44 protein-coding genes are annotated in these 43,033 nt (G+C 64.3%); 17 read left to right on the forward strand and 27 right to left on the reverse strand.

The genetic code is table 11. From position 1 onward, the window contains the following. The 4 genes from lpxK to adk all read left to right on the forward strand — a co-directional run. The coding region (lpxK, locus tag NFX52_RS12215) for a tetraacyldisaccharide 4'-kinase (protein WP_289781595.1) at positions 1–1,008 on the forward strand (1,008 nt) is incomplete at its 5' end. A 70-nt stretch (positions 1,009–1,078) separates the two neighbouring features. Beyond that, positions 1,079–1,261: a Trm112 family protein gene (locus tag NFX52_RS12220; RefSeq protein WP_010458810.1), complete on the forward strand. Its 183-nt coding sequence runs from the start codon at positions 1,079–1,081 to the stop codon at positions 1,259–1,261. Next, a complete protein-coding gene (gene kdsB / locus NFX52_RS12225) occupies positions 1,258–2,094 on the forward strand; it encodes a 3-deoxy-manno-octulosonate cytidylyltransferase (protein WP_082437343.1) in 837 nt (278 codons plus the stop codon). The genes NFX52_RS12220 and kdsB overlap by 4 nt, the downstream gene beginning before the upstream one ends. A gap of 227 nt (positions 2,095–2,321) precedes the next feature. Further along, entirely contained in the window at positions 2,322–2,978 is a 657-nt protein-coding gene (gene adk, locus NFX52_RS12230; protein ID WP_055396038.1) for an adenylate kinase, read from the forward strand. Positions 2,979–3,101: 123 nt separating this feature from the next. Here adk and NFX52_RS12235 read toward each other — a convergent pair whose 3' ends face one another. The 3 genes from NFX52_RS12235 to NFX52_RS12245 are packed head-to-tail and all read right to left on the reverse strand — an operon-like array spanning position 3,102 to position 4,986. Further along, positions 3,102–3,572, reverse strand: coding sequence for a DUF6152 family protein (locus tag NFX52_RS12235; RefSeq protein ID WP_252635656.1), 471 nt, complete (start codon positions 3,570–3,572; stop codon positions 3,102–3,104). A 24-nt stretch (positions 3,573–3,596) separates the two neighbouring features. Beyond that, on the reverse strand, positions 3,597–4,019 hold the full coding sequence (locus tag NFX52_RS12240) for a hypothetical protein (RefSeq protein WP_055396033.1): 423 nt from the start codon (positions 4,017–4,019) through the stop codon (positions 3,597–3,599). Between the two features lie 16 nt (positions 4,020–4,035). Beyond that, entirely contained in the window at positions 4,036–4,986 is a 951-nt protein-coding gene (locus tag NFX52_RS12245; protein WP_055396031.1) for an asparaginase, read from the reverse strand. An 89-nt stretch (positions 4,987–5,075) separates the two neighbouring features. On the opposite strand from NFX52_RS12245, the gene lexA reads away from it, so the two are divergent. The 3 genes from lexA to NFX52_RS12260 all read left to right on the forward strand — a co-directional run bounded on the left by lexA (position 5,076) and on the right by NFX52_RS12260 (position 7,601). Then, on the forward strand, positions 5,076–5,750 hold the full coding sequence (gene lexA / locus NFX52_RS12250; RefSeq protein ID WP_055396029.1) for a transcriptional repressor LexA: 675 nt from the start codon (positions 5,076–5,078) through the stop codon (positions 5,748–5,750). A 173-nt stretch (positions 5,751–5,923) separates the two neighbouring features. After that, on the forward strand, positions 5,924–6,412 hold the full coding sequence (locus NFX52_RS12255) for a hypothetical protein (protein ID WP_156358644.1): 489 nt from the start codon (positions 5,924–5,926) through the stop codon (positions 6,410–6,412). Positions 6,413–6,593: 181 nt separating this feature from the next. Further along, positions 6,594–7,601 (forward strand): D-2-hydroxyacid dehydrogenase family protein, encoded by a 1,008-nt coding sequence (locus NFX52_RS12260; protein ID WP_055396027.1) that lies wholly within the window; start codon positions 6,594–6,596, stop codon positions 7,599–7,601. 288 nt (positions 7,602–7,889) lie between these two features. On the opposite strand, the gene NFX52_RS12265 is transcribed toward NFX52_RS12260, so the two are convergent. After that, positions 7,890–9,017 carry a branched-chain amino acid ABC transporter substrate-binding protein gene (locus NFX52_RS12265; RefSeq protein WP_252635657.1) on the reverse strand — a complete coding sequence of 376 codons (1,128 nt, stop codon included), beginning with the start codon at positions 9,015–9,017 and terminating at the stop codon, positions 7,890–7,892. A 131-nt stretch (positions 9,018–9,148) separates the two neighbouring features. Further along, positions 9,149–9,349, reverse strand: coding sequence for a hypothetical protein (locus NFX52_RS12270; protein ID WP_055396105.1), 201 nt, complete (start codon positions 9,347–9,349; stop codon positions 9,149–9,151). Between NFX52_RS12270 and NFX52_RS12275 the strand changes: the two genes are divergently transcribed. Next, on the forward strand, positions 9,348–9,485 hold the full coding sequence (locus tag NFX52_RS12275) for a hypothetical protein (protein WP_176886101.1): 138 nt from the start codon (positions 9,348–9,350) through the stop codon (positions 9,483–9,485). The genes NFX52_RS12270 and NFX52_RS12275 overlap by 2 nt on opposite strands. A 286-nt stretch (positions 9,486–9,771) precedes the next feature. On the opposite strand, the gene NFX52_RS12280 is transcribed toward NFX52_RS12275, so the two are convergent. Both NFX52_RS12280 and NFX52_RS12285 read right to left on the reverse strand, forming a co-directional pair. Then, entirely contained in the window at positions 9,772–10,206 is a 435-nt protein-coding gene (locus tag NFX52_RS12280) for a DNA polymerase III subunit chi (protein WP_055396024.1), read from the reverse strand. A gap of 7 nt (positions 10,207–10,213) precedes the next feature. After that, entirely contained in the window at positions 10,214–11,710 is a 1,497-nt protein-coding gene (locus NFX52_RS12285; RefSeq protein ID WP_055396022.1) for a leucyl aminopeptidase, read from the reverse strand. Positions 11,711–11,783: 73 nt separating this feature from the next. Between NFX52_RS12285 and lptF the strand changes: the two genes are divergently transcribed. From lptF to NFX52_RS12310, 5 genes are all read left to right on the forward strand, one after another. Next, positions 11,784–12,887: an LPS export ABC transporter permease LptF gene (lptF, locus tag NFX52_RS12290; RefSeq protein ID WP_055396020.1), complete on the forward strand. Its 1,104-nt coding sequence runs from the start codon at positions 11,784–11,786 to the stop codon at positions 12,885–12,887. Continuing rightward, on the forward strand, positions 12,884–13,990 hold the full coding sequence (gene lptG, locus NFX52_RS12295) for an LPS export ABC transporter permease LptG (RefSeq protein WP_055396018.1): 1,107 nt from the start codon (positions 12,884–12,886) through the stop codon (positions 13,988–13,990). Before lptF ends, lptG begins: the two co-directional genes overlap by 4 nt. 33 nt (positions 13,991–14,023) lie before the next feature. Continuing rightward, positions 14,024–14,404, forward strand: coding sequence for a sirohydrochlorin chelatase (locus NFX52_RS12300; RefSeq protein ID WP_055396016.1), 381 nt, complete (start codon positions 14,024–14,026; stop codon positions 14,402–14,404). Between the two features lie 64 nt (positions 14,405–14,468). Then, positions 14,469–15,410: a CysB family HTH-type transcriptional regulator gene (locus NFX52_RS12305; RefSeq protein ID WP_010458783.1), complete on the forward strand. Its 942-nt coding sequence runs from the start codon at positions 14,469–14,471 to the stop codon at positions 15,408–15,410. Positions 15,411–15,465: 55 nt separating this feature from the next. Next, positions 15,466–16,638 (forward strand): pyridoxal phosphate-dependent aminotransferase, encoded by a 1,173-nt coding sequence (locus tag NFX52_RS12310; RefSeq protein WP_055396014.1) that lies wholly within the window; start codon positions 15,466–15,468, stop codon positions 16,636–16,638. A 22-nt stretch (positions 16,639–16,660) separates the two neighbouring features. On the opposite strand, the gene NFX52_RS12315 is transcribed toward NFX52_RS12310, so the two are convergent. The 12 genes from NFX52_RS12315 to NFX52_RS12365 all read right to left on the reverse strand — a co-directional run bounded on the left by NFX52_RS12315 (position 16,661) and on the right by NFX52_RS12365 (position 30,745). Continuing rightward, positions 16,661–17,563, reverse strand: coding sequence for a DMT family transporter (locus NFX52_RS12315; protein WP_055396013.1), 903 nt, complete (start codon positions 17,561–17,563; stop codon positions 16,661–16,663). Between the two features lie 486 nt (positions 17,564–18,049). After that, the gene (locus NFX52_RS12320) at positions 18,050–19,585 is read right to left on the reverse strand and encodes a RimK family ATP-grasp domain-containing protein (protein ID WP_055396011.1); all 1,536 of its coding nucleotides are present in this window, start codon (positions 19,583–19,585) and stop codon (positions 18,050–18,052) included. A gap of 1 nt (position 19,586) precedes the next feature. Then, the gene (locus NFX52_RS12325; protein WP_238385525.1) at positions 19,587–20,705 is read right to left on the reverse strand and encodes a GNAT family N-acetyltransferase/peptidase C39 family protein; all 1,119 of its coding nucleotides are present in this window, start codon (positions 20,703–20,705) and stop codon (positions 19,587–19,589) included. Next, complete coding sequence (locus tag NFX52_RS30870) at positions 20,702–20,824, reverse strand: hypothetical protein (protein WP_255354192.1); 123 nt, start codon at positions 20,822–20,824, stop codon at positions 20,702–20,704. Before NFX52_RS30870 ends, NFX52_RS12325 begins: the two co-directional genes overlap by 4 nt. A gap of 87 nt (positions 20,825–20,911) precedes the next feature. Beyond that, the gene (locus NFX52_RS12330) at positions 20,912–21,244 is read right to left on the reverse strand and encodes a hypothetical protein (RefSeq protein WP_156358643.1); all 333 of its coding nucleotides are present in this window, start codon (positions 21,242–21,244) and stop codon (positions 20,912–20,914) included. Positions 21,245–21,422: 178 nt separating this feature from the next. Then, complete coding sequence (kdpE, locus tag NFX52_RS12335) at positions 21,423–22,127, reverse strand: two-component system response regulator KdpE (protein ID WP_055396007.1); 705 nt, start codon at positions 22,125–22,127, stop codon at positions 21,423–21,425. Positions 22,128–22,135: 8 nt separating this feature from the next. Next, the gene (locus NFX52_RS12340; protein WP_055396005.1) at positions 22,136–24,907 is read right to left on the reverse strand and encodes a DUF4118 domain-containing protein; all 2,772 of its coding nucleotides are present in this window, start codon (positions 24,905–24,907) and stop codon (positions 22,136–22,138) included. 36 nt (positions 24,908–24,943) lie between these two features. After that, positions 24,944–25,516 (reverse strand): potassium-transporting ATPase subunit KdpC, encoded by a 573-nt coding sequence (gene kdpC, locus NFX52_RS12345; RefSeq protein ID WP_055396003.1) that lies wholly within the window; start codon positions 25,514–25,516, stop codon positions 24,944–24,946. 10 nt (positions 25,517–25,526) lie between these two features. Next, positions 25,527–27,626, reverse strand: coding sequence for a potassium-transporting ATPase subunit KdpB (kdpB, locus tag NFX52_RS12350; protein WP_055396001.1), 2,100 nt, complete (start codon positions 27,624–27,626; stop codon positions 25,527–25,529). 9 nt (positions 27,627–27,635) lie between these two features. After that, positions 27,636–29,441, reverse strand: coding sequence for a potassium-transporting ATPase subunit KdpA (gene kdpA, locus NFX52_RS12355; protein ID WP_055395999.1), 1,806 nt, complete (start codon positions 29,439–29,441; stop codon positions 27,636–27,638). 1 nt (position 29,442) lies between these two features. After that, positions 29,443–29,541, reverse strand: a complete 99-nt coding sequence (locus tag NFX52_RS12360) for a potassium-transporting ATPase subunit F (RefSeq protein ID WP_055395997.1) — start codon at positions 29,539–29,541, stop codon at positions 29,443–29,445. 229 nt (positions 29,542–29,770) lie between these two features. Continuing rightward, complete coding sequence (locus tag NFX52_RS12365) at positions 29,771–30,745, reverse strand: magnesium and cobalt transport protein CorA (RefSeq protein WP_055395995.1); 975 nt, start codon at positions 30,743–30,745, stop codon at positions 29,771–29,773. Positions 30,746–30,917: 172 nt separating this feature from the next. On the opposite strand from NFX52_RS12365, the gene NFX52_RS12370 reads away from it, so the two are divergent. Further along, a complete protein-coding gene (locus tag NFX52_RS12370; protein WP_055395993.1) occupies positions 30,918–31,649 on the forward strand; it encodes a TorF family putative porin in 732 nt (243 codons plus the stop codon). Between the two features lie 30 nt (positions 31,650–31,679). Here the strand turns inward: NFX52_RS12370 and NFX52_RS12375 are convergent, their stop codons facing one another. Further along, complete coding sequence (locus NFX52_RS12375) at positions 31,680–32,633, reverse strand: helix-turn-helix transcriptional regulator (RefSeq protein ID WP_055395991.1); 954 nt, start codon at positions 32,631–32,633, stop codon at positions 31,680–31,682. Between the two features lie 98 nt (positions 32,634–32,731). Between NFX52_RS12375 and NFX52_RS12380 the strand changes: the two genes are divergently transcribed. Further along, positions 32,732–33,340, forward strand: a complete 609-nt coding sequence (locus NFX52_RS12380; protein WP_055396101.1) for a glutathione S-transferase family protein — start codon at positions 32,732–32,734, stop codon at positions 33,338–33,340. A 24-nt stretch (positions 33,341–33,364) separates the two neighbouring features. Here NFX52_RS12380 and rng read toward each other — a convergent pair whose 3' ends face one another. From rng to NFX52_RS12415, 7 genes are all read right to left on the reverse strand, one after another. Beyond that, positions 33,365–34,852, reverse strand: a complete 1,488-nt coding sequence (gene rng, locus NFX52_RS12385) for a ribonuclease G (protein ID WP_055395989.1) — start codon at positions 34,850–34,852, stop codon at positions 33,365–33,367. A 30-nt stretch (positions 34,853–34,882) separates the two neighbouring features. Continuing rightward, positions 34,883–35,497, reverse strand: coding sequence for a Maf family protein (locus NFX52_RS12390; RefSeq protein WP_055395987.1), 615 nt, complete (start codon positions 35,495–35,497; stop codon positions 34,883–34,885). Positions 35,498–35,593: 96 nt separating this feature from the next. Continuing rightward, a complete protein-coding gene (gene rlmH / locus NFX52_RS12395) occupies positions 35,594–36,061 on the reverse strand; it encodes a 23S rRNA (pseudouridine(1915)-N(3))-methyltransferase RlmH (RefSeq protein WP_055395985.1) in 468 nt (155 codons plus the stop codon). A gap of 56 nt (positions 36,062–36,117) precedes the next feature. After that, a complete protein-coding gene (gene rsfS, locus NFX52_RS12400; protein ID WP_055395983.1) occupies positions 36,118–37,002 on the reverse strand; it encodes a ribosome silencing factor in 885 nt (294 codons plus the stop codon). Positions 37,003–37,196: 194 nt separating this feature from the next. Next, complete coding sequence (gene hemF / locus NFX52_RS12405; protein ID WP_055395981.1) at positions 37,197–38,165, reverse strand: oxygen-dependent coproporphyrinogen oxidase; 969 nt, start codon at positions 38,163–38,165, stop codon at positions 37,197–37,199. Positions 38,166–38,307: 142 nt separating this feature from the next. Next, on the reverse strand, positions 38,308–39,585 hold the full coding sequence (purD, locus tag NFX52_RS12410; RefSeq protein ID WP_055395980.1) for a phosphoribosylamine--glycine ligase: 1,278 nt from the start codon (positions 39,583–39,585) through the stop codon (positions 38,308–38,310). A gap of 114 nt (positions 39,586–39,699) precedes the next feature. Then, on the reverse strand, positions 39,700–40,419 hold the full coding sequence (locus NFX52_RS12415; protein ID WP_010458745.1) for a YebC/PmpR family DNA-binding transcriptional regulator: 720 nt from the start codon (positions 40,417–40,419) through the stop codon (positions 39,700–39,702). Between the two features lie 158 nt (positions 40,420–40,577). Here NFX52_RS12415 and NFX52_RS12420 point away from each other — a divergent pair, with 158 nt between their 5' ends. Both NFX52_RS12420 and NFX52_RS12425 read left to right on the forward strand, forming a co-directional pair. Further along, the gene (locus NFX52_RS12420) at positions 40,578–42,098 is read left to right on the forward strand and encodes a helicase HerA-like C-terminal domain-containing protein (protein ID WP_055395978.1); all 1,521 of its coding nucleotides are present in this window, start codon (positions 40,578–40,580) and stop codon (positions 42,096–42,098) included. A gap of 190 nt (positions 42,099–42,288) precedes the next feature. After that, positions 42,289–43,033 (forward strand): glycine-rich domain-containing protein (locus NFX52_RS12425; protein ID WP_252635658.1); only part of this gene is annotated, 745 nt, incomplete at its 3' end.

Genomic DNA, 43,033 nt, shown 5'->3' on the forward strand with positions numbered 1-43,033 from the left:
GCCCTCCCCCCACCCGCCTCCGGGCTCCAGAAAATCTGGCAGACACGCGGCCCGCTCGTCTGGGTGCTGTGGCCGGTCTCGCAGGTGTACCGCACGCTGGTCGGTATGCGGCGCGGGCTTTACCGCATCGGCATGCTGAAGGCGGAACACCCTGGCCGCCCGGTCATCGTCGTGGGCAACGTGATTGCCGGAGGCGCAGGTAAAACGCCCGTGGTCATTGCCGTTGTCCAGCATCTGCAAGGTCTGGGCCTGCGCCCCGGCGTGGTCTCACGCGGCTACGGCCGCAGCACCACCGACTGCCGCGAGGTGACGCCCGACAGCCCCGCCCATGAGGTGGGCGATGAACCCGCCCTTATCGCGCGCAACTGCCGGGTGCCCGTGTTTGTGGCGCCTCGCCGCATCACCGCCGCCCGCGCCCTGCGGGCTGCTTACCCGGACACCGACGTGATCGTTTGCGACGATGGCCTGCAGCACCTGGCCCTGGCGCGCGATCTGGAGGTCTGCATCTTCAACGAACAGGGCGTGGGCAACGGTTTCCTGCTGCCAGCGGGGCCCCTGCGTGAGCCCTGGCCACGCGCGGTGGATTTTGTGCTGCATGCAGGGACTCTGCCGCCTGGAAGCGACCCCGCCCATGCCTATGGCCTGCAACGCCGACTGGCCCCCTATGCCTTGCGTGCAGACGGCACCCGGGTGCCGCTGTCGGACCTGCAAGGCCAGCCGCTGCATGCCGTGGCGGCGGTGGCACGCCCCGAAGTGTTCTTTGCCATGCTGCAGGCTGAGGCGCTGCAGCTGGCACACACGGAAGCCTTGCCAGATCACTATGATTTTGATAGCTGGACCCACTCATCTGACAAGCGCTACCCGCTAATTTGCACCGAAAAAGACGCTGTCAAGCTCTGGCAACACCACCCGGACGCTTTGGCCGTGCCCCTGCAATTGCACATTGACCCGGCCTTTTTCGCAGCGCTGGATGCGCGCCTGCTGGCCTTGGGCGTCCAAAGGCATTAATGATTCACCGCCCGGGCCGCCGCTATCATCCCTGCCTGCCCGAACGAACCTCCTGGAAAGCGCTGTCACCATGGATCCCAAACTGCTTGAACTGCTGGTCTGCCCCGTCACCAAAGGCCCGCTGACCTACGACCGCGATGCCCAGGAACTGGTCTCCCGCAGCGCTCGCCTGGCCTATCCGGTGCGGGACGGCATTCCGGTGCTGCTCGAAAACGAAGCCCGCACACTCACCGACGAGGAACTGGAGCAGTGAGCGCAGCAACGGATCCCGGCACGCCAGGCGCTCCAACCGCGAGCTGTCGCTTCACGGTGCTGATCCCAGCGCGCATGGCATCCAGCCGCTTGCCCGACAAACCCCTGGCCGATATCGCAGGCCTACCCATGGTGGTACGGGTGGCCCAGCGTGCCACCCAAAGTGCAGCAGCCCGCGTGGTGGTGGCCGCCGATGACCCTCGCATCCTGCAGGCCTGCTCCGCCCATGGCGTGCAAGCGATACTGACCCGCGCCGACCACCCCAGCGGCAGCGACCGCCTGGCCGAAGCCTGTACCCAGCTGGGCCTGGACGGGGACGACGTGGTCGTCAACGTGCAAGGCGATGAACCTTTGATAGACCCCTGCCTCATCGACGCTGTGGCAGCCCTCCTGCCCACCCGGCCGGAGGCCAGCATGGGCACCGCAGCCCACGCCATTGCGTCACTGGCCGACTACACCAACCCCAACGTGGTGAAAGTGGTGCTGGACGCGCGTGGCCTGGCCCACTACTTCAGCCGCGCGCCCATCCCTTTTGCGCGGGACCATATGGGATTGGCCTGGTGGCAAGGTGCCGCCGAGGCGGCGGCACCCGGTGTAGCAGCCCTGGCGGGGTTCGCGCCACTGCGGCATGTGGGCATCTACAGCTATCGTGCGGGCTTTCTGCGCCAATTTCCTGCCCTGACACCCGCCCCCACCGAGGCGGTGGAAGCGCTGGAGCAACTGCGCGCCCTGTGGCACGGCCACCGCATTGGGGTTCACCTGGCCAACGCAGCCCCTGGCCCGGGCGTGGATACGCCCGAAGACCTGGAACGGGTTCGCCGCCTTTTCCGATGAGGAGTGGGCCGGTGGTGCGCGCCGCGCCGGTCCGCCGAATGCCCCGGCTATCCACCCTGCGACACCCCTGCCCAACCCGGTGCAGCATGTAAGTCAGCGCAAGGGAGTCGCATGCTATCCTCGACCGCAACGAGAGCACCGCATCCCGGGCGCACAGAACGGCTTCAGGCGCCCTTCGAACGTCCCCGCCAGCGGCGCCAACCGATTTCTAACCTTCGAGGACTTCCATGAGACTGATTTTGTTGGGCGCGCCTGGCGCCGGAAAGGGCACGCAAGCCACGTTCATCTGCCAGAAGTACGGCATCCCCCAGATCTCCACCGGCGACATGCTGCGCGCAGCCGTCAAGGCCGGCACCCCTCTGGGCCTGCAGGCCAAGGCGGTGATGGATTCGGGCGCCCTGGTCAGTGACGACATCATCATCGGTCTCGTCAAGGAGCGCATCACGCAAGCAGACTGCGCCAACGGTTTCCTGTTCGACGGCTTCCCCCGCACCATTCCCCAGGCCGATGCCATGAAGGCAGCGGGCGTCAAGCTCGACTACGTGCTCGAAATCGATGTGCCCTTTGACGCCATCATCGAACGCATGAGCGGCCGCCGCTCGCACCACGCCAGCGGCCGCACCTACCATGTCAAGTTCAACCCGCCAAAGGTGGAAGGCAAGGACGACGTGACGGGCGAAGAGCTGATCCAGCGCGAAGACGACAAGGAAGAAACCGTCAAGAAGCGCCTGCAGGTCTACAGCGACCAGACCCGCCCCCTGGTGGACTATTACAGCAATTGGGCCCAGGCCGAACCCGAGCTGGCCCCTAAGTATCGCGCCATCAGCGGCACGGGCAGCGTGGACGAGATCACGGCACGCGCACTGCAGGCACTGGCCAGTTAAGGTTCGGGGCTATCGCCCCTTGCAACCAGCGACGCCATGGCAGCAGGGCGTCGCTTTTTTTATGCGGCGCAGGGAACCCGCTTGCAGCCTTTCGCATAGCTATACCCGGGCCATACCGGTGGGTCAGGCTGGGCTGGAGCGTAAGCCGTAGGCTTTGCCATCCACAAACAGGTATTCCGCCCGCAGCACCGCGTCGCCCTTCTCTTCGCGTAGGGTAAAGCCCACCACCGATACCGCAGTGCCGGGTTTGATCTCCTGCACCTGCCAGGCCTGCATGCGGGTCAAAGGCGCCAGCTCCACCTCCCAGCGGCGGTCTTTGCGGGTGGGCAAAACCATCTTGGCCAGCAATGCCTTGCCATCCACGGGGGACGCCTGCGCAGGCACCACACGCTGGGCCAGATCCGCAGGCAGCTTCAGCTCGGCAGGTGTCTCCAGCTCCAACTCGGCGTGTGGGTTTTGCCAGCGCACTTTGCGCACGGTGCCTTCCAGGTAGATGGGACGGTCGGGGTCAAAACTGCTCCACCCATGGTGGGCACGCGCGCCCCAGGGAATGGCCGTGGCGGCCAGGAGCACGTGGCGGCGTTGCAGGCTCATCGGTTCTCTCCTTGTCATGTCTGATCAGAGGTAAGCAATCCAGCGGCCACACACCACCACAGCCAGCCAGATCACGGTGGAACCCAGCATCTGTACCCGGGCCAGGGCATCCAGGCGAGCCAGCGAACCCCGCCCATGGAACCACGCGGCGTTGCAACCTGCAAGCATTAACAGCAGCATCTTCAAGGTGAATGCGCGGCTGGCGAGCAGTTCGGCAGGCTGTGTGGCGAACATCAAGAGGCCCGACGCCGCCGCCAGGCCAAAACCACACAATGCCAGCGACAGGCTGAGCCGCGCCAAGTCCTTGACAGGCAGCGCCGCCCCACGGCCAAACACCCGCAACTCCAGCAAGACCAAATTGCCCAGCAGCAAGGCAATGCCCACGATGTGCACCACCTCCAGCGCGGGGTAAGCCCACGCATGGGACTTAAGAGCTGCAAAAAACATCGGGCGGCCTTGTTGCTCAGTGCAGCAGTTCGAGCATCAGCGAGATCCTGGCCTTCAAGGGTGATAGACCCTGGGAGTCCGGCAATGCGTCCCCCGGCTTGGGCAGCACCTGCCCCTCGGGGCAGCGTGTGGACCGCACCACGCGCACACCCGCCTCCTGGGCACGCAGCAATGCGGCCTCCAGAGCATGGTGGATAGTGCCATTGCCCGTGCAGGCCACCACCAGCCCCTGGACCCCATCCCGCACCAGTGCGTCCACCATGGTCCCCGATGCGCCAGCGTGGCTGGTGACCACTTCCACGCGGGGCCAGGCTGCGGCATTCACTACATTTTCAATAGCATTCAATGCTGGAACACCAAGCGCCAGGGGCCAATCCTGCACAAGGCGGACAGCCCCCTCCTCCACCCAACCCAAAGGCCCGGCCTCGCCCGAGTTGAACGCATTCACCCGGTAGGGGTGCACCTTCTGAACCTGCCGTGCCCCATGAATTTCGCCAGCGGCGACCGCCAGCACACCCCGTGCGCCGGGCGTGACCGCCACAGCAACAGCATCCAGAAGATTCTGAGGCCCATCGGGCGTGAGCGCCGTGGCCGGGCGCATGGCACAGGTCAGCACCACGGGTTTCGCGCGGGTGTCCAGCACTTCATGCAGAAACCAGGCCGTCTCTTCCAGCGTGTCGGTTCCGTGGGTAATGACTACACCACGCACCTCGGGATCTTCCAGGTGGTGCGCACAGCGCAGCGCCAGCGCCTGCCACACCTGGCCATCCATGTCCTTGCTATCGATCTGGGCCACCTGCTCCGCCACCAGCACGCCCTGCGCGGCCTGCTGCAATCCGGGAACAGCTGCAAGCAGCTGCCCGACCCCTACCTGCGCAGCGGTGTAGCCGATGTTGTCGCCAGCCTGCGCGGACGTGCCCGCAATGGTCCCTCCGGTACCCAAAACCACAATTTTTTGCCCACTCACTTGCGTACTCCGAAAAACTGGTGAAAAATACAGTTACTGGATTAAAAAACAGTTATCCATCACTGTAGCCGCCTCCACCGGAAACCACCATGCTCGACAACCCGAAACTCACTGCCCGCCAGCAACAGATTCTGGATCTCATCCAGACGGCCATTGCACGCACCGGGGCGCCCCCCACCCGTGCGGAGATCGCTGCCGAACTGGGGTTCAAGTCGGCCAACGCGGCAGAAGAACATCTCCAGGCGCTGGCGCGCAAAGGCGTGATCGAGCTGGTCAGTGGCACATCCCGTGGCATCCGGTTGCGCAGTGACACCGTGCGCTCCATCAATGCAGCGCGCGGCAATCAGTTCAGCCTGCCGATTCCCGGGCTCTCACAACTGGTGCTACCCCTGGTGGGACGTGTGGCGGCAGGGTCGCCCATTCTCGCGCAGGAACACGTTGACCAAACCTACAGTGTGGAAAACAGCCTGTTCCATCACAAGCCCGATTACCTGCTCAAAGTGCGCGGTATGTCGATGCGCGATGCCGGAATCATGGATGGCGATCTGCTGGCTGTGCAGTCCACCCGCGAAGCCCGCAACGGCCAGATCATCGTGGCCCGCCTGGGAGACGATGTGACGGTCAAGCGCCTGCGCCGTACTGCGACCGCCATCGAACTGCTGCCCGAGAACCCGGATTACCCGGTCATCGTGGTGCAGCCCGGCGAACCCTTTGAGATTGAAGGGCTGGCCGTCGGCCTCATCCGCAACACCATGCTGATGTAGCCACACCGCTCCATCGCATTCACTCATGAATTAGTTCGTTAGCTGCCGCACTGCAGGTGGCGGGCGTTTGGCGCACTGGTAAAACCGGTACGCCAGCCCTGCGGTGCCGGTTTACTTTGCAATCCTGCCTATGTCCAACCCCCGACCTTCGGAGTTTTCACATGGGAATTGCCTTGACCACCTTTTCTGCGCTCTCCGGTACTCTGCGTACCCTGACCCACTGGCTCCACACCTTCAAGGAGCCGTCTGCAGCAGACCTGCCTGCGCCCCGCCCCCATCCCGATGACACGGACCCGGGCCGCAGGAGCGAATCAGCAGGCACTGACAAGCCCCGCCGTCCATCCAACATCCCCAGCCAACGTCCACCGCGAGGCAACTGGCCCTTTACGGTCAGCCCGCAGACACCACCCACCGGTGCCACCACGCGGTTTGTAGCCACCAATACCGATGCCCGGGCGTTCATACCGTCGCCTGCCGCTATCCGCGTTGCCTGTGGATCATCCAGATTGGCAGACGGCTCAGGCGGCAGGGCTGCCAAGGTCCTGCGCAGGGTCCCCACATCGGGCGGCTCAGGCCGACTGGTGATCGCCGGCCGCATGGCCGATGTGTGCGCCGAGTTGGACCGCCTGGCTGCATCCGAGGCGGCGCTACAAGCCTGTTGAGCCCAAGGGCTGCACCACCCAGCGATCCATTGACTGCTTTGTATATGGAGGATGCTGCCTGATCGCTGTGGACGGCGCTTGTTGAGGTCGCCAACACTCCGTCACCAAAAGCCCCATCCTTTCCTGCGCCAGAAGGCGATCCGGGATGAAACGACCGGCGTGGCCAAGGCACAATGTCGGGATGAACATTGTGATCCTCGACGACTACCAGGACGCAGTCCGCAAGCTCCACTGCGCATCCCGGCTCGACGCGTACACCGCCAAGGTCTACACCAACACCGTCAAGGGGCTGGGCCAGCTGTCCGTCCGCCTCAAAGACGCTGACATCATCGTGCTCGTGCGGGAGCGCACCCAGATCACCCGTCAACTGGTGGAGAAACTTCCCCGCCTCAAGCTCATCGCGCAAACCGGCAAGATCGGCAATCACATTGATGTAGCTGCCTGTACGGAACGTGGGATTGCAGTGGCAGAAGGCATAGGCTCACCCGTGGCCCCCGCAGAGCTGACGTGGGCACTTGTCATGGCCGCAATGCGCCGACTGCCGCAGTACATCTCCAACCTCAAGCATGGCGCCTGGCAACAATCAGGGCTGAAGACGGCGTCCATGCCTCCCAATTTTGGCCTTGGCAGCGTGCTGCGGGGCAAAACGCTGGGTATCTGGGGTTATGGCCGCATTGGCCAATTGGTGGCGGGCTACGGGCGTGCTTTTGGAATGAACGTCCGCATTTGGGGGCGTGAGGCATCACGCGCCCAGGCCTTGACGGATGGGTACCAGGCTGCCACCACGCGCGAGGAGTTTTTCTCGCAATGCGATGTGATCTCGCTCCACCTTCGGCTCAACGACGAAACGCGCGGCATCGTCTCACTCGAAGATCTGTCTTGCATGAAGCCCACCTCCCTGCTGGTCAACACTTCGCGTGCCGAGCTGATTGAGACCGATGCCCTGATTGCAGCCCTGAACCGGGGCCGCCCCGGCATGGCCGCAGTCGATGTATTCGAGAGCGAACCCATCCTTCAGGGCCATGCCCTGCTGCGGCTGGAGAACTGCATTTGTACGCCCCACATTGGCTATGTCGAGCAAGACAGCTATGAGCTTTATTTTGGTGCAGCGTTCGACAATGTGGTGAATTTCATCAAAGGCACCCCCACCAACATCGTGAATCCAGGCGCACTGCAGGTGAGGCGTTAATCTGGCGCAAAAATCGGGCACATCCATCCTCGGTATTGCGGGAAGCAACAAGACTGGAAGCTCCTGACCTCAGTACGGTTGCACCTTCTGCTGCGCCTAGCGCCAGTTTTGGTCATCGCTCCTGTCTTCAACAAACTCCTGCTGCGGGGCATTGGGCAGCCAAGCAGAACACCCTGCACACCCCAACCCAGCTGCATTTCAACAATAAAAAAAGGGCTTCCCAAAGGAAGCCCTTTTGTTTGGAGCTCTCCAAAGCCAAAAAGACCTTGAAGAGCGAGATCACTCCGATTACAGAGGGGTCTTCTTGCCGTCCTTGTAGACGCACAGAGTGATGGCGGGGTTCTTCATTTCGCCATTGGGTTCAAAAGCGATGGTGGAGGTCACACCCTTGAAGCTGGACTTGGCCAGTTCGTTCACATACACCTTGGGGTCCACGGAGTTGGCGCGCTTCATAGCGTCCACCAGCAGGAACGTGGCGTCGTAGGTGTAAGGGCTGTAGACTTGGAATTGGTTGGGGTACTTGGCATCGTACTTGGCCTTCCAGGCCGTGCCGCCGGGCATCTTGGCCAGCGAAGAGCCGCCTTCAGCACAGATCACGTTGCCCAGGGTCTTGGCACCCGCTGCGAGCTTGGCGATTTCAGACGTGCAGACGCCGTCACCACCGAAGTACTTGACGTTGCCCATGCCCAGTTGTTCCATCTGGCGCAGCATGGGGCCGGCTTGAGGGTCCATACCGCCGTAGAACACGGCATCAGGGTTCTTGGACTTGATGGCCGTCAGGATGGCCATGAAGTCGGTAGCCTTGTCGGTCGTGAACTGCTCGTCCACCACTTTCATGCCCTTGGCAGTGGCAGTCTTCTTGAACACGTCTGCCACACCTTGGCCGTAAGCAGTACGGTCGTCGATGATGGCAACGGTCTTCAGCTTGAGCGTATCCACAGCGTAGAACGCCAGGCCAGCGCCCAGGGCGTTGTCATTGGCGATGATACGGAAGGTGGTCTTGTAGCCAGGCTTGGTCAGGTTGGGGTTGGTCGCAGCGCCCGTCACCATCGGGATGCCGCAGTCGTTGTAGACCTTGGAAGCAGGAATGGTGGTACCGGAGTTGAGGTGGCCGACAACGCCTGCAACTTTGGAGTCGCACAGCTTTTGTGCAGCGGCCGTGCCCTGCTTTGGATCGGCAGCGTCATCTTCAGCTTGAAGTTCGAACTTGATCTTCTTGCCGCCGATGGTGATGCCTTGAGCGTTCAGCTCTTCAATGGCCATGCGGGCGCCATTTTCGTTGTCCTTGCCGTAGTGGGCTTGGGCGCCGGAAACCGGAGCCACATGGCCGATCTTGACCACCTGCTCTTGTGCAGAGGCCACACCAGCAACAGCCGCGATAGCAGCAACCACGGTCAGTTTCAACTTCAATTGCATATCAAATCTCCAGTAAAGATAAACGCTGAGAATCTTCTTGTGTCTCAACGCAGGCGAACATATCGCAATTTACGGGCCAGATCATTAGGGAATACGATTAAACGCGAGAGAAACCACAGGGGAATACCCTGTCATCCCTTTGGCACCGAGGCCGCGCCACTGGCCAGCTCGTCCGCCACCGCCTCGTACACGGCATGCCGGACCACGGATTCAATCTCTTCACGCAGTCGGGGCAGCACCGATCGTGTCTGCTCCTGCACCACGGTGGCGATGGCTTCGCGCAAACGTTGATCCAGCACAACGTCCACACGCTGCATGACTCTGTGCACCATGTACTCCTCCATGCCTTCAGGCAGTGGCCGGGTGAGCTGCGGTCTGGGCGTCTTTGAAGACCCGAGGGTGGATGCGAGAGATGCAGGCGAAGACGAAGACGTGGGAGCCGCTACCGCCGCAACGGGAGCCCGGTGAACCACTGGGGCGGGGGCGGGCGCGGCCTGCATAGGCGCTGGTGCAGCAGGGCGTGGCGCCATCACGGCAGGCGGGCGGGCACTGGGCAAAGGTGGGCTCAGCGGGCGTGCCGCAGGCTGCGCTGCTGTCGGGCTGGGTCTTGCAGCGGGCAACGCGGATGGAGACATGACCGTGGTGCGCAATGGTGCAGAGGACGCTGGCGGCAGAGGCACGGAGTCCGGCACCTGCACCACTTCGGTGAGGGTGGGAACAAAGCGCGGGGGCGTTTTGGGAGGAGGCAGCGCCATCAGCCGGCTTTCAGCACCAAGTCGTGGCGGGTGATGGCATAGCCGCGCGATGCATAGTGGCGCCAGCGCGCCCGGGCCTCGCCGCGATCCAACTCGTCCTGCGCACTCACCACTTCCACCAAGCGATCAAACCGGCCAAATCCCTCCGGCACCTCCGCGTGCAGGTTCAGCAGCACTTCATGGTGCGGGGCAGACCGGGCATCGGCAGTCAGCAACACGGGAGACGCCTGGACCAGGTCTTCATCAGCATCGCCAAGGCAATGGGCCACAAAGTCCTGAGGCGCCAGGGCCCAGAGCATGCGGTCCAGCGCCGCCAAGGTGTCCGGCGGCGCCGCAATCACCAGGCGGGCCCCGCTGCGCTGTACCTTGCGCGCAAAGCGGCATGCGTAGGCCAGCTTGTCCGGCGCATTGAAATGAAACGCAACCTCGGTCATGGCACGCTCAGGCCGTCTTGGTGCGCACAGAGCGTTTTGCCGCCGCAGGCTTTGAAACCGGCTTGGCACTGGCTTGGTCCATCAGATAGTGCACCAGAAGTCCCACTGGCCGCCCTGTGGCACCTTTGGCGGCGCCACCCTTCCAGGCCGTGCCAGCAATATCCAGGTGCGCCCATGGCACGTCGCCCACGTACTTTTGCAGGAACTTCGCGGCGGTGATGGAGCCCCCCGCACGGCCGGCTACATTGCCCATGTCGGCGAAATTGCTCTTGAGACCATCGGCATAGTCGTCGTCCAGCGGCATGCGCCAGCAAGGGTCCTGGGCAGACTCGCCAGCCTGCTGCAATGCGGATGCCAGGGGATCGTTGTTGGCGAACAGACCACTGCGCACACCACCGAGCGCAATCACGCAGGCGCCGGTCAGGGTGGCGATGTCCACCACGACGGCAGGCTTGAAGCGGGCGGCGTAGGTGAGCGCATCGCACAGCACCAGACGGCCTTCGGCGTCGGTGTTCAGGATTTCGATGGTCTGACCGCTCATGCTCGTGACCACGTCGCCCGGCTTGACGGCACGGCCATCGGGCATGTTCTCGCAGGCGGGTATCAGCCCCACCACATTGATCGAGGGCTGCAACTCTCCCAGAGCGCGAAAGGTGCCCAGCACGCTGGCAGCGCCGCACATGTCGAACTTCATCTCGTCCATCTCCGGAGCAGGCTTGATGGAGATGCCCCCGGTATCGAACGTAATGCCCTTGCCCACCAGCACGACGGGAGCCTGGTCCTTGGCCGCGCCGTTGTAGCGCAATTCGATGAATCTCAGGGGTTCCTCGGAACCCCTTGCCACAGCAAGGAAGGCGCCCATGCCCAACCGGGCCACTTCGGCCGGGCCGTGGACCTTGCACTGGATGCGGGGCAGCTTGCTCAGGGTCTTGGCGGCGTCGGCGAGCAGGGTGGGGGTGGCATGGTTGGCGGGGCGGTTGCCCCATTCCCGCGCAAACTCCACCCCAGCCACCAGCGCCACACCGGCGTCGAAGTCCTCGCGCACATCCGGGGCGGTGGGTACACCCACCACGCAGCGGCTCAGACTGCGCGCCTCCACCTTGGTCTTGGTGGTGGTGTAGACATAGCTCACTTCGGCCACGGCCTGCACAGCGGCGCTGACAGAAGCGGCTTGCACGGCCCCGGCAAAACACAACACCACCCGTTTGGTCTGCGGCGCCTTGACGGCACTCCCCACCGCCTGCAGCGCCTGGCGGGTGGCACGGGCAGATCCGTCACCCTGCCCCACCAACACTACGCGACGGGCGGCAACGGCAGGCACCTGGTACAGCTGCAGGTGCTTGCCCGCCTTCGTGGCCAGATCCCCGTTCTTGAGCGCCAGGGCCGCCAGGGCGGACAGCGCATCCTTGCCGGGCTTGAAGCCCTCAGGGAGCAGCACAACCAGCAGGTCGCATTTCTCTGAAGCTGCCGCAGCAAGGTCAAGGGTCTTGAGATCAAAGTTCATAATCGGTGTTTTCCTTTTGAGCGTGCTATGCACTTTGATATGCACGCAAAAGTGCATAGCGCGCTCCTAGCCAATGTTATTCGATTCATCCATCCGCAAGGAGCTGGCGCGCAGCTTTGGCGCGACGCTCGTGGTGCTGGTGACCGTGGTCATGACCATGATGCTCATCCGCACCCTGGGACAGGCATCCAAGGGCAGCGTGAGCCCTTCCGATGTGATGCTGGTCATGGGCTTCACGGTGCTGGGGCAGTTGCCCACCATCTTGAGCCTGAGCCTCTTCATCGCTGTGGTCGGCACACTTTCGCGCATGTACCGTGACAGCGAAATGGTCATCTGGTTTGCCAGTGGCCGTGGCCTCATCAGCCTGCTGCGGCCCTTGCTGCGTTTTGCGTGGCCGGTCATGGTGGTCATTGCTGTGCTGTCGCTGCTGGTGTGGCCCTGGGCCAACTCCCAGATTCAGGAACTCAAGACGCGCTACGAACAACGCAGCGACATCGACCGCATCGCGCCCGGCGAATTCCAGGAATCCTCCAACGGCAGCCGGGTATTCTTCATCGACAAGGACAGCCCCGACACGCAGGCTGGCAACAACATCTTCATCGCCGCCACCGACGGCGCCCGCGAATCCGTGACCTCTGCGCGCAGCGCGCGGCTGGAGACACGGGGCGGCGAGCGCATGGCGGTGCTGAGCGAAGGCCAGCGCCTGGAGACCTCGCGCGACAAGCCCGGCGTCAAGATCAGCGAGTTCTCCGAATACGGCACCCGCATTGGGTCGGCACCTGCAGGCTCGGCGGAAGAACTCTCCGTCAAGACCCGCGCCACACACGAGCTGCTGATGCAACCCTTGCCCGCTTACCGCGCCGAGCTGGGCTGGCGCCTGGGGCTGGCGCTGGCCGCCATCAACTTCGTCGTGCTGGGCCTGGCCGTGGCCAGCGTCAACCCGCGCGCTGCGCGCAGCACCAGCCTGGTGTTCGCGCTTTTTGCCTTCATCGTGTACTACAACCTCATGACGCTGGGACAAAGCTGGGTGGGTGCGGGCCGGTTGGGCCTGCTGAGCTTCATGGTGCTGCTGCATGGCGGCATGTTGACCATGTCGCTGCTGATCCTGGCTGCGCGCCACAACCACTGGACCGTGCGGCGGCTCTGGCAGCCCCGTCCGACCAGGAGCCCCGCATGAAAACCATTCGCCGCCTGATCCACCGCGAAGCCCTGTTCGCCGTGGCCTTTGTCACCGCCGGATTTCTGGCGCTGTTTTTCTTTTTTGACCTGGTGGACGAACTGCGCTGGGTGGGCCGCACCGGCGCCGAAGGCTACCAGCTCTCGCACGCATTCCTGTTCGTGGTGCTGAGCATTCCCAGCCACCTGTACGAATTGCTGCCCATTACCGTGCTCATCGGAACCATCTTCGTGATGGCGCGGCTCGCCCAAAGCTCCGAGTTCACCATCATGCGCACCAGCGGCATGGGCCCGTGGCGCGCCTTGCGCACCCTCGTGGCACTGGGGGGCTTCTTTGTACTGTTGACCTTTGCGGTAGGCGACTACATTGCGCCGCTGACCGACCGCGCCGCTCAACTCGTCAAGGTGCGATACCTGGGGCGCCTGACCACTGGCGCCACGGGCGCCTGGCTCAAAGAGCGCCAGGACGACCACTCCTATGCCGTGAACGTGCGCGCCCTCACACCCAATGGCGGCATGCTGGACGTGCGCATCTTTGAATTCGATGCCAAGGGCCGGCTCGCCTCGCAGACGCGGGCCGCATCCGGCCAGTTTGGGCCGGACGGTGCGTGGAACCTGGAGCAAGTGCAGCGCAGCCGCTTCGAACAGCGCGGCAACGACGAGGCGCGTGTGGAGCACCTGGATGCACCCACCTTGCAGTGGCCCACCCGCATCAGCGCCGACATGGTGGCCGCCTCGCTGCTCAAACCCGACCGCATGGCCACCATCGACCTCTTCCAGTACATCCGCCACCTCGACGCCAACGGCCAGTCTGCCCAGCGGTACGAAATCGAGTTCTGGCGCAAGGTTTTCTACCCGCTCAGTTGCCTGGTGATGGTGGTGCTGGCCCTGCCTTTTGCCTACCTGCATTTCCGCTCGGGCGGCATTGCGGGCTATGTGTTTGGCGGGGTGATGGCGGGCATCAGCTTCTTCTTGCTGAACAACGTGTTCGGCTATGCAGGCAACCTGCAGAACTGGTCGCCCTGGCTCACCGCCGCCGCGCCTGGGCTCATCTATTCCGTGCTGTCGCTAGCCGCCTTCGGCTGGCTGGTGCTTCGCCGGTAAAATTTTTCTAAGCCTTTTGGGCCTCTACCGCTTATGCAGCAAGCGCAAGCCGCTATCATTTTATTCGCACACGGATCGCGGGACCCACTCTGGCGCGTGCCGCTTGAAGCCGTTGCGGCGCATATCGCCGCGCAGCAGCCTGGCAGGCCGGTCCTTTGCGCTTACCTGGAACTGTGCACACCATCGCTGCCAGATGCCGCCCAGCAACTCGCCGCACAGGGCGCCACGCAGGTCACCGTGGTGCCCATGTTCCTGGGCACCGGCAAGCATGCGCGTGAAGACCTGCCCGTGCTGGTGCAGGACCTGCGTGCCGCCCACCCCGGCGTTCATTTCCACGTGCAGACCGCCATCGGCGAAGACCCGCGCATGACCGCATTGATGGCAGAAATCGCGTGCGAGGCGCCCCAAAGCTGAGGTTCTTCCAATATCTCTTAGATGCTTGCAGCATAATGATGCAACCCTTTAGGCGATATCAGATATGAACCTGCACCAATTCCGCTTCGTTCAAGAGGCCGCACGCCGCAACCTCAACCTGACTGAAGCCGCCAAGGCCCTGCACACCTCCCAGCCCGGCGTCTCCAAGGCCATCATCGAGCTGGAAGAAGAACTGGGCGTGGACATCTTTGCCCGCCACGGCAAACGCCTCAAGCGCATCACCGAGCCCGGCCAGCACGTGCTCAAAAGCATCGAAGTCATCATGCGTGAGGTGGGTAACTTGAAGCGCATTGGCGAGCAGTTCAGCGCACAAGACAGCGGCACCTTGAGCATCGCCACCACCCACACCCAGGCCCGCTACGTGCTGCCCGTGCCCGTGGCGCGGCTGCGTGAGGCCTACCCCAAAGTCAACATCAGCCTGCACCAGGCCACGCCGCACGAGGTGGCGCGCATGGTGATCGATGAAGTGGCCGAAATCGGCATGGCCACCGAATCCCTGGCCGATTACCCCGAACTCGTCACCCTGCCCTGCTACGAATGGCAGCACGTGCTGGTCGTGCCCAACGACCACCCGCTCGCGCAGAAGGAACGCATCGGCCTGGACGACCTGGCGCACGAGGCGCTGATTACCTACCACCCCTCGTTCACCGGCCGGGGCAAGATCGACCAGGCCTTTGCCGCCCGCAAGCTTCAGCCGCGCATCGTGCTCGAAGCCATCGACTCGGACGTGATCAAAACCTACGTGCGCCTGGGCCTGGGCATCGGCATCGTGGCCGAGATGGCCATGCGCGACGACCCGGTGGGCGACCTGGCCGTGCGCCCTGTGGGCCACCTTTTCGGGCAGAGCGTGGCACGCGTTGCCTTCAAGCGCAGCGCCTACCTGCGCAACTTTGTCTATAAATTTGCCGAACTGCTCAGCGACCGGCTGAGCCGTGACCTCATCGCCCGAGCGATGACGGGGCACGTCAACGACTATGAGCTGTGACTTCGCCGTAGTTCGCCTGTCTTCAAAACACCTTTGATTTTTACGTTGTTGCGCCATGACCCAAGCTAACGCTGCCGCCCGCACCCCAGCCTTCCCCAGCAAGCTGCCCCATGTCGGCACCACCATCTTCACGGTGATGTCGGCCCTGGCCACCGAACACAAGGCCGTCAACCTGGGCCAGGGCTTTCCAGACTTTGAATGCGCCCCCGAGCTGGTGAACGCCGTCACCGCAGCCATGCAGGCCGGGCACAACCAGTACCCGCCCATGCCCGGCGTGCCCGCGCTGCGCGAGGCTGTGGCCCGCAAAATCGAGGCGCTGCACGGCCGCGCCTACAACCCCAATACCGAAATCACCATCACCGCTGGCGCCACGCAGGCCATCATCACCGCCATCCTGGCCATCGTGCACCCGGGTGATGAGGTGATCGTGCTCGACCCCTGCTACGACAGCTACGTGCCCAACATCGAGCTGGCCGGTGGCAAGGCCGTGCGCGTGCCGCTCACGCCCGGCACCTTCCGGCCCGACTTCGCCAAGATCAGCGCGGCCATCACGCCACGCACCCGCGCCATCCTCATCAACAGCCCGCACAACCCCAGCGCCACCATCTGGACGGCCGAGGAAATGCGCCAGCTCGAAGACCTGCTCGCCCCCACCGACATCCTGCTCATCAGCGACGAGGTGTACGAGCACATGGTGTTCGACGGCGCCGAGCACCAGAGCGCAGCACGCTTTGCGGGCCTGGCGGCACGCGCCTTCATCGTGTCGAGCTTTGGCAAGACCTTCCACGTCACCGGCTGGAAGGTCGGCACCGTGGCAGCCCCCGCAGCGCTGACGGCCGAATTCCGCAAGGTGCACCAGTTCAACGTGTTCACCGTGAACACGCCCATGCAGCACGGGCTGGCCGCCTACCTGCAGGACCCCACACCCTACCTGCAGCTGCCCGCGTTCTACCAGGCCAAGCGCGACCTGTTCCGCGAGGGCTTGGCAGGCTCGCGCTTCAAGCTGCTGCCCAGCACTGGCAGCTACTTCCAGTGCGTGGATATTTCGGCCATCAGCGATTTGAACGAGGCCGATTTCTGCCAGTGGCTCACCCGCGAGGTGGGCGTGGCGGCGATTCCGCTGTCAGCGTTTTATGGCGATGGGTTCGACCAGCGTGTGGTCCGGTTCTGCTTCGCCAAGAAGGACGAGACACTGCGCGCCGCGCTGGAGCGGCTGCGCAAGCTCTGATCTGCAGGGCCCTCCAGGGCTCTTACTTCGTCTGCCGCGCCAGCCACACACCCGCAGCCGCCAGCGCCATCCCGGCCAGCGCCCAGCCGCTGAGCGTTTCACCAAACATCGCCCAGGCGATCAGCGCCGTGGTAGGTGGGGTCAGGTAGAACAGGCTGGCCACGTTCACTGCGCCGCCGCGGCGGATGAGCAGGTTCAACAGGCTCACGGCCCCCAGGGAGAGCACCAGCACCAGCCAGCCCAGCGCAAACACAAACTCGCCGGTCCACGATATGGCCATGGATTCGGTGGTGTAGGCGACGGCGGCCATTGCCACGGCACAGGGGAGGTACTGAATCACCGAACCCGTGCGCAAGTCGAACGAGGGGCAAAACCGTTTCTGGTACAGCGTGCCGGCCGTGATGCCCAGCAGCGCGACCACAGCGGGCAGCAGCATGCCCATCAGTGCATTGGCTGGCACGGTGGCCACCTTGCCAGCCACCACCAGCGCCACGCCGGTAAAGCCCAGCGCCAGGCCCGCCCACTGGGCAGGCCGTACCTTCTCGCCCAGCAAAGCCCCGGCCACCAGGGCTGTCAGCAGAGGCTGCAACCCCACCACCAGCGCCGTGATGCCTGACGGCAGCCCGTGCCCGATGGCCATGAACACCCCGCCCAGGTACACGCCGTGCACCAGCAGGCCCGACACTGCGATGTGCCCCCAGGCCCTGCCAGCCGGGGGCCAGGGCGCGCGCGCCAGCGCCACCACGGCCAGCATGAGCACGGTGACGATGGCAAAGCGCAGCCCCAGGAAGGTCAGCGGCTCGATGTAAGGCAAGCCCAGCTTGGCACCGATGAAGCCCGTGCTCCAGAGCGCGACAAACAGCAATGGGACGAGTGAATCCAGCGGATTCGAGACGGGGGACTGGTGGGGTGTTGCCTGGGTCATAGGGTGTGAAGATGAAGCGCCCGCCTGCAGCAGTCACACCGGACGTGGGAGGATGCCAAGGCAGCGGGAGTACGGCAGAGGGCCAGCCAATCATCGCACCGTCTGCCCGGCCGCCGGGGCTCCGCCCGCGTGCCCTGGTCGTAGACCCATTCACCACCCAGGCACAAGTAACTGCCATGGCAGCCGTGATGAACCGGCCCCAAGCCCCCACCGGGCCCACACCTGTGCAGGCTGCGCGGCAAAAAGGCGCAGGACTAGCGTCTGTTGGTGAGCGCGGCACAGACACAAACCAAGAAAACAAGAGAAAACACGGCCTTCCGCGCATCCGCAAAGCGCCGCATGCTACCAATTAGGTAGCAAATCAATCACACACTGCCGCTTCCCCACAGAAGAAAGAGCGGGCGTGAGCAGCCCCACCATCTGCCCACACCCTCCCTTTGCAAACCGGCCGGCTTCGGGGGCCGATGCGCCAACGGAAAACACGCGCTAGCCCGCAGCCACCGCCAGGCCCAACGCGGGCTGGTGATCCAGGCCGCCCCCCACCCGGCTGGTGCTGAAGCGCTGCTCCACCTGCCTGAGGAAATGGGTGAGCAACAAGCGGTACAGGCCATCGCCCAGCGCGGCGTCCTCCACCCCCACATCCAGGTTCGGGTTGTCGTTGATCTCGATCACGTACACCCCGGACGCCGTGGCCTTCAGGTCCACGCCATAAAAACCATGGCCAACCAGGCGGGCAGAGCTGACTGCCGCCGCCAGCACCTGCGCAGGCACCTGGTCCAGCGGCACGGCCTGCACCCGGCCTTCGGTGTACTTGCCGTTGGCCGTGTGTTGCAGGATCTGCCAGTGGCCGTCGCACATGAAGTACTTCGCTGCGAAGATGGCCTGGCCTGCCAGCACGCCGATGCGCCAGTCGAAGTCGGTGTACATGAATTCCTGCACGAGGATGATTTCCGACTCCTTGAGCATGTCCCGGGCGATGCCATGCAGTTGTTCAAAGTTCTCCGCCTTTTTCACACTGCGGCTGAACGCGCCGTCCGGCACCTTCACCACCACCGGGTAGGCCAGCCGGTGCTGCATGTCGGCCAGCGTGCGGCGGCTGACCATGTGCGTGAGCGGGGTGGCAATGGCATGCTCGCGCAGCAGTTCTGCCAGAAAAGCCTTGTTGGTGCAGCGCAGGATGGACGCGGGGTCGTCGATGACCGGCATGCCCTCCGCCATGGCTTTGCGCGCGAACTGGAACGTGTGGTGGGTCACGGCCGTGGTCTCGCGGATGAAGAGTGCATCAAACTGGGTCAGCCGCGCCAAGTCCTTTTTCTCGATCAGCTCCACGGCAATGCCCATCTCCTGCCCCACATCGACCAGCTTGCGCAGGGTCTTGAGGTTGGACGGCGGCAAACGATCATGCGGGTCGTGCAGCACCGCCAGATCCATGCGCGGCTGGGGCATCGCGATCATGGGGCGCCAACTTCGCCGTGTGTACTGGAGCAGCGCTTGCACGAAGACTTCGTCGCGCGCGGCATCCACATCGCGCAGGTCCAGCGCCTGTAGGCCAGCGATCTGCCAATGGGCCGACTGCTCCTGCCGTTCCAGCGTGACCTCCATCAGCGGGCAACGGAACAGCTCGAAGCTTTTGCGAGCCAGCGCAGCCAGTGCAGGGTCTTCCATGATCCCGAAGAAGACATGCAACGTCAGTGTGTTCACCGAGCGCGGTATCTCCTTGAGCGGGCCAATCAGCCGGTTCAGCTGCGCCAGCGCCGATGGCTCAATGCGTTTGCGCTGCAGGCTCAGGATGGTGTCCACGCTGGGCGTTACGCGGTCACCACGCGCCTCCGCCAGCAGCGAGCAGTAATAGCCCATGCTGAGGTAGCCATAGCTCCTGCACAGGTTGGTGACCTTGCGCACGCGCCCACGGTGCAGCGGCTGCTCGGCAACGAATTGCTCTGCCGTGATGACCTTGATGTCGGGCTGGCTCCATCGAAAGTCGGCCAGCTTCTCCACCACGATGACATGTTCTGAGGACAATTTATTTCTTTCCAGAAAGGATGACGGCCGCAGTGCGCCCACGGCGCCCATACCTTGCGACTTTCTTGAATTCGCTCCAGCTGATGGACACACCGCCGTCCGGATCACCGGAACGTGCCATGGGGTCCAGCAGGCGAAACACCGCACCGTCGAAGCCTGTGATGACCACCCAGTGCGGCGTCTTCTGCCGATGCAGGCGCCACAAGCTGATGAGCACAATGGGCAGGCGCCCCGCCCGCAGCTGCTCTATCACGCTGTCGGGCGACACCGGCCGCGCATGGATCGGCACCTGGCGCGCCTCCAGCGCCGCCCTGAAGTCGTTCTCCACCAACTGGATCACGTCCTTCTTGCGGGGGTCGCGCACGCTGTCCATGAACAGCGAGGCACCGGCAGCCGCATACACCGACACCTCAAAGCCGTGGGCCAGCGCGGCATGCGCCAACCCAAAAGGCCCACACCCGCCATGGCCTGCGGCCATGAACACCGTGGTGGCCTCGCGCCACAGGCGGATCTCGGCCGCCTGGTTCACCGGCATGGCCGGGTCCATGGCGGACATCGCCATCAGCAGGGCACAGGGGCCGCAGGTGAAGTCCAGCGTCTGCGCATAGTGGCGCACCTGGTGCGACGCCGCTGCCTGGGCCAGTGCGCCATCGAACAGGTCCTTCTGAAAGCACAGGGCCTGTTCGCGATCCTCGTAGTAAGCGGTTTTGCAACCGGTGTGCACAAAGCCGTGGCGCGCGAACAGACGGTGCGCCGACAGGTTGCCAGCCCTGCTCTCCAGCCGCAGCACCGCGCAGCCCGCATCACGCGCGCCCTGGATTGCCGCCGCCAGCAGCCCGCTGGCCACGCCCGCGCACCGCACGGACGGTGCCACCGCAATGGAGTACAGGCGTGCCACAGACGATCCTTTGCGGCGCAATACCACGCAGGCTCCACCCAATGTCTGTCCCGATCTGACCACCAGCACGCGGGCCGAGGGGCTCAACAACAGACGCCCCCAGCTTCTGCGCGAAATCCTGTCGCTGGAGAACGCGGCGTTTTCCAGCTGCTCCAGTGCGGGCAAATCTGCAGGGCCCGCCGTTGCGACGCCCCGCACATCCGTCGATGGTTGTCGCTTCACGGGCAGTCCCCACGGTGCCGCTGCGTCTTACGATCAGACAGCTTCAATGCCACCCACCCCACCCCGATCGGAACCACGAGCACCAGCACGGCCATCAGCAATGCGATCCAATCAGCCATGGCGCAGCAGCTCCGGGCCCACGCCGCGCAGGGCGCTGCGCACAGAGCCAGCCTCAATGGTTTGGCACCTTTGCGCGCTGCAATGGTTCAATGGCATGAAAGCGCCCCCGCGCAAGAAACGCTGGCCGCACAACCCATTTCGAGTTGGGGCAGGCCAGAGGCCAGGCAACGCTTGGCACTCTCCAGGTCGCGCCGGTGGATGTACAAAGTGCCCTTGGCCGTGCGGCGGGGCACGTCGAACGCCAGGCTGTATCCGCGCAGCTGCCGCCCTAGCACGGCCTGCAGCCTTGCACGCAGGCTTTGCCCATCGGCATACGGCGTGGTGAACGGAACCAGCACCAACGCGGTGGGATCGCCATCGCTCTCGCCCAGAGGCAACAGGGATACCCGGTGCAAGCCCGTACTGGGACAACTCTTCATGAGCATGTTTTCGCCACACGGAGCCCTCGGCAGGGGCGCTTGTGGCCGGTGTTGAACATGCTTCAGTCTAGGAAATTCGGCGTAAATCGTTCGTAAAAAATGCGGTGGCAAACATCAAATCGCTGTCAATCCAGCGGGCTGGACGCATGTGCGCGGGAGCACAGGGCTGCCGCCTGCCCTACATCGCCAGGCGGTATCCCACCCCAGACTCGGTGAGCAGATGGCGGGGCTGGGCGGGGTCGGCCTCCAGCTTTTGGCGCAGATGACCCATGTAGATGCGCAGGTAGTGGCTCTGGTCCGACCGCATGGGCCCCCACACCTCGCGCAGCAGCTGCTTTTGGGTGATGACCCGCCCCGCATTGGCCACCAGCACCATGAGCATGCGGTACTCGGTGGGTGTCAGGTGCACCTCAGTACCGGCCTTGCGCACCAGGCGCGCACTGCGGTCCACCTCGACATCGCCGAAATGGAACAGCGGCTCCGCCGCCTCCTGCACCAGCCCGTTTCCGGTGGCGGCGCGGGGCCTGCGCAGGTTGGCCCGCACCCGCGCCAGCAGTTCGCCCGTGCCAAAGGGTTTGGTGAGGTAGTCGTCTGCACCGGCGTCCAGTGCCGCGATCTTGTCGGTCTCATCGGTGCGTGCAGACAGCACGATGATGGGCACGGCGGACCAGCCCCGCACATCGCGGATCAGCTCCACCCCATCGCCATCGGGCAGCCCCAGGTCCAGCACCAGCAGGTCGGGGTGGCGGGTGCCTGCGGCAGACAGGCCCTCGCGCAGGGTTCCTGCCTCGTGCACCTGCCAGCCCTCGGCCTCCAGCGCGCTGCGCACAAAGCGCCGGATCTGTGGCTCGTCCTCGATCACCAAAACGGTACGTATCTGCATTGTTTTCTTCAGGGGGCAGAAACGCCCCGCTCCATCTCACTCAAACCGGGGTCGGGCGGCGGCTCGCGCCGCGCCAGGGTCACCGTGAATTCTGCCCCGCCCCCTTCTACGCTGGCGGCGGAAATCGCACCGCCATGCGCTTGCACGACGGCCTTGCAGATCGCCAGCCCCAGGCCCACGCCCGGGGTTGCGGATTCCGCCTGGCCCCGGGTGAATTTTTCAAACAGGGTGTGCTCTTTGCCACGCACCGAGGCGGGCAGGCCCGGGCCATGGTCCCGCACCTTCAGCACCAGCATGTTGTCTGTGGTGGATGCTTTCACCACCACCGGACCCGCGCCGTATTTGGCTGCATTCTCCAGAAGATTGACCAGCACGCGTTCGATGAGCACAGGGTCAAACTCCACCAAAGGCAGGTCGGCGGGCAACTCAGTGCGCACGGGCATGTCGCCCAGCGCTGGTCGGGCGGCCCGGATGGCAGAGCCAACCACCTCTTCCACCGACTGCCAGTCCCGCCGCAGATTGACGGCCTGCCCAGACACATCGCTCTCCAACCGCGCCATGTCCAGCAGGTTGCTGACCAGCGCATTGAGCTGGTGCGCCTGGTGCACGATGGCCTTGGCCACGGCGTCTGTCTCTTGCGGCGGCGCGCTCTGCAGCGTTTCGGCGAGCGTGATCAAGGCAGTGAGGGGGGTGCGCACATCGTGCGATACCGCGCCCAGCAGGGCATTGCGCAGCCGCTCCGACTCCATGTCCACCACGGCCTGCTGCGCAATGTCCACGTAGTGCACACGCTCCAGGGCAATGGCGATCTGCCGGGCCAGGGTGTCGAGCTGTTGGGCCTGCTCGGGGATCAGCAGCCAACGGGGATGCGCGGGCTCCAGCGCCAGCACACCCCGCACGCGCATGGGGGCCTTCAGCGGCACGTAGCGCCAGGTTTGCGCAGCCAGGGTGTTGGTCGCCAGACCGGCGCTCTGGCCCTGGCGCAGCGTCCAGTCCGCCACGCTTTTGTCAAAGCCCGGCGGCAAATCGTCGGGGTATTGAAGGCGGTCCGACGCGTCCAGTGCCACCACCACGGCGCGGCCCCCAAAGTGCCCCTGAACGGCCGCCGCGCCGATCTCGATGACCTGGCTGGTCTCCAGCGCTGCTGACAGCTCGCGCGTCAGCTCAAACAGGGACTGGGCCCGTCGCTCCCGGCTGATCGACACCCCAGCGGCAAAGCGCAACCCGGCCGTGAGCTGCCCCACCAGCAGCCCCACGCCCAGCATCACCGCAAAAGTGACGATGTACTGCACATCGCTCACCGCGAACGACAGGCGCGGTGAGACGAAGAAGAAGTCAAACGCCAGCACGTTCAGCAAGGCCGCCATCGCTGCGGGCACGCGCCCAAAACGCATGGCCACCGCGACAACCCCCACCAGGTAGAGCATCACGATGTTGGTCAGCTCCAGCAAACCATGCAGCGGTGTCGCCAGCACCGTGACGGCAACGCTGGCGCCCAGCGCCCACAAAAACCCTTGCCAGCGATAGCGCCCTGCGCCGGGCTCGCCCACATCCCCGTCATCATCCAGGCCCATGTTGCGGTCCCACAGCGCCCGAGGCAGGCGCCGCGAGCTACCCGCATGCGCCGCCTCGACGATGTCGAGTGAAGGCGCCCGTTCGGCCAACTCGCGCGCAACACCTTTGGATGCGAGAAGTTTGCGCCACCCCGCCCGCGCGGCGGGGCGCCCCAGCACCAGGGTGGCGCAGTTCAGATGCAGCGCCTGGGCCGCCAAGGCGGGCGCCACGCGGTCGCCCGTGAGCACGGCCGTTTCGGCTCCCAGCTCCTGCGCCAGTTGCAGCACGGCCAGAATCTTGTCGCGCTGGGCTGCGCCCAGGCGCTGCAGCCTTGGCGTCTCCACATAAGCGGCATGCCACTTCACATTGAGCTGCCCCGCCAGGCGGGCAGCCGTGCGCACTGTCTGTGCCGCGTCTTCGTGGGGCCCGACACAGGCCAGGATGCTGCCCGAGGTGTTCCAGGCACTGGCCACGCGGCTGCCGGAAGCGCCCGACTGCTCCACCCGCCAGCCCAGCACATCGTCTTCCACATGTTCCGCCGTGCGCCGCAGCGCAATTTCCCGCAGGGCGATCAGGTTGCCCTTGCGGAAAAAGCTCTGCGCAGCACGTTCGGCCTGCTGGGGCACGTAGACTTTGCCAGCGCCCAGGCGGGCGATCAGCTCGTCGGGCGTGGCATCGACCAGCACCACTTCATCGGCGTTGTCCAGAACGGTGTCGGGCACCGTTTCGTGCACGCGCACACCGGTGATGGCCCCCACCGTGCCGTTCAGGCTTTCCAGATGCTGAACATTGAGTGCGGTCCACACGTCGATGCCAGCAGCTAGCAACTCCTGCACATCCTGCCAGCGCTTGGCGTGGCGGGAACCCTGTACGTTGGAGTGCGCGAGTTCATCCACCAGCAAGATGGCAGGCTTGCGGACCAGGGCCGCATCCAGATCGAACTCGGAAAGCGTCCGGCCCCGGTACTCCACCTGCTTCAGGGGCAGCGACTCCAGTCCCTCCAGCAACGCAGCGGTTTCCGCGCGACCATGGGTCTCCACCACGCCGATGAGGATGTCGCGCCCGGCGCGCCGCTCGCGCTGCGCGGCACTGAGCATGGCCCAGGTCTTGCCGACCCCGGCATTGGCACCAAAGTAGATGCGCAGCTTGCCCCGCTGGGTCTGCTCTTCCTGGGCGCGCAGTTGCGCAATCAAAGCATCGGGGTCGGGGCGCTGGATGTCAGTCATGCATCAACAAGTATCGGTGCCAAAAGTCAGAGCATGTCAGCGCAAGCCGTCGAGCGCCAGGTTCAGCGCCAGCACGTTCACCCGGGGTTCACCCAGCAGCCCCCACAGCGGCTGCTCCGCGTGCTTGCCAATCACGGCATTCACGCTGGTCACCGGCAGGCTGCGGGCCCGCGCCACGCGCCCTGCCTGGTACTGCGCCGCAGCCAGGCTGATGTGGGGATCCAGGCCACTGGCCGAGGCCGTGACCAGGTCCACCGGCACGGGGGCCGTGTTGCCGGGGTCGGCCGCGCGCAGGGCTTCCACGCGCGCTTTCACGGCATCGGCCAGCGCCGGATTGAGCGGCCCCTGGTTAGAACCGCTGGACGCCGCCGCGTTGTACGGCATGGGCGCCGTGGCCGATGGACGGCCCCAGAAATGCCCGGGGTCGGAAAAGTTCTGTCCAATCAGCGAGGAACCGACGGTCTGGCCATTGCGCTGCACCAGGCTGCCCGCTGCCTGCTGGGGGAACACCGCCTGCGCGGCGCCCGTCACCACCAGCGGATACAGCAGCCCGGTCAGCACGCTCAACAAGGCAAACAGCACCAGCGCGGGGCGAAGAATGTTTTTCATCAGAATCTCCTCAGATCAGCCCGACGGCCACAAGTATCCAGTCAATCAGCTTGATGCCCACAAACGGCACCAGCAGCCCGCCCAGCCCATAGATGGCCAGGTTGCGACGCAGCAGCGCAGCCGCACCCACCGGGCGGTAGCGCACGCCGCGCAAGGCCAGGGGAATCAGGAACACGATGACCAGCGCATTGAAGATCACGGCCGACAGGATGGCGGACGAAGGGCTTGCCAGCTGCATGACGTTGAGCGCGGACAGCTGCGGGTAGGTGGACACGAAGATGGCTGGCACGATGGCGAAGTATTTCGCCACATCGTTCGCGATGGAGAAGGTGGTCAGCGAGCCGCGTGTCATCAAAAGCGCCTTGCCGGTCTCCACCACTTCCAGCAGCTTCGTCGGGTTGGAGTCCAGATCCACCATGTTGCCGGCTTCCTTGGCGGCCTGCGTGCCACTGCCCATGGCCACAGCCACGTCGGCCTGGGCCAGCGCGGGGGCGTCGTTGGTGCCGTCGCCGGTCATGGCCACCAGGCGGCCTTCGGCCTGGTACTTGCGGATCAGCTCCAGCTTGTCTTCGGGCGTGGCTTCGGCCAGGAAGTCGTCCACCCCCGCCTCGGCCGCGATGGCTGCCGCCGTGAGCTTGTTGTCGCCGGTGATCATCACGGTCTTGATGCCCATGCGGCGCAGCTCGATGAAGCGCTCCTTGATGCCCGCCTTGACGATGTCCTTGAGTTCAACAATGCCCAGCACATGGCTGCCCTCGGCCACCGCCAGGGGCGTGCTGCCGCGGAGGGCCACCTGGTCGGCCGCGCTCATGACATCCTGAGGCATCTTGCCGCCCAGGGCTTCCACATGCTTGGCCAGTGCCAGCACGGCGCCCTTGCGCAGCATGGTGCCCGCAGATTCCGGCTGCCCCTCGCCTGCGGGCAGGTCCACGCCGCTCATGCGGGTCTGGGCTGTGAAGGGCACCAGCTTGACGCCCTGCGGGTTCTGGCCATCCACGCCGGCGCGGCGGGCCAGCTCCACAATGCTGCGGCCTTCCGGTGTTTCATCTGCCAGCGACGCCAGCAAGGCGGCGCGCGCAAGGCGCTCTTTGGATACACCCGGTGCAGGCAAAAATGCGCTGGCCTGGCGGTTGCCATGGGTGATGGTGCCGGTCTTGTCCAGCAACAGCACGTCCACGTCGCCTGCGGCCTCCACGGCCCGGCCCGAGGTGGCGATCACATTGGCCTGCATCATGCGGCTCATGCCAGCCACCCCCACGGCAGAAAGCAGACCGCCAATGGTGGTGGGGATCAGGCACACCAGCAGGGCCACCAGCGCGGTCAGCGAGACCACGGTGCCCGCGCCCGACGCCTGCACGCTGAAGATCGAAAACGGCAGCAGGGTCACGGTAACGACCAGGAACACGATGGTCAGCGCCACGAGCAAAATGGTCAGCGCGATCTCGTTGGGCGTCTTCTGGCGATTGGCGGCTTCCACCATGCCGATCATCCGGTCGAGGAACGACTCGCCCGGGTTCACCGCCACGCGCACCACCAGCCAGTCGGACAACACCCGGGTGCCGCCGGTCACGGCAGAAAAATCGCCACCGGACTCACGCACCACGGGGGCCGATTCGCCGGTGATGGCGCTCTCGTCCACCGAGGCCACGCCCTCGATCACCTCGCCGTCCAGCGGGATCACATCGCCAGCCTCCACCAGCACCACGTCGCCCCGGCGCAGGTTGGTGGCCAGCTCGGGCAAAAACGCAGCACCGTGCACAGGCTCCTTGAGCTTCTTGGCCCAGGTTTCCTTGCGCAGCCCGCGCAGCGAGGCGGCTTGCGCCTTGCTGCGCCCTTCCGCCAGCGCTTCGGCAAAATTGGCAAACAGCACGGTGAACCACAGCCAGACCGTGATAGCCAGCACAAACGCTGGACGCATGCTCGCATCCTCAGGCGCATTGAGTGCATGCAGCCACAGCAGCGTGGTGAAGATGCTGCCGATGTACACGATGAACATTACCGGGTTGCGCCACTGCACCAACGGACTGAGCTTGGCCAGCGCGCCCCAGAGCGCGGTCTTGATCAACGCTGCATCCAGCAGCGAAACGGAAGAAGTTTTTTTCTTGGTCATTGCCATACCTCACTGAACCCGGAGCATCAGGTGCTCCACCATCGGACCCAGGGCCAGGGAGGGCACGTAATTGAGAAGACCCACCAGCAGCACGGTGCCGATCAGCAGCGTGACAAACAAGGGACCGTGTGTGGGCATGGTGCCCGCCGTGACAGGCAAGCGCTTCTTGGCCGCCAGCGAACCCGCAATGGCCAGCACCGGCACGATCACGCCGAAACGGCCCAGCCACATCGCCAGCCCCAGCAGCACGTTGTAGAACGGCGTGTTGGCCGACAGGCCCGCAAAGGCGCTGCCGTTGTTGTTGGCGGCAGACGTCAGCGCATACAGAATTTCAGAGAACCCATGCGCGCCCGGGTTGGCGATGCCCGCCCTGCCCGCGTCCGTGGCCACGGCAATCGCCGTGCCCACCAGCACCAGAATGGGCGTGACCAGGATGGCCGCCGAGGTGAGCTTCATCTCACGCACCTCGATCTTCTTGCCCAGGTACTCCGGTGTGCGGCCAATCATGAGGCCCGCCATGAAGACTGCGAGGATGGCAAACACCAGCATGCCGTAGAGGCCTGTACCAACGCCACCAAACACCACCTCACCCAGCTGCATCAGCACCAGCGGCACCATGCCGCCCAGGGGCGTGAAGGAGTCGTGCATGGAGTTCACGGCACCGCATGAGGCGGCAGTGGTCACGGCAGCGAACAGTGCCGACGCATTGATGCCGAACCGTACCTCCTTACCTTCCATGTTGCCCCCCGCTTGCAGGGCACTGGCGGTTTGCTCCACGCCCAGCCCCACCCATTGCGGATTGCCAACTTTCTCGGCGGAAACCACAGCGATCACAGCCACCACAAACATCACCGTCATGGCCGCCAGGATCGCAAAGCCCTGGCGCTGGTCGCCTACGACCCGGCCAAACGCAAAACACAGCGCGGCGGGAATCAGGAAAATCGCCAGCATCTGCACGAAGTTGGTCAGGGCCGTCGGGTTCTCATAGGGATGGGCGGAGTTGGCGTTGAAAAAGCCACCGCCGTTGGTGCCCAGCATCTTGATGGCTTCCTGCGATGCCACCGGGCCCATGGCCAGGGTCTGGGTGTTGCTTGTCTTGGCGTCCATCACCGGCGCGCCATCGCTGCCCACCACTGGCTGGCCTGATGGGTCGAGCTTGGGCACTTCATAGGCCGTTGGCTCCAGCGTCGCCACATCCTTGTAGGCGTCAAAGTTCTGGATCACGCCCTGCCCGACCAGCACGATGGAAATCACAAACGCGATGGGCATCAGCACCCATGCCGTGATGCGCGTGACATCGGCCCAGAAGTTGCCCACAAAGCCTTGGCCATCGGTGCTGCGCGCTGCAAAGCCGCGCGCCAGCGCAAACGCCACGGCGATGCCGGTGGCCGCCGAGAAGAAGTTCTGCACCGACAGGCCCAGCATCTGCGTGAGGTAGCTCATGGTGGACTCGCCCCCATAGCCCTGCCAGTTGGTGTTGGAGACAAAGCTGATGGCGGTGTTGAACGAAGAATCGCCCGACACTGCGGCCATGCCCTGCGGATTGAGCGGCAGCAGGTGCTGCAAACGCTGCAGGCCATACACCGCAAAAGCGCCGATGGCATTGAAAGCCAGCAGCGCCAGCGCATAGCTGCGCCAGTGCATCATCTGATCCGGCGCGACCCCGGCCAGCTTGTACAAAGGTTTTTCGATGGCATGCATCCACCTTGGCAGGCGGCCATCACAGACTGCGGCCAGCCATTTGCCAAGCGGCCACGCCAGCACGCCCAGCACGATCAGGAAGAGCCCCAGCAGGCTCCAGGCAGAGGTATCCATCTCAGAACTCCTCCGCGCAGATCAGCGCAAATATCAGGTAGGCCAGCAGCACCAAGGCCACGATGGCGCCAAAGCCATAGAGCATTTCCATGCCGATCATGAACGCTCCCCCTTGGCCGGGCCGAACTTGCCCAGCAAAACCACGGCCTCAGCCATGACCACCCACAACGCCGCCAGCGCGGCAATCCATAACACGTCCATCGACAACTCCTGCATCAAAACGTATGTTTGATTCTCAGAAGGTGGCCGTAAAAAGTGTGCACAGGTTGTGGAGGGCGCCGTAAAAATGGCGTAAAAATGCCTGCCCGGTCAGCAGATCGCAGACGGGTCTACAACCAACCCGCCTTGCGAAAACGGTAGTACAGATAGCCACAGGTGCTTGCGATGAGCGCGAGCGCAGCCGCGTAGCCATAGCGCCATTTCAGCTCGGGCATGCTGTCAAAGTTCATGCCCCAGATGCCCGCAAACGCCGTGCACACGGCAAACAGGCTGGCCCAAGCGGCCAGGCGCTTGACGACCTCCCCATCCTCGATGGTGACCATGGAGAGGTTGACGTGGATGGCGGTGCCGATCGTGTCGCGAATGGAATCAATCGAGGTATTGATCCGGCTCAGGTGGTCCACCACGTCACGAAAGTACTCCTGCGAGCCCATGCAGATCTGCGGAACACGCCCGCCATGCAGCTTGGCCGCCCCTTCCAGCAACGGGGCCACCGCATGCTTGAGCACTGTGAGGCGCTGTTTGAGTTCGTACAACCGCCGGATGCTGGCTCGGGCAGCGCCCTGCGTAAAGATCTGCTGTTCGATGGTTTCCAGCTCCACCTCCAGCGCATCGATGACCGGGAAATAGCGGTCCACCACCGCATCCATGAGTGCGTACAACACGAAGCCCGGCCCATTGCGCAGCAGCTCGGGTTCCTGCTCGCAGCGCGCACGCACATCCACAAAGCCACGTTGACTGCGGTTGCGCACCGACACCACGTAGTTCTTGCCAACAAAAACATTGAGTTCGCCAAGCCGTGACACCGGGTCGGCAGCACCGCTGGATTCGAGCAAATGCAGCACCACGAAGAGGGAGGACGCGTACTCCTCGACCTTGGGCCGCTGGTGGCCATGCCGGGTGTCTTCTACCGCCAGTGGGTGCAGGCCGAACTCGGCCTGCAGCTCATCCAGTTCCTGTGGGGTTGCATCCTGCAAAGCCACCCACACGAAACACCCTGGCAGCGAAACGTGCTCGCTGATCTCGCTGACGGCGATGTCGGCCAGCTTGGTGCCATCCTCGTACACAACACAATTGATCAACACCGCAGCACCCCTTGCAACACAGAATGGAAGATGCAAGCAATCTTGCCATTGCCACAACGCCCCAGATCCACGGGCTTGCGCAACATTTACGGCGTGGGCTGCAATTTTTGCGAACTTTATACGCAGGCTTTTCTACGCTTGCGCTCTTGTCTTTTTCTCAAAAATTGTTGCCATGAATCCCGCCTCTTCCAAAGTACTCGCCGTCGCCCTGCTGGCAGCTCTTCCCATGCTGGCCAGTGCCCAGCTCACCGGCAACGTCAGCCTGATCACCAACTACAAGTTCCGTGGCCAGGACCAGGACGCCACCAAGGCCAAGGCCGTCAAGCCTGCACTGCAAGGCGGTTTTGACTACGCCTTCGGCGACACCGGCTGGTACGTTGGCAACTGGAACTCCAGCGTGGACTGGCTTGCCAACAACTCGCTCGAATCCGACCTGTATGGCGGCTACAAGTTCAAGGCTGGCGGCGCCGACCTGGACGTGGGCGCCCTGACCTACATCTACCCCGGCAACAGCAACGGTAACACCACCGAGCTGTATGGCGCGGCCACCATGGGCCCCTTCACTGCCAAGTATTCGCACACCCTCTCCAAGGACTACTTCGGCTTTGCCGGCGCCAAGGCTGGCTCGGGCCTGAAGGGCCGCAACACCGGCTACCTGAACTTCGCGTTTGCGCAGGAAGTGGCCCCCAGCGTGACGGTGAAGGCCTCGGTGGGCTTCACGCGTTTTGCCAGCGACATCAAGGACACCGGTGTGCCCAACTACATGGACTACAGCTTGGGTGGCACGTATGACTTCGGCGGTGGCCTGTCGCTGGGTGCGGCCGTGGTCGGCGCCAACAAGAAGGCCTTCTTCGGCCATGTCAACAAGTCGCGCGTGATCGTCACACTGACCAAAACCCTGTAACCCCGTCCTCCACAGACAGGCAACGGGCCTTCACAGCACGCAGCGCAGCGCCCGTTCCCCCGCCACCCGCAGCCGCTCTGTGAGCGACGCGGGTGCCAGCACCTCGAACTCGACGTCCAGCGCCATCAGCCAGTACACCAGCGAATCGTTGCCTGCGCACTCCAGCTGGCAGCGTTGCCCCTGGTCCAGGCTGGACACCACACCAGCAGACTGCGGGATGCGGCGCGACATGACAGCGTAGGGCGCGTGCAGCACCACCCGCGCCTGTTCGGCATGGTGCGGCGCAGAGATGGAGCGCGACACGTAGCCCTTCAGATCCCCCCTATCGGGCGACGTCCGGGGCGCGAAATGTGCGCCCACCTGCGGCTCGCCCACGATGCGGTCGATGCGGAAGGTGCGCCAGTCGTTGCGCACCCTGTCCCACGCCACCAGGTACCAGCGCTGGCCCGTGTGCACCACGCCCTGCGGTTCCACGGAGCGCTGCGCGCTGCGGCCCTGGCCGTCTTCGCAATGGAATTCAATGCGCAGCTGGTCGCGGCAGGCCGATGCGAGCGTGCCCAACAACGACACCTCGACCACCGGCCCCGTGCGGTCCAGCGGCAGGATGGCCGAACGCAACGCGTCCACGCGCTTGCGCAGGCGCGCCGGCATGGCCTGCTCCAGCTTGACCAGCGCCCTGAGCGCGGGCTCTTCAATGCCCCCCACCGCACCGGCTGTGGCGGTGCGCAGCGCAATCGACACGGCCAGGGCCTCTTCATCATCCAGCAGCAGCGGCGGCAGCGCCTGCCCTGCGCGAAAGGCGTAACCCCCTGCCACGCCGCTGCTGGCATGCACGGGGTAGCCCAGCTGGCGCAGGCGGTCGACGTCGCGCCGCAGCGTGCGCGGATGCACTTCCAGGCGCTCGGCCAGTTCGGGGCCCATCCAGTGGCTGCGCGTTTGCAGCAGCGAGAGCAGGCGCAGCAGGCGGATCGATGAACTGAGCATGGCGCCACTGTACTTTTTATTGAGGACTGAAATTGTCCGCAATGGTTCTTACAGTGGCAACACCTTTTCTTTCTTCCACCACCATCAAGGAGTTCTCCATGTCCATCGTCCTCTACTGGCATCCCATGTCCAGCGCCACCCCCATCGCCTGCGCCCTCGCCGAACTGGGCGTGCCGCATGAGCGCGTGAAGATCGACATCCGCACCGGCGAACAGCGTCGCCCCGAGTACCTGGCCCTGAACCCCAACGGCAAGGTGCCCACGATGACCGTAGACGGTGCCCCGATGTTCGAGGCCCTGGCCATCCACCTGTGGCTGGGCCACCGCTTTGGCGTGGAGCGTGGCCTGTGGCCCGCAGGCGGCACACCCGAGGCGTTGCAGGCCCTGTCGTGGTGCACTTGGTCGTATGTGACCTATGGTGCGCTCGTGGGACGCCTGCATGTGGCAACCCAAGGCGAAGAGGTTTGGCGCAACGCCGCCCAAGCAGAAGCCCTCCTGCGTCAACTGAGCGAGTTGCTGGCAGTGCTGGACGCGCGGCTGGCCCAACAGCCCTGGATGCTGGGCGCCGACTATTCGCTCGTGGACTTGGTGGTGGGCTCGGTGCTGGGCTACAGCGTCTACCTGGGTGCGCCCGTCAACGCGCACCCGCATGTACAGGCCTGGCTGGCGCGGGTGCAGGCACGCCCGGCGATGCAGATCGACGCTTGAAGACGGCGCGCAGAACGATGGGCGCTACAGCAGCACGATGTCGTACTGCTCCTGCCCCATCGCGCTCTCGGATTGCAGCGAGATCGGCTTCTTGATGAAATCCGAGAGACCGGCCAGGTGCTGGCTTTCCTCGTCCAGGAACAACTCCACCACGCGGGGTGAGGCCACCACGCGGAACTCGCGCGGGTTGAACTGGCGGGCTTCGCGCAGGATCTCGCGCAGGATGTCGTAGCACACGCTGCGCGCGGTCTTGACGCTGCCCTTGCCCTGGCAGGCCTCGCAGGGCTCGCACAGCATGTGGGCCAACGATTCGCGCGTGCGCTTGCGCGTCATCTCCACCAAACCCAGCTGCGAGAAGCCGCCCGCCATGGTCTTCACGCGGTCGCGGGCGAGCTGTTTTTTGAACTCCGCCAGCACAGCCTGCTGGTGGTCGTCCCGCACCATGTCGATGAAGTCCACGATGATGATGCCGCCCAGGTTGCGCAGGCGCAGCTGGCGGGCAATGGCCTGGGCGGCCTCCAGGTTGGTCTTGAAGATGGTGTCGTCGAAGTTGCGTGCCCCCACGTAGCCACCGGTGTTCACATCGATGGTGGTGAGCGCCTCGGTCTGGTCCACGATGAGGTAGCCGCCAGACTTCAAATCGACGCGGCGCCCCAGGGCCTTGGCCACCTCTTCGTCGATGGAGTACAGGTCAAAAATCGGGCGTTCGCCCTTGTAGTGCTGTAGCTTGCCGGCCGCCGCTGGCATGAACTCCTGCCCAAACGCACGCAGGCGCTGGAATTGCTCCATCGAGTCGAGCCGGATGGTCTGCGTATGGTCACCCACCAGATCGCGCAGCACGCGCTGCAACAGGTCCAAATCCTGATGGAGCAGCGACATGGCAGGCAGCTTGAGCGATGCCTCCTTGATGCGCGCCCAGGTCTTGCGCAGGTAGGCGATGTCTTCGGCCAGCTCCGCATCGGTGGAATCTTCGCCGTTGGTGCGCAGGATGAAGCCGCCGCCACCGCCCATGGATTTATCGCCCACCAGCGCCTGCAGCCGCGCGCGCAGCGCATCGCGCTCGGCAGGCGGAATCTTCTGCGACACGCCCACATGGTCATCCTGCGGCAGAAACACCAGCAGGCGCCCGGCCACACTGATCTGCGTGGACAGTCGTGCGCCTTTGGTGCCAATTGGGTCCTTGATGACCTGCACCATCAGCGCCTGCCCCTCGAACACCTGCTTTTCAATCGGCACCTGCGGCTCGTTCTTGCGGGCGAATGCGGGCGGCTCGCCATCGGGCTGGCGTTGCCACACATCGGCCACATGCAAGAAGGCCGCACGCTCCAGGCCGATGTCGATGAAGGCCGACTGCATGCCCGGCAGCACGCGCGACACCTTGCCCAGGTAGACATTGCCCACCAGGCCGCGCTCCAGCATGCGCTCGATGTGCAACTCCTGCACGGCGCCGTGCTCCACCACGGCCACACGGGTTTCCTGGGGCGACCAGTTGATCAGGATGTCTTGTTGCATGGCGTTGTTGTTGTCTGTTGTTGCTGTCGCCTAGATGGCGAAACCTGCCGCGCGCAGCAGCTGTGCCGTCTCGTACATCGGCAGCCCCATGATGCCCGAATAGCTGCCAGCCAGGTGCTCCACATATGCAGCAGCCCGGCCCTGAATACCGTAAGCCCCGGCCTTGCCCAGTGGCTCCCCCGTGGCCACGTAGGCATCAATCTGCGCAGTGGTCATGGCTGCAAAAGTCACTCGGGATATGGACAGCGCGCTCAGGCGCTTGGGGCCCACCTGCAGCGCCACGGCGGTGAGCACGCGGTGCTCGTGGCCCGCCAGCTCGGCCAGCATGCGCGCGGCATGGAGCGCGTCGTCGGGCTTGCCGTAGATGGTGCGGCCGAGGGCCACGGTGGTGTCAGAGCACAGGATGGGCGCATCGGGCAAACCACGGCGGGCGCGCCGGGCCACGGCAGCGTCGAGCTTGAGGCCCGTCACGCGCTCCACATAGGCCGTAGGCGCTTCGCCGGGCAGCACCACCTCGATGGCTTCGGCGTCCTCGGACTCGTCACCCTCCACATTGGGCAGCAGCAGTTCGTGGCGCACTCCCAGTTGTTCCAGCAACTGGCGACGGCGCGGGCTTTGGGAGGCAAGGTAGATGAAGTCAGGCATGAACAGATTTTGATTAAAAATCGGCTCTAGCGCTTAACCATCAAGCGCTAGCAGCTATAAAAAATATAGTATTCCACCCACACCCCGATCCAGGCCTCATTCGCGGTGGTATGGGTGCCCGGCGTTCACCGACCAGGCGCGGTACAGCTGCTCGATGAGCAGCACCCGCACCATGGCGTGCGGCAAGGTCAGGTCAGACAGGCGAATGCGCTCGTGCGCGCCCTGGCGAAAGGCCGGGTCAAGCCCATCCGGGCCACCGATGACCAGCGCCACGTCGTCACCGCCCAGCTGCCAGCCCTTCAGGCGCTCGGCCAGGGCCTTGGTGGTGAGGTTGGTGCCGCGTTCGTCCAGCGCCACCACGCGTGTGCCACGGGGAATGGCCGCTTCGATGCGCTCGCGCTCTGCAGCAAACAGCGTCTCCAGCGTCTTGGAGCCGCGCGGTTCGGTCTTGACGGCTTTGAGTTCGACCTTGAGCTCCGGCGGAAAACGCTTGGCGTAGTCGTCGTACGCCGTCTGCGCCCAGTCGGGCACGCGCTGGCCCACGGCCACGATCAGCAGCTTCATGGCAACTCAGGCGCGGTGCGCGGGTACAGGTGGTCTTCGATGGGCCGAGGCTGCAATCACTTGCGGCCCGGTGCCCTCTTGGCGGCGGGCTTGGCGGCTGCTCCGCCGCGTGCTGCGGTGGGCTTGGCCCCGGTCTTGGCGGTGGCAGCGGCTTTGCTGCGGGAGGCCGATGGCTTGACGACCACAGTCTTGATCGGTGCCTTGGAAGCTGCGGGCTTCTTGGCGGCAGTGGCTGGCTTTGCGGGCGCCTTGGCCGGTGCGGCCTTGGCACTGCTGCTTTTTGCGGGGGTCTTGGCTGGGGCCTTGGCGATGGCTTTGGCAGGTGCTTTTGCGGTTGTCTTGGCTGCAGGTTTGGCAGCAGATTTAGCAGGTGCGGCAGCGGACTTGGCAGCTGTTTTGGCCACGGCCTTGACCGTAGCTTTGCCCGACCGGGCCGGCACGGCTGGTGCGGTTGCCTTTTTGGCAGGCGCCTTGCCTGCAGCCTTGGCGTCGGACTTGGCAGCCTTCTGGGCCGACTTCTTTTCGGCCAGTTCGGTGGCGGCGCTGGAAACAGGCTTGGCGGCGCCCAGCTTCAGGCGCACGGGCGTATCGCCCCACAGCTCTTCCAGGCGGTAGTACTGGCGAATAGCGGGCTGCATGATGTGCGCCACGGCGGCGCCGCAGTCCACGATGATCCATTCGCCATTGTCTTCGCCTTCGATGCGCGGCTTGGTAAAGCCCGCTTCTTTCACCGCGTCGCGCACGCTGGCGGCCAGGGCCTTGGTCTGGCGGTTGGAGGTGCCCGATGCCACGATCACCCGTTCAAACAGCGGCGAGAGATGCTCGGTGTTGAAGACCTGGATGTCTTGCGCCTTGACGTCCTCCAGTCCATCAACGATGGCGCGCTGGAGTTTGGTAACGTCTTTTTTGGCGGCGGTTTCCGATTTGGTGGAGGTGGTCATCAGGCGGTGATTAGAGAGGAAATGGAATCAATATAGCGTGCAACGCAGCGCGCAACCAGTGGGGCTGCGCCTTGGGTGTTGCGCAGCTGTTGCGCGTTGGCGCTGCGTCAGTTTGAGGTGTTTTTGGCCTCTTGCGCTGGTGTGAAAAGCGCGGGCAGCTATTGAAATTATAGCTTTTGCGCTTTTCAAGGCTTTCAAACCGCTGCAGCAGACTCGCCAGCCAGCCAGTCGCGCCGCACCAGAAAGCGCTGCGTGAGGTCAGCTTCGGCGGAATCGGCCGCATCAGAACGCTGGTAAGACCACGACACCAGCGGCGGCATGGACAGCAAAATGGACTCTGTGCGCCCACCCGACTGCAGACCAAAGTGCGTGCCCCGGTCCCACACCAGGTTGAACTCTACGTAGCGGCCCCGGCGGTAGAGCTGAAAGTCGCGTTCGCGCTCAGCAAACGGCAGGTTCTGGCGCTTTTCGACAATGGGCAGATAGGCCTTGAGGAAGGCATCGCCCACCGACTGCGTCATGGCCAGGCTCTGTTCAAAGCCCAGCTCCGAGAAGTCGTCATAGAACACGCCACCCACGCCACGCTGCTCGCTGCGGTGTTTCAGGTAGAAGTACTCATCGCACCATTGCTTGAAGCGCGGGTACTTGTCGTCGCCAAAGGGTGCCAAGGCATCACGGCAGGTGCGGTGAAAGTGCACCGCATCTTCCTCAAAGCCGTAGTACGGCGTGAGGTCCATGCCACCGCCAAACCAGCAGGTCGGCGCTTGCCCAGGGTGGCCAGCCGCGATCATGCGCACGTTCATGTGCACCGTCGGCACGTAGGGATTGCGCGGGTGGAACACCAGCGACACGCCCATGGCCTCGAAGGGTGCGCCCGCCAGCTCGGGCCGGTGCTGCGTGGCCGAGGGTGGCAGCTGGGGGCCGCGCACATGGCTGAAGCCGCAGCCTGCGCGCTCGAACACCCGGCCACCTTCCATTATCTTGGTGATACCGTCTCCCTGCAGCGGCTCGCCGGGGGGTTTGCTCCACGCATCAGCCAGAAAGCGGGCACCGCCCTCGCCTTCCACCGCTTCAAGCGCATCGGTGATACGCGTCTGCAGACCCTGCAAATAGCTGCGTACGGTCGCCACGGTAGTGGCCGGATTCAATCCAGGTTGTTGCATTTCAGTTATCCATTGCCATCGGCGCCATGCGCTGCCGGTAAAAACTGGCGCGGCCCAGGCCAGGGACGCCAAGCAAGTGCCGCACCGCAGCGAGGGCGTTGTCCCCCTGTGGGGGAAGGCGCCGCAGGCGACTCAGGGGGAGCTATTTCACCGCGCGGAAGCCAATGTCCCGGCGGTACTGGGCGCCATCGAACTGAATGCCGCGCGCCACGTCATAGGCACGCTGCTGCGCCTGCTTGACGCTGTCGGCCAGCACCGTCACGCACAACACGCGGCCGCCCGTCACGCTGACCACGCCATCTTTGAGCTGCGTGCCCGCGTGGAACACCACGGCATCGTCCGCCTCGGCTGGCAGGCCGGTGATGGGGTCGCCCTTGCGCGGGTTCTCCGGGTAGCCGTGGGCGGCCATGACCACGCCCAGTGCGGTGCGGCGGTCCCATTGCAGTTCCATCTGGTCGAGCTTGCCGTCAGCGGCAGCGGCCATCACGTCGCTGAAGTCGCTTTTCAGGCGCATGAGGATGGGCTGCGTCTCGGGGTCGCCCATGCGGCAGTTGAATTCGAGCGTCTTGGGCTGGCCCTTGGCGTCGATCATCAGGCCGGCATACAGAAAACCGGTGTAGGGAATGCCGTCCTTTTCCATGCCCCGGATGGTGGGCAGGATGATCTCGCGCATGGCGCGGGCATGCACATCGGCCGTGACCACGGGTGCGGGCGAATACGCGCCCATACCGCCGGTGTTGGGGCCTTCGTCGCCGTCCTTCAGGCGCTTGTGGTCCTGGCTGGTGGCCAGGGCCAGCACGTTCTTGCCATCGCACAGCACGATGAAACTGGCTTCTTCGCCTTCGAGGAACTGCTCGATCACCACGCGCGCGCCACCTTCGTTGTGCGTCACGCCGTATTTGTTGTCCACCAGCATGAAGTCCACGGCATCATGGGCCTCCTGCAGCGTCATGGCCACGACCACGCCCTTGCCTGCCGCCAGGCCATCGGCCTTGATGACGATAGGCGCGCCCAGCCGATCCACAAACGCGTGGGCCGCAGCGGGGTCGGTGAAGGTGTCGTAGTCGGCCGTGGGGATGCCATGGCGGCGCATGAAGGCCTTGGAAAAGGCCTTGGAGCTTTCGAGCTGGGCAGCAGCCTTGGTGGGGCCGAAGATGCGCAGGCCATTGGCACGGAACTCATCGACCACACCCGCCGCCAGTGGCGCCTCGGGGCCCACCACCGTCAGTGCGATCTTTTCGGCCTGCGCCCACACACGCAGTTCGCGCACGTCGGTGATGGCCACGTTCTCGAGCTTGGAATTCAGCGCGGTGCCGCCATTGCCAGGCGCCACATACACCTTGGTCACCTTGGGGGACTCGCTCAGTTTCCACGCCATCGCGTGTTCACGGCCGCCGCCACCAATCACAAGTACTTTCATAGGAACCTTTGGTGAACCCTGCTCGCAGCGCTGGGCTGCTTGGCGGGGTTCGGGGAAATATCAGTCGGAAAACAAGTCAGCGCAAGAAAAAAGCGGCGATCCACAGGCGCAATGTCACAGTGCAGCGTTGTGGTAGACCTCCTGGGTATCGTCCAGGTCCTCCAGCACATCCAGCAGCCGCTGCATGCGCGCCGCGTCGTCGCCCGTCAGTTCGATGGTGTTTTCAGGCCGCATGGTCACGCCCGCCACTTCGGGCGTCAGGCCTGCGGCTTCCAGGGCGTTCTTCACGGCTTCAAAGTCGGCCGGGGCGGTCAGCACCTCCACTGCGCCGTCGTCGTCGGTCACCACGTCTTCGGCCCCCGCCTCCAGCGCCACTTCCATCACCTTGTCTTCGCTGGTGCCGGGGGCAAAAATCAGTTGGCCGCAGTGCTTGAACTGGAAAACCACCGAGCCCTCGGTGCCCATGTTGCCACCGTGTTTGCTGAACGCGTGTCGTACCTCGGCCACGGTGCGCACGCGGTTGTCGGTCATGGTGTCGATCATGATGGCCGCGCCACCAATGCCATAGCCCTCGTAGCGGATTTCCTCGTAGGTCAATCCCTCGGCGTTGCCCGTGGCCTTGTCGATGTTGTACTTGATGCGGTCGGCGGGCATGTTGGCCGCCTTGGCCTTGTCTACCGCCAGGCGCAGGCGGGGGTTGGCAGACAGGTCGCCGCCGCCCGAGCGGGCAGCCACAGTGATTTCACGAATGATGCGGGTCCAGATCTTGCCGCGTTTTTCATCCTGCCGCCCTTTGCGGTGCTGGATATTCGCCCATTTGCTGTGTCCTGCCACGAGAAGTCCTTTTGTATTGATTTAATCTACTGACCGCGATTTTACTTTTTACGACTTGCGCAAATCGGGATCAGGCAAGAAGCCTGCCCTGTGGATACGCGGTTTGTGCATCCTTGTTTGCGCAAGTCCTACTTTTGCCTCCACCCGGAACCTCCGCCATGGCCGAACCCCTCCTGATTGCCAAGCACGACACCACCGAATGCCACCTGCTGCCCGGCCTGGCCAACCGCCACGGGCTCATCACCGGCGCCACCGGCACCGGCAAGACGGTGACCCTGCAGACCCTGGCCGAAAATTTCTCGCGCATTGGCGTGCCAGTGTTCATGGCCGATGTGAAGGGCGACCTGACCGGCGCGAGCCAGCCCGGCAAGATTGGCGACAAGCTGGCGGCCGTACTCAAGGAGCGTGGGCTCGACCGCCCCACGCCCCTGGCCTGCCCCACCACGCTGTGGGACGTGTTTGGCGAGCAGGGCCACCCGGTGCGCGCCACCATTTCCGACATGGGCCCCCTGCTGCTGGGCCGCATGCTCAACCTGAACGAAACCCAGCTGGGCGTGCTCAACCTGGTGTTCAAGATTGCCGACGACAACGGCATGCTGCTGCTGGATCTCAAAGACCTGCGCGCCATGCTGCAGTACGTGGGCGACAACGCCAAGGAGTTCACGACCGAATACGGCAACGTGAGCGCCGCCAGCGTGGGCGCCATTCAGCGCGGGCTGCTGCAGATCGAGCAGCAGGGCGGCACGCAGTTCTTTGGCGAGCCCATGCTCAACATCCAGGACTTCATGCAGACCGTGGACGGCCATGGCGTGGTCAACATCCTGGCGGCCGACAAGCTCATGAACTCGCCGCGTCTGTACGCCACCTTCCTCTTGTGGATGCTATCCGAGCTGTTCGAGCAGCTGCCCGAAATTGGCGACCCCGAGCAACCCAAGCTGGTGTTCTTCTTCGACGAGGCCCACCTCTTGTTCAACGAGGCGCCCAAGGTGCTCATCGAGCGCATCGAGCTGGTGGTGCGTCTAGTGCGCTCCAAGGGCGTGGGCGTGTACTTCGTCACGCAGAACCCTCTGGACATCCCCGACAGCGTGCTGGCCCAGCTGGGCAACCGCGTGCAGCACGCGCTGCGCGCCTTCACCCCGCGCGATCAGAAGGCCGTCAAAGCCACGGCCACCACCATGCGGCAGAAGCCGGGCCTCGATATCGAGACCGCCATCACCGAACTGGCCGTTGGCGAGGCGCTGGTGAGCTTCCTGGATGCCAAGGGCCGCCCGAGCGTCACCGAGCGGGTGTTCGTGCTGCCGCCCGGCAGCCAGCTCGGCCCCATCACAGCGCAGCAGCGCCAGGTGCTGGTGGCCAACTCGCTGGTGGCGGGCGTGTACGAAAAGGTGGTGGACCGCGAGTCGGCCTACGAAAAACTCAAGGGCCGCGCCGCCGAAGCCAGTGCGCAGGCACCTGCCAATGGCAAAGGTGCCCCCGCCAACACGGAAGACAGCGGCGGCGGCCTGATGGGCGGGCTCAACGACGTGCTGTTTGGCAGCACCGGCCCGCGCGGCGGCAAACGCGACGGCTTGGCCCAGACCATGGCCAAGTCAGCGGTGCGCACCATGGGCACCACCATTGGCAAGGAAATCCTGCGCGGGGTGCTGGGCAGCATCTTCGGCGGCAGCAAGCGCCGTTGAACACAGGGGGGGCACAGATTCCGCCCCCCTGCTCAGCGCCTCCAAGCGCGGCCCCATCACGGCAGCTTCGGCATGCGATGGTGCTGCGGGTAACCCCCGCGTGACCATCTGGCGACACCACCCAAAAGTGTCATCAATCAGTCACCAAACAGCCGTGAAATCGCCACACAACAACAAAAAAGGAGGGACGATGAAACGCATCGAAAACGTTCTGCTGTGGTGGGGAAGCAAGGTCGTGCTGCTGGCGATTTCCGTGTGGGTGGCCGCCATCGTCGGGATCTTCGCGGGCGCCTGGCGCCTGCGGTGGCCCTGGATTCTGTATTTTTTGGCCACAGTCATCATCACCGCCCTGGTGATCCAGTGGACCAACGCTGTCCGCCAGCGGTATATCCGCGAGGCCCCCCTGCCCCGCTTTCTGCAGCGCAAGCTGCGCGAAACCTACCCCCACCTGAGCACCCGCGACTGCGAGCTGGTCGAACGCGGCCTGCGCCAGTTCTTCATGGCCTGCCTGCGCGGCAACAAGCAGTTTGTGGCCATGCCCTCCAAGGCGGTCGATGCGCTGTGGCATGAGTTCATCCTGCACACCCAGGCCTACAAAGCCTGGTGCGACAACGCCCTGGGTTTCTTTTTGCACCACACCCCCGCCGAGGCGCTGGGTAAAAAGGCGCGCCACAACGATGGCCTGCGCCGCTGTTGGTACTGGGTATGCAAGGAGGAGTCCATCGACCCCAAGGCCCCCAGCCGCCTGCCCCTGCTGTTTGCGCTGGATGCCAAGTTCGCCATTGCAGGCGGCTTCTCCTACGTGCCCGACTGCTCCGATATCGCCCGCAAAAGCGACGCGGGTGGCAGCGGGGGCAACAGCTACTGCGGCACCAGCTTCTCGGACGGCAGCTACAGCGGCAGCTCGGGCGACTTTGGCGGCGCCGAAAGCTCGG

The sequence above is a fragment of the Acidovorax facilis genome, from assembly GCF_023913775.1.
Lineage (GTDB): Bacteria > Pseudomonadota > Gammaproteobacteria > Burkholderiales > Burkholderiaceae_C > Acidovorax > Acidovorax facilis.

Coding starts and splice junctions, on each gene's coding strand:
- NFX52_RS12375 (WP_055395991.1), bottom strand. CDS start 32,633: ATGCTCAGTTCATCGATCCGCCTGCTGCGCCTGCTCTCGCTGCTGCAA.
- NFX52_RS12390 (WP_055395987.1), bottom strand. CDS start 35,497: ATGCCTGACTTCATCTACCTTGCCTCCCAAAGCCCGCGCCGTCGCCAG.
- purD (WP_055395980.1), bottom strand. CDS start 39,585: ATGAAAGTACTTGTGATTGGTGGCGGCGGCCGTGAACACGCGATGGCG.
- NFX52_RS30870 (WP_255354192.1), bottom strand. CDS start 20,824: ATGGCTGATTGGATCGCATTGCTGATGGCCGTGCTGGTGCTCGTGGTT.
- hemF (WP_055395981.1), bottom strand. CDS start 38,165: ATGCAACAACCTGGATTGAATCCGGCCACTACCGTGGCGACCGTACGC.
- NFX52_RS12235 (WP_252635656.1), bottom strand. CDS start 3,572: ATGAGCCTGCAACGCCGCCACGTGCTCCTGGCCGCCACGGCCATTCCC.
- kdpC (WP_055396003.1), bottom strand. CDS start 25,516: ATGAAAAACATTCTTCGCCCCGCGCTGGTGCTGTTTGCCTTGTTGAGC.
- NFX52_RS12330 (WP_156358643.1), bottom strand. CDS start 21,244: ATGAAGAGTTGTCCCAGTACGGGCTTGCACCGGGTATCCCTGTTGCCT.
- rlmH (WP_055395985.1), bottom strand. CDS start 36,061: ATGAAGCTGCTGATCGTGGCCGTGGGCCAGCGCGTGCCCGACTGGGCG.
- NFX52_RS12380 (WP_055396101.1), top strand. CDS start 32,732: ATGTCCATCGTCCTCTACTGGCATCCCATGTCCAGCGCCACCCCCATC.
- kdpE (WP_055396007.1), bottom strand. CDS start 22,127: ATGCAGATACGTACCGTTTTGGTGATCGAGGACGAGCCACAGATCCGG.
- NFX52_RS12275 (WP_176886101.1), top strand. CDS start 9,348: ATGTACTCCTCCATGCCTTCAGGCAGTGGCCGGGTGAGCTGCGGTCTG.
- lptG (WP_055396018.1), top strand. CDS start 12,884: ATGAAAACCATTCGCCGCCTGATCCACCGCGAAGCCCTGTTCGCCGTG.
- NFX52_RS12265 (WP_252635657.1), bottom strand. CDS start 9,017: ATGCAATTGAAGTTGAAACTGACCGTGGTTGCTGCTATCGCGGCTGTT.
- NFX52_RS12260 (WP_055396027.1), top strand. CDS start 6,594: ATGAACATTGTGATCCTCGACGACTACCAGGACGCAGTCCGCAAGCTC.
- NFX52_RS12220 (WP_010458810.1), top strand. CDS start 1,079: ATGGATCCCAAACTGCTTGAACTGCTGGTCTGCCCCGTCACCAAAGGC.
- lexA (WP_055396029.1), top strand. CDS start 5,076: ATGCTCGACAACCCGAAACTCACTGCCCGCCAGCAACAGATTCTGGAT.
- NFX52_RS12340 (WP_055396005.1), bottom strand. CDS start 24,907: ATGACTGACATCCAGCGCCCCGACCCCGATGCTTTGATTGCGCAACTG.
- NFX52_RS12300 (WP_055396016.1), top strand. CDS start 14,024: ATGCAGCAAGCGCAAGCCGCTATCATTTTATTCGCACACGGATCGCGG.
- NFX52_RS12370 (WP_055395993.1), top strand. CDS start 30,918: ATGAATCCCGCCTCTTCCAAAGTACTCGCCGTCGCCCTGCTGGCAGCT.
- NFX52_RS12360 (WP_055395997.1), bottom strand. CDS start 29,541: ATGATCGGCATGGAAATGCTCTATGGCTTTGGCGCCATCGTGGCCTTG.
- adk (WP_055396038.1), top strand. CDS start 2,322: ATGAGACTGATTTTGTTGGGCGCGCCTGGCGCCGGAAAGGGCACGCAA.
- NFX52_RS12310 (WP_055396014.1), top strand. CDS start 15,466: ATGACCCAAGCTAACGCTGCCGCCCGCACCCCAGCCTTCCCCAGCAAG.
- NFX52_RS12285 (WP_055396022.1), bottom strand. CDS start 11,710: ATGAACTTTGATCTCAAGACCCTTGACCTTGCTGCGGCAGCTTCAGAG.
- NFX52_RS12305 (WP_010458783.1), top strand. CDS start 14,469: ATGAACCTGCACCAATTCCGCTTCGTTCAAGAGGCCGCACGCCGCAAC.
- rsfS (WP_055395983.1), bottom strand. CDS start 37,002: ATGACCACCTCCACCAAATCGGAAACCGCCGCCAAAAAAGACGTTACC.
- kdpB (WP_055396001.1), bottom strand. CDS start 27,626: ATGACCAAGAAAAAAACTTCTTCCGTTTCGCTGCTGGATGCAGCGTTG.
- rng (WP_055395989.1), bottom strand. CDS start 34,852: ATGCAACAAGACATCCTGATCAACTGGTCGCCCCAGGAAACCCGTGTG.
- NFX52_RS12270 (WP_055396105.1), bottom strand. CDS start 9,349: ATGGTGCACAGAGTCATGCAGCGTGTGGACGTTGTGCTGGATCAACGT.
- kdpA (WP_055395999.1), bottom strand. CDS start 29,441: ATGGATACCTCTGCCTGGAGCCTGCTGGGGCTCTTCCTGATCGTGCTG.
- NFX52_RS12280 (WP_055396024.1), bottom strand. CDS start 10,206: ATGACCGAGGTTGCGTTTCATTTCAATGCGCCGGACAAGCTGGCCTAC.
- NFX52_RS12240 (WP_055396033.1), bottom strand. CDS start 4,019: ATGTTTTTTGCAGCTCTTAAGTCCCATGCGTGGGCTTACCCCGCGCTG.
- NFX52_RS12315 (WP_055396013.1), bottom strand. CDS start 17,563: ATGACCCAGGCAACACCCCACCAGTCCCCCGTCTCGAATCCGCTGGAT.
- NFX52_RS12420 (WP_055395978.1), top strand. CDS start 40,578: ATGGCCGAACCCCTCCTGATTGCCAAGCACGACACCACCGAATGCCAC.
- lptF (WP_055396020.1), top strand. CDS start 11,784: ATGTTATTCGATTCATCCATCCGCAAGGAGCTGGCGCGCAGCTTTGGC.